Origin of the sequence: Vibrio lentus (assembly GCF_030409755.1) — a bacterium.
GTDB classification, from domain to species: domain Bacteria; phylum Pseudomonadota; class Gammaproteobacteria; order Enterobacterales; family Vibrionaceae; genus Vibrio; species Vibrio lentus.
In genome coordinates, this window is sequence record NZ_JAUFQE010000002.1 from 1960830 (window position 1) to 2018500 (window position 57671).

45 protein-coding genes and 7 pseudogenes (2 of these 52 cut by a window edge) are annotated in these 57671 nt (G+C 42.9%); 32 read left to right on the top strand and 20 right to left on the bottom strand.

Annotated elements, in window-relative coordinates; translation table 11 throughout:
* The 8 genes from QWZ07_RS17100 to QWZ07_RS17135 all read left to right on the top strand — a co-directional run.
* Positions 1-637, top strand: partial view of an electron transport complex subunit E gene (locus tag QWZ07_RS17100; RefSeq protein WP_004734044.1) — the 3' portion only. It extends 56 nt beyond the left edge of the window; the window shows 637 of its 693 coding nt (coding positions 57-693); its start codon lies off the left edge, out of view; it ends in the stop codon at positions 635-637.
* 206 nt (positions 638-843) lie between these two features.
* Positions 844-1479, top strand: a complete 636-nt coding sequence (nth, locus tag QWZ07_RS17105; protein WP_061038813.1) for an endonuclease III — start codon at positions 844-846, stop codon at positions 1477-1479.
* Between the two features lie 113 nt (positions 1480-1592).
* Positions 1593-2921, top strand: a complete 1329-nt coding sequence (locus QWZ07_RS17110) for a site-specific integrase (RefSeq protein WP_192853670.1) — start codon at positions 1593-1595, stop codon at positions 2919-2921.
* On the top strand, positions 2918-4564 hold the full coding sequence (locus QWZ07_RS17115) for a hypothetical protein (RefSeq protein WP_192853669.1): 1647 nt from the start codon (positions 2918-2920) through the stop codon (positions 4562-4564). The genes QWZ07_RS17110 and QWZ07_RS17115 overlap by 4 nt, the downstream gene beginning before the upstream one ends.
* Positions 4561-6885, top strand: coding sequence for a hypothetical protein (locus QWZ07_RS17120; RefSeq protein WP_225998503.1), 2325 nt, complete (start codon positions 4561-4563; stop codon positions 6883-6885). Before QWZ07_RS17115 ends, QWZ07_RS17120 begins: the two co-directional genes overlap by 4 nt.
* Before the next feature lie 10 nt (positions 6886-6895).
* The gene (locus tag QWZ07_RS17125; protein ID WP_192853668.1) at positions 6896-7318 is read left to right on the top strand and encodes a hypothetical protein; all 423 of its coding nucleotides are present in this window, start codon (positions 6896-6898) and stop codon (positions 7316-7318) included.
* Between the two features lie 42 nt (positions 7319-7360).
* A complete protein-coding gene (locus QWZ07_RS17130) occupies positions 7361-7798 on the top strand; it encodes a VPA1267 family protein (RefSeq protein WP_061038808.1) in 438 nt (145 codons plus the stop codon).
* Positions 7795-9960: an AAA family ATPase gene (locus QWZ07_RS17135; protein ID WP_061040159.1), complete on the top strand. Its 2166-nt coding sequence runs from the start codon at positions 7795-7797 to the stop codon at positions 9958-9960. Before QWZ07_RS17130 ends, QWZ07_RS17135 begins: the two co-directional genes overlap by 4 nt.
* Positions 9961-10193: 233 nt before the next feature.
* Here QWZ07_RS17135 and ltrA read toward each other — a convergent pair whose 3' ends face one another.
* A complete protein-coding gene (ltrA, locus tag QWZ07_RS17140; protein ID WP_192853698.1) occupies positions 10194-11666 on the bottom strand; it encodes a group II intron reverse transcriptase/maturase in 1473 nt (490 codons plus the stop codon).
* Between the two features lie 919 nt (positions 11667-12585).
* Between ltrA and QWZ07_RS17145 the strand changes: the two genes are divergently transcribed.
* Positions 12586-13736, top strand: a protein-coding gene (locus QWZ07_RS17145; RefSeq protein ID WP_192854759.1) for an IS3 family transposase whose coding sequence is annotated in 2 segments (ribosomal slippage) — positions 12586-12829 and positions 12829-13736 — 1152 coding nt in all. Because the reading frame shifts where the segments join, the coding sequence is not laid out codon by codon here.
* Between the two features lie 33 nt (positions 13737-13769).
* Here the strand turns inward: QWZ07_RS17145 and QWZ07_RS17150 are convergent.
* Positions 13770-17894, bottom strand: coding sequence for an NACHT domain-containing protein (locus tag QWZ07_RS17150; protein ID WP_192854687.1), 4125 nt, complete (start codon positions 17892-17894; stop codon positions 13770-13772).
* A gap of 422 nt (positions 17895-18316) precedes the next feature.
* On the opposite strand from QWZ07_RS17150, the gene QWZ07_RS17155 reads away from it, so the two are divergent.
* Positions 18317-18568, top strand: a complete 252-nt coding sequence (locus QWZ07_RS17155) for a hypothetical protein (RefSeq protein ID WP_016769277.1) — start codon at positions 18317-18319, stop codon at positions 18566-18568.
* 1840 nt (positions 18569-20408) lie between these two features.
* On the opposite strand, the gene QWZ07_RS17160 is transcribed toward QWZ07_RS17155, so the two are convergent.
* Positions 20409-21926, bottom strand: coding sequence for an ISNCY family transposase (locus tag QWZ07_RS17160; RefSeq protein ID WP_080967516.1), 1518 nt, complete (start codon positions 21924-21926; stop codon positions 20409-20411).
* 516 nt (positions 21927-22442) lie between these two features.
* Between QWZ07_RS17160 and QWZ07_RS17165 the strand changes: the two genes are divergently transcribed.
* The 3 genes from QWZ07_RS17165 (at position 22443) to QWZ07_RS17175 (ending at position 25429) form a co-directional block, all read left to right on the top strand.
* Positions 22443-22751 carry a helix-turn-helix domain-containing protein gene (locus QWZ07_RS17165; protein WP_032498521.1) on the top strand — a complete coding sequence of 103 codons (309 nt, stop codon included), beginning with the start codon at positions 22443-22445 and terminating at the stop codon, positions 22749-22751.
* A gap of 724 nt (positions 22752-23475) precedes the next feature.
* Complete coding sequence (locus QWZ07_RS17170; protein WP_192854737.1) at positions 23476-24537, top strand: hypothetical protein; 1062 nt, start codon at positions 23476-23478, stop codon at positions 24535-24537.
* Between the two features lie 460 nt (positions 24538-24997).
* Positions 24998-25429 (top strand): hypothetical protein, encoded by a 432-nt coding sequence (locus QWZ07_RS17175; protein WP_192854738.1) that lies wholly within the window; start codon positions 24998-25000, stop codon positions 25427-25429.
* 1352 nt (positions 25430-26781) lie between these two features.
* Here QWZ07_RS17175 and QWZ07_RS17180 read toward each other — a convergent pair.
* Positions 26782-27636 carry a hypothetical protein gene (locus tag QWZ07_RS17180; protein WP_192854723.1) on the bottom strand — a complete coding sequence of 285 codons (855 nt, stop codon included), beginning with the start codon at positions 27634-27636 and terminating at the stop codon, positions 26782-26784.
* Positions 27637-27967: 331 nt separating this feature from the next.
* Between QWZ07_RS17180 and QWZ07_RS17185 the strand changes: the two genes are divergently transcribed.
* From QWZ07_RS17185 to QWZ07_RS17195, 3 genes are all read left to right on the top strand, one after another.
* On the top strand, positions 27968-28684 hold the full coding sequence (locus QWZ07_RS17185) for a HipA family kinase (RefSeq protein ID WP_192854721.1): 717 nt from the start codon (positions 27968-27970) through the stop codon (positions 28682-28684).
* On the top strand, positions 28681-29526 hold the full coding sequence (locus QWZ07_RS17190; RefSeq protein ID WP_192854719.1) for a DUF3037 domain-containing protein: 846 nt from the start codon (positions 28681-28683) through the stop codon (positions 29524-29526). The genes QWZ07_RS17185 and QWZ07_RS17190 overlap by 4 nt, the downstream gene beginning before the upstream one ends.
* Before the next feature lie 1238 nt (positions 29527-30764).
* Positions 30765-31028 carry a hypothetical protein gene (locus QWZ07_RS17195; protein ID WP_102488805.1) on the top strand — a complete coding sequence of 88 codons (264 nt, stop codon included), beginning with the start codon at positions 30765-30767 and terminating at the stop codon, positions 31026-31028.
* Positions 31029-31304: 276 nt separating this feature from the next.
* On the opposite strand, the gene QWZ07_RS17200 is transcribed toward QWZ07_RS17195, so the two are convergent.
* The 10 genes and pseudogenes from QWZ07_RS17200 to QWZ07_RS17245 form a co-directional block, all read right to left on the bottom strand.
* The gene (locus QWZ07_RS17200) at positions 31305-32024 is read right to left on the bottom strand and encodes a hypothetical protein (protein ID WP_192854742.1); all 720 of its coding nucleotides are present in this window, start codon (positions 32022-32024) and stop codon (positions 31305-31307) included.
* On the bottom strand, positions 32024-32212 hold the full coding sequence (locus QWZ07_RS17205) for a hypothetical protein (protein WP_192854743.1): 189 nt from the start codon (positions 32210-32212) through the stop codon (positions 32024-32026). The genes QWZ07_RS17200 and QWZ07_RS17205 overlap by 1 nt, the downstream gene beginning before the upstream one ends.
* 279 nt (positions 32213-32491) lie before the next feature.
* Positions 32492-34075 (bottom strand): IS66 family transposase, encoded by a 1584-nt coding sequence (tnpC, locus tag QWZ07_RS17210; protein WP_192854739.1) that lies wholly within the window; start codon positions 34073-34075, stop codon positions 32492-32494.
* A 55-nt stretch (positions 34076-34130) separates the two neighbouring features.
* Positions 34131-34487 carry an IS66 family insertion sequence element accessory protein TnpB gene (gene tnpB / locus QWZ07_RS17215; protein WP_192854740.1) on the bottom strand — a complete coding sequence of 119 codons (357 nt, stop codon included), beginning with the start codon at positions 34485-34487 and terminating at the stop codon, positions 34131-34133.
* Positions 34484-34849: an IS66 family insertion sequence element accessory protein TnpA gene (gene tnpA / locus QWZ07_RS17220; protein ID WP_261891228.1), complete on the bottom strand. Its 366-nt coding sequence runs from the start codon at positions 34847-34849 to the stop codon at positions 34484-34486. The genes tnpB (QWZ07_RS17215) and tnpA (QWZ07_RS17220) overlap by 4 nt, the downstream gene beginning before the upstream one ends.
* A gap of 77 nt (positions 34850-34926) precedes the next feature.
* A complete protein-coding gene (locus tag QWZ07_RS17225) occupies positions 34927-35133 on the bottom strand; it encodes a helix-turn-helix domain-containing protein (protein WP_192854746.1) in 207 nt (68 codons plus the stop codon).
* A 141-nt stretch (positions 35134-35274) separates the two neighbouring features.
* Positions 35275-36460 (bottom strand): annotated as a pseudogene (locus tag QWZ07_RS17230) (IS66 family transposase).
* Between the two features lie 59 nt (positions 36461-36519).
* Entirely contained in the window at positions 36520-36873 is a 354-nt protein-coding gene (tnpB, locus tag QWZ07_RS17235) for an IS66 family insertion sequence element accessory protein TnpB (RefSeq protein WP_261891227.1), read from the bottom strand.
* Positions 36870-37180: pseudogene (tnpA, locus tag QWZ07_RS17240) on the bottom strand (IS66 family insertion sequence element accessory protein TnpA). Before tnpA (QWZ07_RS17240) ends, tnpB (QWZ07_RS17235) begins: the two are co-directional and overlap by 4 nt.
* A 383-nt stretch (positions 37181-37563) precedes the next feature.
* Positions 37564-38484, bottom strand: coding sequence for an IS5 family transposase (locus QWZ07_RS17245; protein ID WP_192854735.1), 921 nt, complete (start codon positions 38482-38484; stop codon positions 37564-37566).
* A gap of 388 nt (positions 38485-38872) precedes the next feature.
* Here QWZ07_RS17245 and QWZ07_RS17250 point away from each other — a divergent pair.
* Positions 38873-39166: pseudogene (locus tag QWZ07_RS17250) on the top strand (ISAs1 family transposase); the annotation flags it as partial.
* Here QWZ07_RS17250 and QWZ07_RS17255 read toward each other — a convergent pair.
* A pseudogene (locus QWZ07_RS17255) lies at positions 39153-39257 on the bottom strand (transposase); the annotation flags it as partial. The pseudogenes QWZ07_RS17250 and QWZ07_RS17255 sit on opposite strands and share 14 nt — an antisense overlap.
* A gap of 561 nt (positions 39258-39818) precedes the next feature.
* On the opposite strand from QWZ07_RS17255, the pseudogene QWZ07_RS17260 reads away from it, so the two are divergent.
* From QWZ07_RS17260 to tnpC (QWZ07_RS17290), 7 genes and pseudogenes are all read left to right on the top strand, one after another.
* A pseudogene (locus tag QWZ07_RS17260) lies at positions 39819-40090 on the top strand (IS66 family insertion sequence element accessory protein TnpA).
* Positions 40087-40287, top strand: a complete 201-nt coding sequence (tnpB, locus tag QWZ07_RS17265) for an IS66 family insertion sequence element accessory protein TnpB (RefSeq protein WP_261891226.1) — start codon at positions 40087-40089, stop codon at positions 40285-40287. The pseudogene QWZ07_RS17260 and the gene tnpB (QWZ07_RS17265) overlap by 4 nt, the downstream one beginning before the upstream one ends.
* Before the next feature lie 211 nt (positions 40288-40498).
* A pseudogene (gene tnpC, locus QWZ07_RS17270) lies at positions 40499-41843 on the top strand (IS66 family transposase).
* 31 nt (positions 41844-41874) lie between these two features.
* A pseudogene (locus QWZ07_RS17275) lies at positions 41875-42432 on the top strand (IS5 family transposase); the annotation flags it as partial.
* A gap of 220 nt (positions 42433-42652) precedes the next feature.
* Positions 42653-43006: an IS66 family insertion sequence element accessory protein TnpA gene (gene tnpA, locus QWZ07_RS17280; protein ID WP_261891224.1), complete on the top strand. Its 354-nt coding sequence runs from the start codon at positions 42653-42655 to the stop codon at positions 43004-43006.
* On the top strand, positions 43003-43359 hold the full coding sequence (gene tnpB, locus QWZ07_RS17285; RefSeq protein WP_192854740.1) for an IS66 family insertion sequence element accessory protein TnpB: 357 nt from the start codon (positions 43003-43005) through the stop codon (positions 43357-43359). The genes tnpA (QWZ07_RS17280) and tnpB (QWZ07_RS17285) overlap by 4 nt, the downstream gene beginning before the upstream one ends.
* A 55-nt stretch (positions 43360-43414) precedes the next feature.
* The gene (gene tnpC / locus QWZ07_RS17290) at positions 43415-44998 is read left to right on the top strand and encodes an IS66 family transposase (protein WP_192854739.1); all 1584 of its coding nucleotides are present in this window, start codon (positions 43415-43417) and stop codon (positions 44996-44998) included.
* 333 nt (positions 44999-45331) lie between these two features.
* Here the strand turns inward: tnpC (QWZ07_RS17290) and QWZ07_RS17295 are convergent, their stop codons facing one another.
* Positions 45332-46081, bottom strand: coding sequence for an alpha/beta fold hydrolase (locus QWZ07_RS17295; protein ID WP_192854761.1), 750 nt, complete (start codon positions 46079-46081; stop codon positions 45332-45334).
* Positions 46082-46705: 624 nt separating this feature from the next.
* On the opposite strand from QWZ07_RS17295, the gene uraH reads away from it, so the two are divergent.
* The 3 genes from uraH to QWZ07_RS17310 all read left to right on the top strand — a co-directional run bounded on the left by uraH (position 46706) and on the right by QWZ07_RS17310 (position 48894).
* Entirely contained in the window at positions 46706-47092 is a 387-nt protein-coding gene (gene uraH / locus QWZ07_RS17300) for a hydroxyisourate hydrolase (RefSeq protein ID WP_192852156.1), read from the top strand.
* A 742-nt stretch (positions 47093-47834) separates the two neighbouring features.
* Positions 47835-48251, top strand: a complete 417-nt coding sequence (gene gloA / locus QWZ07_RS17305) for a lactoylglutathione lyase (RefSeq protein WP_192852157.1) — start codon at positions 47835-47837, stop codon at positions 48249-48251.
* Between the two features lie 208 nt (positions 48252-48459).
* Positions 48460-48894, top strand: coding sequence for a DUF2753 domain-containing protein (locus QWZ07_RS17310; protein ID WP_017076183.1), 435 nt, complete (start codon positions 48460-48462; stop codon positions 48892-48894).
* A 94-nt stretch (positions 48895-48988) separates the two neighbouring features.
* Here QWZ07_RS17310 and motY read toward each other — a convergent pair whose 3' ends face one another.
* The gene (gene motY / locus QWZ07_RS17315; protein ID WP_065103209.1) at positions 48989-49870 is read right to left on the bottom strand and encodes a flagellar protein MotY; all 882 of its coding nucleotides are present in this window, start codon (positions 49868-49870) and stop codon (positions 48989-48991) included.
* Positions 49871-50058: 188 nt separating this feature from the next.
* Here motY and rnt point away from each other — a divergent pair, with 188 nt between their 5' ends.
* Positions 50059-50703, top strand: a complete 645-nt coding sequence (gene rnt, locus QWZ07_RS17320) for a ribonuclease T (protein WP_017061178.1) — start codon at positions 50059-50061, stop codon at positions 50701-50703.
* A gap of 64 nt (positions 50704-50767) precedes the next feature.
* The gene (locus QWZ07_RS17325) at positions 50768-52093 is read left to right on the top strand and encodes a Na+/H+ antiporter family protein (protein ID WP_017111116.1); all 1326 of its coding nucleotides are present in this window, start codon (positions 50768-50770) and stop codon (positions 52091-52093) included.
* A 171-nt stretch (positions 52094-52264) separates the two neighbouring features.
* Here QWZ07_RS17325 and QWZ07_RS17330 read toward each other — a convergent pair whose 3' ends face one another.
* Together QWZ07_RS17330 and QWZ07_RS17335 are read right to left on the bottom strand one after the other, a co-directional pair.
* Positions 52265-52894, bottom strand: coding sequence for a DsbA family protein (locus QWZ07_RS17330; RefSeq protein ID WP_017105549.1), 630 nt, complete (start codon positions 52892-52894; stop codon positions 52265-52267).
* A 97-nt stretch (positions 52895-52991) separates the two neighbouring features.
* Entirely contained in the window at positions 52992-53330 is a 339-nt protein-coding gene (locus QWZ07_RS17335; protein WP_017076187.1) for a Grx4 family monothiol glutaredoxin, read from the bottom strand.
* 269 nt (positions 53331-53599) lie between these two features.
* On the opposite strand from QWZ07_RS17335, the gene sodB reads away from it, so the two are divergent.
* From sodB to QWZ07_RS17350, 3 genes are all read left to right on the top strand, one after another.
* Entirely contained in the window at positions 53600-54184 is a 585-nt protein-coding gene (gene sodB, locus QWZ07_RS17340; protein WP_004734050.1) for a superoxide dismutase [Fe], read from the top strand.
* A gap of 245 nt (positions 54185-54429) precedes the next feature.
* The gene (locus QWZ07_RS17345; RefSeq protein WP_261891222.1) at positions 54430-54933 is read left to right on the top strand and encodes a VC2046/SO_2500 family protein; all 504 of its coding nucleotides are present in this window, start codon (positions 54430-54432) and stop codon (positions 54931-54933) included.
* Between the two features lie 279 nt (positions 54934-55212).
* Positions 55213-55896: an SDR family oxidoreductase gene (locus tag QWZ07_RS17350; RefSeq protein ID WP_065103206.1), complete on the top strand. Its 684-nt coding sequence runs from the start codon at positions 55213-55215 to the stop codon at positions 55894-55896.
* A 189-nt stretch (positions 55897-56085) separates the two neighbouring features.
* Here QWZ07_RS17350 and adhE read toward each other — a convergent pair whose 3' ends face one another.
* Positions 56086-57671, bottom strand: partial view of a bifunctional acetaldehyde-CoA/alcohol dehydrogenase gene (gene adhE / locus QWZ07_RS17355; protein ID WP_017105552.1) — the 3' portion only. Its footprint extends 1123 nt past the window's final position; 1586 of the gene's 2709 nt are visible here — the last part of the coding sequence; the start codon falls outside the window, past its right edge; it ends in the stop codon at positions 56086-56088.

The window sequence follows — 57671 nt, forward strand, 5'->3', positions numbered from 1 at the left end:
AGTGCAACTCCTTGGCTTATGTCCGCTGCTGGCTGTCTCTTCAACTGTGACTAATGCTCTTGGACTAGGTATCGCTACCTTGCTTGTATTAGTCGGGTCGAACGTGTCTGTTTCTCTGGTTCGAAACCATGTGCCAAAAGAAGTACGTATTCCAGTATTCGTGATGATCATTGCTTCACTGGTAACCTGTGTTCAACTTCTGATGAACGCCTACGCGTATGGCCTTTACCTCTCTTTGGGTATCTTTATCCCGCTGATCGTAACCAACTGTATCATCATTGGCCGAGCTGAAGCGTTCGCGTCTAAAAACGAAGTGCTACCGGCTGCTCAAGATGGTTTCTGGATGGGCCTTGGCATGACATCGGTACTGGTTGTATTAGGTGCGATGCGTGAGGTTATTGGTAACGGAACCCTATTTGATGGCGCAGACCTGCTCCTTGGTGATTGGGCTTCGGTATTACGAATCCAGATATTCCAATTTGATAACAGCTTCTTGTTAGCCCTACTACCACCCGGTGCTTTTATTGGTGTTGGTTTCTTGATTGCTTTGAAAAACATCATCGACAACCAAGCTAAAGCTAGACAGCCCAAACAAGAAAAACCAGCCATTGAACGCGCTCGCGTTACCAATGCCTGATAAGTTACAGTAGCTTAAATCCTGCTGAGTAGCTCAACCGCTCAGCAGGTAAATAGATTGACCAAGCACACATAATAATGACGCTCATAAGAGCGCGTAACCGATGATAAAGCCTGAACCATTGCGGAACTTGTTATTTTAAAACGAGTAAGTTTGAAAGAACTTCGCCGGAACTCAAGCCCTAACTATTTGAAAGTAATGTCGCTATGAATAATGTAAAACGAGTAGAAATACTTGAGCGTTTAAGAGAAAACAATCCAAAGCCAGAAACTGAGCTTAACTGGAACAGCCCTTTCGAGTTGCTGATCGCCGTGCTCTTATCTGCGCAGGCAACCGATGTCAGCGTCAACAAAGCCACTGATAAGCTGTACCCTGTGGCTAATACTCCACAGGCTATTTTCGACCTAGGTGTCGACGGCCTAAAAGAGTACATCAAGACCATCGGCCTATTTAATTCGAAAGCAGAAAACACCATCAAAACGTGTCGTATGCTGCTTGACCTACATAATGGTGAAGTACCAGAAGATCGCGCTGCGTTAGAAGCCCTTCCAGGTGTAGGCCGCAAAACAGCAAACGTAGTGTTAAATACTGCATTCGGTTGGCCAACCATTGCCGTTGATACTCACATCTACCGTGTATCAAACCGCACCAAGTTAGCGATGGGTAAAACGGTCGACGATGTTGAGGCAAAGCTGCTCAAAGTCATTCCCAAAGAATTCAAATTAGATGTCCACCATTGGCTCATTCTTCATGGACGTTACACCTGTGTCGCGCGTAAACCACGCTGTGGCAGCTGTATCATTGAAGACCTGTGTGAGTACTCCCCACCAAAAAAAACGTAAAGAACTAACGTGCGATAAAGATAGGGATTCCAGTTGGAATCCTTTTTTTTGCTTTACAAATATTAAAAAAGCACATATGGTATATTTATGTGTAACTGACAACGAGCTTTGTAATGATTGATTTGAGTGAAAGTATTCAAGTTAGGATATACAAAGATATAGATAACGCTTCTTTTCCCGTAGTTGTTCGCGGGAGTGGTCTACCTTGCTGCTTGTACCTTAACGCTTATCTCAATGGCAATCATAAGTCCACACTTTCAAAGGTGAATTCAAAAAAGGGGAAATCAAAACAGTCACCATCATTCTACACTCGAAAGAAATATGCTTATGAGTTGAAATTTTTGTACTGCTTCTTCATGCAAAAGAACATTGACCTTGTCGAGCGTGTAGCAAGTGGCTCTTTTCTATCTATCGAGGAAATAGACGGTTATATTCGTGCTTGTAAATTCTATGTGGACACTGAGGATGAGAGCGAAAGCGGCACTGTAGTTAGCCTTAGCGATAAAAGAATTAGGGATGCAATCCATGCGACAACCAACAGTCAACCAGAAGTATCAGCGCATACTTTTCATCAACGCCTCAACCGTCTTAAAGCCTACATTGAATTTTTATATGTGTGCCATCACTACGATAAAGCTGAGACTGAACAGCAAATCTCCACGGATGACCAATTTAATAAATTCAAACTCTACATCAGTACAGCAATTTCTAGCTCCCGAAAAGACAATACCATCACAAAAGATCCCCTTGAATCGGTCATTCCATCCGATAAATTTTTTAATTTATTAGAGGTTATTCAAGAGCGTTCTTCAAACAACCCCTTCAAGTCGAGCAAGCTTCGAAATCAAATTATCACTCAGATATTGATTGATACAGGTGTTCGTGTTGGGGCTGTCTTGAAATTGAAAGTGAGTGATTTAGTGGACGATTGGGACAATCCTAGATTCCTGCTCACCCGAACCCCCGATGACCCTACGGACACAAGGCGTCTTCCCGCTGCAAACAAAACAAAAGCATTATCTGTTTCAATCTCTCACGATTTAATGAAGCTGATTAAGCTCTACATCGAAACAGTGCGCAAAAGTACACCAAACTCTCATGAACATGATTTCGTTTTCATCTCAGAAAAAGGAAGAACTATCGGAAAGCCAATGTCTTACAACGCAATTCACAAAGTCATTAAGACGATTGGAGATTGTGTTGGGATAGCACTACATCCACATCTACTTCGTCATAAGTGGAATGAAATCTTTGAAAACAAAGCCAAAGCCAAAGGGTTCTCACCGGATAAAATCGAAGACCTTCGCAAATATGCAATGGGTTGGGTAGAAGATTCAAAAATGGCATCAGTCTACAACGAGTTCCAGTTAGCCATGACGGTAGCTGAAATTTCATCCAAGAACTTGAGCCAATCCGTACCCAACCTGAGAGGTAGCAAATGAACAGCGCTGAACTTAAAAGCTTAAAAAAAAGCTATGAAGGTAAACGAACTTTTCAATCAAAAGAAACGGGTTACGAGTTTGATCTCTTTTCTGATGAATGGTTGCTTGGCTACAAGAAGCTGCTTAACCTTGGCTGGATGAATGCGTTAGATAGCGAAGCCTTTCTCGACCTACGACTGGCTATCGCGCACGCTGCCAAACATTATGCTTATTTAAGCATAAATGGGCATGTCAGCACCTTAAAAACCATTTGCGATTACTTAGAGCCAACGACTTTTGAGGCGTGGTGGTTAACGCTCACAGGCTATAAAAAGAAAATAAAAGATGCCCTATTCACATTTAGCAAACGAAGTCATGAGTACAGCAGCAGTCTTCTTACTCCGCTCTATGACCTCGTTAAGAATGAGAGTTTAGGCAGACAAGGTGGCTCAAAAAATATCCTTAATGAAACAACGGGGGCTTACAGTGAAATCGAGCGTGATAACCTTCTTGAAGCACTAAGAATTGAAACCCTCCATGCACTCAGCAGTGAGATTGCAACAGCAAAGCCTTTCACTCGCCTAAGAAACGTTCTGGCTTGTCAGTTGATGGTGGCCATTGTCAGAAGACCTACGCAACTGGTTAAAATTAAATGGTGTGACCTTTTGCGTGTGGGTCAAACATTTAAGTCGCACAAAGAAAGCAACCGTGATTGGAAGCCTTTAACACAGCATCATTTTTCTGACGTAGAGCAATTGCACCTACGAACCTTCAAAGGTAAAAATGGAGCGTTTAGAGTCGATGCCGAGTCACGTTCTCATCGCTTGGAGCCAAATCTGTCTGAATTGTTGCTTCAGTATTACCAAGTGTACGAAACCTTCCTTTGCGCTTCATTGAGCAAGAGCGGCGTTGTCCTCTCTGAGAGTGAAACAAAAGAGCTGATGCAACGACTCCCCTTGTTTCCAGACCAAAGTTTATTCTCCGCGAAATTTGATACAAAAGAGAGTCTCTTTCAATCCGTGAGCGATACATCCGAAGCATTTCACACCTCTTCAGGTTCTCTTAGAAGCAGCATTATTTACCTCTTCAATAAAAAGCTCGATATTAAAAGTGATCGCCTCGTTCATCAGCCTCTTGAATTTAAAAACAATCGCTGGCGTCATACCCAGTTAACCCTCGCCGCTTGGATGGGGTTAAGCCCTGCGCAAGTTGCTGCAATTACAGGTGTCACGATAGAAGCAATACAAAATTACCTTGATTTAAAAGCGCCTGAACGAGTCAAAATTGACGAAGCCTTTGCGGGTAACAGTGTCATACAACGTTTTGATAGCGTATCTTCGAAAGAATTACAGCAACACGCTGACTTTAAGGTGAAAAGCCCGTTTGATGAAGAGATGGGACACAAACTTAACCCGACTAACTGCTCAAGCTGTCAATCAAAGGGAGCCGCCCCAATAGGGTGCTATCCCTGTGATAACTTTCGACCTTTGGAAACCGCAAACCATCAGCAATATTTAGATAAGGCAGAGCGTAAACTGGCGATTAATAGTCAATCAGGCCACCCCGCTACGGTTAAACGACTGCAAACCATTATTCTCTATATCAGAGTGACAATTATGCTGTGCGAAGAACGACAAACCATGAAAGTGGGAGAGTGCAAATGAGTCAGATTAACCGCTATATTGATAATCAACACGCTTACGTCGCCAAAAAGAAAGCGCAGCCTCTGATTGGATTTACCAACGCTCAAGGTGAGCCTGCATCATGGGAGGATATTACTGTCACGTTTACCGACAGTGACAACAGAGCCCAGAATATTTTGTTTTGTAATCTAAATAGAAATAAGCCAAACGTGGGAACGCGCTTCACGGACGAGGATCGATTAGCACCTGAGACGCATGACTTATTATTTACCTATACACTTGATATATTGAAAGAAAACGTATCTATAAACTCTAAAAGAAATAAAATCACAGCCGCAAGACTCTTCCTTTGCCACCTAAATGAGAATATCGCGACCGCCACCCTTGAAAGGATTCAATCTGCCATCAACCTGATGACATACAGCGCTAACTTAACACCTTTTATCAACTGGCTGCATCAACATAAAATGCTCGCGAAAAGCTGTCAACCCGACATCAATACTACCAACGAAACAGTTAGCCGTAAAAGTGGCGATGATGCATTGCAAGCGGAACAAAACAAGCTTCCGTCGAAAAACGCATTACTGGCGCTCGGGGCTATCTTCTATGATGTTATTCCAGCCTATCAGGATGGTGACAAGGAAAATGTTGAGGCTTGGCAACCTCTTTTATTACCAACGCAAGAGCAGCGAGACAGCTTTAGTTGCACAATGGCAGCACTTGGCATGGCTTCACCCAATCGAATCGGCGCAGAGCAAGTGCTTTTAACAGTGCAACGCATAAAGCCTCACACACAAGTTGTCGATGGCAAGAAAAAAACGGTGCATTACCTCAACTGGCGAGGTTCGAAGGGGTACAAGGATAATGCAAACCACATTAATGCAGAAATGGTCGATAGCTTAGACAGAGCCTTGCACTACACAATTCTCGCTACAGAGCCTGCAAGAGCGCTGGCTCGGTTCTATCAAAAGCCGAACCGCCCTCTAAAAGAAGTGCTCGGTGAATTTAAGCCCAGCGATGAGAATATTGCCCTGCTTAATCCTTCCATGAGCAAATCAACCAACCTATTACATCTTGGCTTGCTGCTAGGCTTTTTTGACGGTAGTGACAAATGTGTGCGAGTTACACCTGACACAAAAGGGGCAACCGACAAAACAGATGTACGAAACCCGCATAATCCAAAGTTCATCAAGCCCGTTGCACAGCTTGAAGCCTTCGACACACTGGTGTTTAAGGAACGCTGTCCTTACTCTCAAGCGCTTACAGGAAGTAATTCCGCAATTCAGTCTCAATACGATAAGTACACAGCAGGCAAGAAAGAACCCACCGTGGCAGAGTTTCAGAATCACACCATCGAGATGAATCAATCTCACCTAAAAGGTTACAACAGGCATAAAACTAAGCATGTCGATTTTGAGAGCGCACTATTTGCCTACACACAAAAGCAGTTTGGCGGCAAAGTGACACACCCCTTCCTTTTAGTGCCTATAAGCTCGCTAAGTGGCCTCTTTTCTGACGACCTAATCAAAGGCAATAAAAATCGGCTTACGCTCTTTGAGCGACACGGGTTCTCATCCAGCTTTTTGCTCAAGCCGCACCAACTGCGCCATTGGCAAAATGATTTTCTTGCGAAAAAAGGACTGCCTCACCACCTTATTTCTATGTTGTCAGGCAGAAAGAGCGCCGAGCAGACACTGACCTATATCCATACCACTGACGCTCAAAACGCTTCTGTCATTGGGGATATCTCTTACTCTAATGAACCAGAAAGCGAGGTCGAAAATAAGCTAAAGCTTCGTATCTCGACCATGGAACAATTTAATGAGGCTATCGACAATGAAACGCCGACTTTTGTTCATGAGACAGGCTTTTGCGATCAAAACCTTGCCCTCTCACCCTGCACGTATATGTCGGAGTTTGAAACGCAATGTGCGTTATGCTCATCTTCTTGTCATGTAACCCATGATAGGGAGGCAATCGACTTACTCCAGAAGGATTTGAAAGTGCAAACGCACAACTTGGAAAGGGTTCAGGCGTCTATCAACTTTGAAACAAGTGAAGGGCAGCACAAGTGGTACAAAACCCATTATCGCAATACTTGCATGCTAAAAAAACTCATTGAAGTGCTGTCCGATGAGGCAATAGAAGAAGGTCGTATGGTGCGATTGCTAGCTCGTTCAAACAGCATAAGAATCACTAATTTAGAGACCCAAACGGTGGAAGAGCAAAAGTTAGCGTTGCCTGATGCCGAGCAAGCCCTGCAAGCTGCTATTGAGGCAAAAAACGACAATAAAAGAGATAAAGCCACAGATAATTTCTTAGGCTTTTTGGGCTCACTCTAGGGTAAACAATATGGCACTTAAATCACTAGAAACCGACCAACAAATTTCCATACAGGCCCTTATTCGAAGCTGGGAAGGCAAGTTAACCTGGGATTTATTAGTCACAAAAATAGAATCCAGCTTAGGTATTGCCACAACGAGACAAACGCTCGACAAGTACGCCAATATCAAGCACGAGTACAAGCAGAAAAAGCAAGTTTTAAGGGGCAAGCCTGTTTCGCCTGAAAACAAGGAATTGCTTACTTACTTGCAAAAAGACGTGGATTTAGCAGAAAAGGTGATACAGCTGGAAGCGCAACTTACGGTCGCACAGTCAGAGATTGGTAAGCTTCAGGCTTTCATTCAAAAGTTATCCAGCATAGGCAAAACTAACCCAAGTGTCATGGATGTGTTTCAAAAGACCTTACAAGACGTTGAGCGCAGCAATAAGTAGAAATAGAGCTAAACCTCGAATTACGATATAGCGAGAGATAACATGGCAAGTGGTCAGCAGAAAGCACAGCAAAACTTGGAAGCATTTGAAGTGTGGAAAGCCACACAGACGGACGATGACTTTAAGCAAATCATGTTCCGAGGTCAGCTTAATCGAAACGAGGTGGCAAAGGGCATCGGCTGTGGAAAATCGGCGTTAAACCAAAACCCTGCCCTCAAAGAAGCGCTCAAAGCCTTAGAAGATAAACTGCGCGGCAAAGGTGTCCTGCCACCGTTGAGCGACGCTGCCAACAAAAATGAGGGCAAACCTCAAGCCTACGACAACACAGCAAATCGAAAGCTGCTCGATTCAAAACGGGTGTCGTCATTAGAAGCTGAGAACATTGAATTGAAAGCCAAGGTCAGGGAGCTTGAAAAGCGACTTGAGCGCTTTGGTGAGCTATCTGAAACTTTATCCGAAATGGGGTTGATGCCACGATGAATAGCGCTTTGCATGAAGACCAAATGCGTGTCACCAGTATCCCTTATCGCTCGAACAAGATGGTGATATTCAGCGGTGTACCGCTGGCGAAAGACTCTTACAAAACTAATAGTGGGAAGTATTACGTCACAATCAAAGCCGACCCCGATAGTATCCCTGTGCTTCCAACGCTGGGTCAGCACTGGTCAGTCAAAGGCGCTCGCCAGATAGAAAATATGGAGATGGGTGATTATGTCATGCAGCAGCACACGTATGAATCACCCAAGCATGTTGAATGCATGCTGCCCGAAACTGGCGAACAACTCATTCGTTTTATCGCAAGAGAAACTGACTTTAAAGGCATTGGTGAAAGCAAAGCTAGGGCGCTCTGGCAGCTCTTAGGTAAAGACTTCCATGCCACACTGCAAAATGACATCCCAGACTCTAGAAAGCGTCTAACATCGATTCTGAGTGACGATTCAGTGGAAGCGCTCTTTAAGGGGTACGCCAAATATAAAAATCTGGCACATTGCAACTGGATGAGTGAGCACAACATCCCCGCCAGTGTGCAGCAACGGCTGCTCAAGCATCACGGTGAAGCCTCTATAGAGGTAATTAAAGATAATCCTTATGCTTTGATGGGCTTTGGTCTTTCGTTCAGTGCCATTGAAGATATTATCAAGGCAACGGATTTTAAGAGCGATGTTGCGAAGGATGACCCAAGAAGGCTCAGCGCGGCTCTGGAAATGTCTATTCGCAAAGAGATTGAAAAAGGTCACACCTATACCACTCATGCCAATGTGCGCCCTTACCTCAACAAACTATTGAAAGACAAAACACTGGTCACTCAGTCGTTCCAATCCGGCCATGATAAAGCTCAGTATATTTTAAATCCCGACACAGGAGCCTACCACCCAACGGCGCAACTTCTGATGGAAAGTGTCGTTGCCAAACGGCTTAATGCACTGACTAAGCGAAATGACTTATTTGATGAAAACGCCAATGCTGCCTATTGCTCTGCGGCTGCGGAACTGCCCTATGACTTAACCTCCAAGCAAATCGAGGCCGCAATAACATGCCTGGACAACTCTGTAAGCTGCATTACTGGCGGTGCTGGGACTGGCAAGACAACGGTACTTAGAACGGCTCTCAGGGCTTACCGTCAACTCGGCTTTGAGATACACGCGGTTGCGCTCAGTGGTCGCGCTGCAATGAGGCTACATGAGTCAATCGGCTTTATCACTTCAACTATTGCTAAGTTACTTCGTAAGGAACCGATTGAGCCAAGTGTTGAGCAGCCGAATCATCTACTGGTGATTGATGAAGCGAGCATGATTGACTTGCCGACGATGTATCGCCTTGTGAATCACATTCATCCCTCTGTACGATTGATATTCACTGGCGACCCGGACCAACTACCACCGATCGGCTGTGGTAAGGTACTGGCAGATATCGTTAAAGCAAAAACGGTGGCTAATACGATGCTGGATATCGTCAAGAGACAGGAAGGTTCAACGGGTATCCCTGAATACTCAATGCTCATCAATCAAGGTGTGATACCTGATCAATTAAGCACGGGGACAATACACTTTCACGAAACCAGCACAACAGACATTGCCAAAGTCTGTTGTGAGCTTTACCAAGAGTCCCCTGAAAGCAGTCGTGTCATGGCTCCAACCAAGGCGCTCGTATCAGAAATTAATAAACTCACCCAACAAGCGGTCAATCCAAACAGCGATAGCCTTGAATTCGAAATCAATGGCGACAAGTTCTTTCTACCACTTAGCTTGAATGATGCGGTTTTATTCACGCAGAATCATTACGAGAAAGGCATTCAGAACGGCTCTCTTGGCACTCTAACCAGCGTCAAGCCTTCTGGTGACAGTTACGGTGAAGTAACACTGGATACGGGTGAAAAGGTCGAGGTAACACAAACCGTTCTAGACTGCATGGAGTTGGGTTATGCAATCACCTTGCACAAAGCTCAAGGATCACAGTTCCCGCGCATCATTATCGCCCTGCAAAAAGGAAGAATAGTTGATAGAGCTTGGCTCTATACTGCAATTACGAGGGCTGAAAGTGAAATTCATATTGTCGGTAGTAGCAAGGAAATGAAGCAGATTACCGAAGCACTTAGCCACTCTCATAAGAGGAACAGTTACCTGGAAAAGCTGTTGCAGTAGTATTTTGTTGCAGTAGGTATTTAAAACTCGTTTATGCCCCAAGACGTGTTTAGAACGCATGAAACCATCATGAGATTTATTTGTGAAACAGGCTGTTTCACAAATCATTCTGAATCAAAAATGTCGGGTGGACGACACTTGTTACCAAGTGCCGTCTCCCTAAGAACCCAGCGTGCAACTTTCACTGCACTAGGCTCAAGCCTCCACGAAGGCATCGTTTGATACCCAGCAACTTATAAAGCAGTCGAAGCAGGTTCGTTCCAAGAGTTACGAGCTAGCCTTTTAGATTTTCTCTTTACCAAGTATTCTTGGTAAAGAGGGTCAAAGGGTGTCGCTGCACTTCGGATTTTCACATGCCTTTCTATTGGCACTTTGGCTATTTGGAAGAGATTGAACTGGCAATCCATATCCATGATCTTCTGCCAACCGTGAAACTGCCACTGGCCTTTTCGGTTGATGAAGTATTTTAGGGCGATCCAAGTTTTAGACTTTGTTGGATGGCGCCTTTTTGCCCAGTGCCACAATGTATGGAATAGCTTGTGGCCTACATATCCGAATACTTGTTTGGCAACGCAGTGTCGGTAGTAATTCGACCACCCCCTAAGTTTCGGATTTATCAGTTTGATAAGATCATTCACTGGTAAGGTTACGTGCGTTTTGACGAGTTCACGCAGATTACTCAAGAACATCAAAGTGTTAGATTTACTCGGTTTAATGAGCAATTTCCCTTTGTACTTCCTATGGTTAAAACCTAGGAAATCAAAGCCATCGTTGATATGAGTAATGTGCGTTTTCTCTTCGGATAATGTTAAGCCTCTTTCCGCTAAGAAATCAGCAATCAACGGTTTGATATCGTTCTCGAGTACTTCTTTTGAAGCGCAAGTGACGACGAAATCGTCGGCATATCCAATAAAGTTAGCTCTTGCTCCTTTCTTAAGCGCGGTAGACTTAATGCGCTGTTCGAGACCCGATAACGTCATCAACATCAAGGTGGGGGATATAATTCCGCCTTGAGGAGTGCCTTCGTCGGTGTCGTAAAACAGCCCTTTGTCTACAAAGCCTGACTTTAGCCATTGCTCCAACATCCGTTTATCGATGGCGATGTTATCCATAAGCCATTGATGCCCGATTTTGTCGAAGCAAGCTTTAATATCTCCTTCAAGAACCCATTTAGCCGATTTCTTTAAAGCCAAACACTTGAAGCACTGGTCGACAGCGTCAGCCGTGCTACGATTTGTTCTAAAGCCATAACTATTCGGGTCGGCAGTTGTTTCTGATATAGGCTCTAGCGATAATAGGTGTAGTGCTTGTTGTGCTCTGTCTATCATGCATGGGATGCCCAGAGGTCGAAGCTTGCCATTCTTTTTGGGGATATAGATACGCCTGAGTGGTTTCGCTTGGTAAGCTTTCCGACTCAGTTGATTTACTGCTTTCATACGACGCGTGTCTGTATTCCAGACAACGCCGTCTATTCCAGGCGTTTTACTGCCTTTATTTTGAGAAACTCGCTTAACAGCAAGAAGTTTTGCTGAGCGAGAGTGAGTCAGTATCCACTGCAATGCTTTTGCTTTGCCGTGTTTACCGTCTCTAGTTGCCTTTGCGATACGCATTTGAAGCTTTAAGACGTTCGCCTCTACGGCCTTCCAGTTAATGGATTGCCACAGTGCACTGTCAGAAGATGCACTAATCTCATTCGAAATCGTCATTTGCTTTTCTTCCTTAATAAAGTTCTTCAAACTCTCTCGCAACGAGAGACCAGTTGGAAGTGGGCTCACTTTCGTGATCAGGCATAAACCTGTATCTGCGTCATTACAATGCAGCCTTTGCTTTTTCCAACCTCCTCTACCCGCATCACTATCGGCCACAGGGGCTTTCCCGTAGGGAGAGATACAGGCTTACCGTGTTCCGTATGTCACGCAATGTCAGTTTAGATGCCCGCTATGGTGCGGAGAGTTCAATGATCACGAAAGAGCATGGGGCAATCTCTTTCCGACTCTCGTGCCTTTTGGCTACAGCGTATTAACCACTTCCGCTGTTTCACAACATAACGCACCTTACGCGGATTCACTTATGTTCATCATGCTGACTACCTAGCACTCACCCGATGTTGTGGTTATCAGGAGGATCGTTATCTCACGATTTCAATCCCGATTGGAAAATACCAACCTTCGTTACATTGTCAAAGCCGCTACTTTATTCAGGCTCCTAGGTTCATCTGGTGATACAGATGGTTCACTCGTTTAGCGGTGAACAGCGCTTCATACGACTTCACGTCGCACGCCCCAAAGCTGTTTAGAACAATTGCCCATCAATCTACTATTCATACTTATTTGCTATACCTGAAATAATGTTGTGATGAGTGATGTTCCTGAGAGTAAGCACTTTATATAACTCCCATTTGCAAGCGTTATGTGCAAATTTTTCCGATTCAGGTAGGTTGGACTCTTTTGCTCGCTTTCAAAAAGCGAGCAAAAGAGTCTAGCTTGAAATTACCCTAAAGCTTCAGCTGTAAGGATGTGGAGTGTCTAGAAAAGTGGGAGCGATCCAGCCTTCACCAGAACGATGATCCGCACCAGCAGTTTTGGACACTGAGTTAAGTGAGTACAATCACTAATGAGGTGAACCATGACAATTAAGAAGAAACGTATTATCCATTCTCCTGAATTTAAAGCAGAAACCCTGAAGCTGGCAGAGAAAGTGGGAGTCGCTGCAGCCGCAAGACAGCTCTCGTTACATGAATCTCAGATCTACGGTTGGCGAAAAGCCACAAAGAAGAATTCGAGTATTAGCCAACGAGAACAAGAATTGGCCGTTGAAGTCGCTAAGCTAAAGAGGCAGTTGGCAGAGCAAGCAGAAGAGCTAGAAATCGTAAAAAAGGCCGCCACCTACTTCGCGAAAAATCTAAAGTAAATTGCTATGAATTTATGCTCGAACACCTGCTGAGTTTCAGTATTTCCCGTATGGCTAAGGTGTTCAGAGTTTCTCGAAGTGGGTTTTATTATTGGGTTGAGAATCGCCACAAGGCGATTCAACGTGAGACAGAGCGCCAAAAGCTTGATACCAAAGTAAAAGAAGCTTTTGACGTTAGCAAAGAGCGAGATGGCTCAAGACGTATTCAGAAAGAGCTGGCAGAGAGCGGTGATAACCATAATGTTAAGACCATTGCCGCCAGTATGAAACGTCAGGATTTAGTAGCGAAAGCAGCACGCAAGTTTAAGTGTACAACAGACAGTAAGCATAAAATGCCCGTTGCTCCGAACTTGCTCGCTCAAGATTTTAACGCAACGGCTCCGAATCAAAAATGGGCAGGAGACATCACCTATGTTGCCACAAGCGAAGGCTGGCTGTACTTAGCTGTCATTATTGACCTTTATTCAAGGCAAGTTATTGGTTGGTCTATGGATACGAGAATGACGGCCTCACTGGTCTGTGATGCCTTATCAATGGCTTTATTCCGTCGAGGGTTTCCTGAGCAGGTTATAACTCATAGCGATCGAGGTAGTCAGTACTGTTCGAAAGACTATCGAGACCTCATAAGTACTTATAATTTAAAACAAAGTATGAGTAGAAAAGGGAACTGTTGGGACAACGCATGTGTTGAGAGCTTCTTCCACTCAATGAAAGTTGAAGCAATCCAATATGAGCCGATCATGACGAGAGAGCAGATGCGCCAAACGATCTTCGAGTACATAGAAGTTGATTATAATCGAACGAGAAGGCACAGTGCACTTGGGTATCTAAGCCCAATGAACTTTGAAAAGCAAAATGTCGCTTAGCTAAGTGTCCAGTCTGACTGGAGCAGATCACGATTATGTTTTTTCTTTTTCAGATTCAAAACCAAGAAGTTCAGTATCTTCGTTTATACGCTCAAAACAACCATCGCATGGCTTGTAAACGTACCGCCCAGTCACTTCCATTAGTTTTGCATCGTTTGCAAACCCCTTGCTGAACTGTTTTCTACCATAACGTGAAAAAACCAAGGATTTACCAGACTGAGATAGATAGTTATCTAAGACATCTTTTCTGATATACAAAGAAGAATTTCTATCAATGGTATGACTAAATACAGCTAAGTCTTGGTTTTTATCGAGCCACCCACTGTCCAGATCCCAGCAAAGGTTCATTTGCTCAACTAAATCAGGACAAGGCATATCAATAGAGTTTTGTTCGACGTTGCTTGAGTAATCGGACTCCCACTCTCCACCCCGTAAAAGCTGAATGCTAGAGAATGTTCGTTGGTCATCTGAAATGGTTGTATCTTGTTCAGCAATACATTGCTTGAAAGCAGGGCTTCTAGGGTACTCTGCCAAGTAAACTCGGTAGCAGTGGTTATTACTATGATTGTAGACTTCGAATGTATTGGCGTTTTTAGGAGCAACAAAATAGCCATTATAGCTAGCTATACCAATGAAGCTTTCAGCGCCGAAAGAGACGTCGTCCTCATCTCGCTTCGCGTGAACCTCTGAATAAAAGTTCAAGTTAATCCATGTCGTCTTGCTCTCGTCATTCAAGATGAGTACTTTGTTTGCGAGGTAGTAATCATCAGTCTGCAACCAACAGTCAATATTACTCTCTGGTAACTCAAGGTCTTTTTTTATTAGGCCTCTGAGTGGGTATTTTTCTGTTGGCGATAAATTTCTTATATCAGATACATCTACCTTTCTCAGTTCTAACGACCAGAATCTATCAGAAGTTAATTGTGGCTCCCAACGAGATTGTGCTGTGGGCACATTGGCAGCCAACAAACCTATCAATCGATGTAAAGCTATCCAGTAACATTTCTTGCCGATCGTTTCTGCATACCCAGGCTTTGCTCTTCCTCTTCCATACTTGTGGAGAGTTGCTAAATCATGGTTGAGAGCGCCTTCACCATAGCCGGGATAACCGATGGACATTGCTTCATTCATGATCCAGCTGGCTATATTTTCGTGCGTTATTCCTTTTGATTCTAGGTCAAAGACTCTTAGCCTTGGCTTTACTTTATACCGCCAAAAGTCAGGACCTATATTGTCACCCCATAAGCGCATATTTGATGGCAAGTTTTCTAATGTGAGTAAGGGCTGCACATCACTAAGAACAGGCCACGTTATTGATAAAGAACGGGGTACAAACTGATTCGATAACCGATTTTCTTGAATCCCTATGCTTAAAAGCTCCTGCATTAACAGTTGGGCATGTTCGCGAATCAAAATATTTGTTGAGCGACTATTGAATTGAATGAACCTATTTAAAGGCTGAACAAACTCTTCAGCTGATTCACGTGAAAGTAAACAAGCTGTATACATAGCTAGAATCAGGCTTTCAAGTATGTAGTCATCATCACAACTAATAAACGTGTCAACAGCGTGAATACATATCGTTGGGTGCTTTTTAAAAAGTAAGCTAAGGCACCTTGTGGCTTGATCTCTCACTCTTCTATCTGTGGCAGAGCAGCACCATAGTAGTGCTGAGGATGCTAATTTGTAGCTTTCTTCAGGCCAATTTGTCTCTTCAATTTTATCTAGAGCTTCAATCAGAAACCAAATTGCACCTCTATTATCATAGGACTCCGATAAGGCAACAGAAAGGTAAGTATCTCTTGATGGCGGGTCTTGGCGCCATTGAAAAGTCTTGAACCAACTTTCCGCATTCAGGTAATGGTTAGGAACTACAGATAGCTTAAACAGACTTTCAAAAACAGTTTGCCACAACCCTCCAGTTCTTAATGCTCCAAACATATGCTCCTCAATGTCAGGAGTAATGCTTTGCTTTGAACGCCAAGTTAGTGACTTAACAAAAAGCTTATGAGCTAAATCTTGGTTTAATCCCAGGCGACTATCAGTAATCTCAACACCTATTTCTTCAGGGAGAATACTTGCAAGAGCTTCTAAGACTCCGCTCTCTATATCGTTTAAAACAGCGAGTTTTTCTGCAAGGATGGATAGATCGTTGCTTTCAGTTTCTTGATAGGATTGAACTAGTGAAGATGCGCGCAACATGTCACCGAACCTCTGGTACCCAAACCTAATCAGAAAGTCTTCATCGCTAGTTATTGATAAAATTAGTAGCTGCTCTTTGGCTAACTCATCAATAAATCTCTCTGGAGACACTTCACTTCCTAGGATTGGTTTGATTGTACTTACAGCTGTATCCCAATTTATAGTTTGGTTGTCTGAATTTGCTAACGCATCAGACAATTTGATCATTACTGCTCTAACAATATTTCTAGGGCTGACATAGTCCAAACGCTCTCTCAGTGAGTCATCGATTTGCTTTAGATGTTTAGAAAAAATGGTAGAGAAGCCACTAGTCGATACATCAAGGGAAGAGTCATCATCCGACTTGTGAGTTTTGAAAACCAAATGTAGAAGTAATGGATTTCGCAACTCGTCAGTGAAAATAGGTGTTATCTCACTTTCAACATTGTAGCGTTGAGAGAAAGAGGAAAGCACTTCATGAAAGTTTCTAGTAAATCCAATGTGGTTATATGCATAACCTGGAAATCGTTCATCAACAACTAAGTCGGTGTATATATCGCGAGTGGATACAACGATCTTTATGTCTTCATACTCTGTTAGTTGCTGGATTATCTCAGGAAGTTTGTTTTTCCATTTTCTCGCTTTATTTCCTTCGTTTAACGCATCGATAGCTATAACAAAAGAATGATTGTTGGCTTGAGCGCTTGCTTGAAGGCAAGATAGTAATCTGTCTCGCCCCACATCGGAGCCGAAGCCTAGTTTGTTTCGGACAACATCCCAAGGTTCCGCATTATCAAAGTCTTCACCAAATAGCACCAGGGTGTGAGCACCCTTGCTTAATCTTCTCTTAGCAAAGCTCACTATAGAATGTGTCTTACCTGCACCGGCTGGTCCAGCCAACAGAAAAGAGTGAGCATGGTAAGACTGAACTAGAGGACTATAGAGCGCTTGTTCAATATCTAGTATTGAAGCGAGCAACTCCCTTGAAGCATCTAAGTGTTCAGCAGGAAATACACACATATACTCTGCTTGAAACTGCCTGAATGAGGGCGTGTCGCTGTTTTCACCATGTGTTGTAAAGAAGTGTTGCTCTTGCTGCTTTATTGCACTTTCACAGTATGGCTTAAGTAATTTTATGGTATCTAAAGTTGTACAAAGAACCGTTTGGTCAAGAATGCTGTACTTACTAGAAGTTTTATCTAAAAGTGCATCCAGTAGCTGTATAGCACGTAATCTTTCACTGTCAGGTGTCTGAGAAAATATCTTTTCTGAATATTGCGCCTTTGTTCTAAAGCTGATTTTCAATGGATTCCAACTATCAATGAGCCATTGTTTAAAATCATAGACTTCGCCAAAAGCGTCTAAAGCATCATGGGCTTCTGTAATTATGTCTAAATCACTACAATACCTTGGGCCAGCGAAAGCTGCTGCCGAGTCAATACAGTTTTTTATTTTCTGAGAGGTTAATATATTCTCGTTAAACCAGTAGGCGACCAAACCACCCGAACTGTCTATTGTTAAGATCTGCTGTCTAGATATCTCCGCCGTAACCAGTTTTATATGTAGATTCTGATGTTGAGTTTTGATGTCATCACGCCATTCTTCAAACTTTTCAACTTCACTTTTCCCTCTTTTGCCCTCTGCGACTCTTCCTGTTAGATCAAATGGTAGATAAATCCAGTATTCAGATAATGTTGGATGATTTTTTAATGCAGTGGTTAATGATTTTTTGATCTGGCCAAACTCACTACTGCCAAGTTTAAAAAAGTATTTTGCTTGAATCCCCAGAACATCACCTGTGGGGGTTTTGTAATAAGCTTCGACGCCTCCATCGCCCCCGTCGCCACGCAAACTAAAGAAAGAAGAGCCCTGTGGTGGTTGAGAATAAGTTTTAAAAAGCTGTATCGCTAGTGACTCAAAACTATCGTTTTTGCTTTTTGGAGTCGATCTTATTTGAGAAAAGTTAATGGCAGTCAAAATAACCCCTAATGATGCTTAGAAAGATATATTAGATGTAGCTTAAAATAGGACGAAGGTTGTTTCTTTTCTGTGATGCAAATCAAGGGGTTAATGATAATAAGTTAAATCCTAGCAATCTTGATTTTTCGTTCGATAATCTGCTTTTTTGCTTTAAATCGACCAAATTTTCATAAATCACTAATGGTCACCTAGATGAGCCGAGCAGAAATTTTTTCCATACTTCATTTAATTAGCAAGCACTGTAACTCAGAAATGTCCAGAGGCATGCTGACGGGGTATGAAATACGAAAATGCCCCAAGACGTGTTTAGAGCGCATGAAACTAACATGACATTTATTTGAATAACGTTCTACATTACGGTTAGTAGTCCATTATGCTATAAACTAATCTAATGTCATTTTCGAATCGAGAAACGGCTTATGAGCAAGAAAAAGCTATCAGAAAAAGAACTGCTTAAGGGTATTACACCTAAGACTGCCCACGCTGATGGGCTTGCTACAGTTTCATTAGATGAAGTGGGCCTAGAACCCTCAGAAAGCGACTATAAAGCTGTTTTGAAAAGAATTGAATCCTTGTTTGATGTGGCTGAACCAGGCACACCCGAAGGTGATGAGCTTGAAAAGCTAGTAATTTGGGTTGAAGGGTATGAAGAAGATCACTTCCCATTTTAAACTAGCTAACCTTCAGTTTTGCCTCAATCAATTTAGATAGCAGTAAAATAATCTGTGCAAGAAGTCCTTGCACAATTGCTCTTACTTTCAGATACGACAAAGCCACAGGCTTTGTATAACAGCTACATACAGAATGTTTTCATTAATTTGCATTTTGGGTGCGGTGCCAGGTATTTCATCACCAAATATGGGAGGGAGAGTACCTTCGGCTTATCGTATGTCCTCGGTTGGCTGCTTTGCAATTCCGCTAGATTCAAATTGATACCATTACTTCTGGCCAGACAGTAAATAGTAACTCAAAGAATAAAGCAGGGATAACCGAGGCTCTCGCTATTAGTGTAAAGCGAAGAACCGAATGCAGTAAGCTTACTTCCTCAAAGAAACAAGCTAACGCAGTTCATAGTTATCACGCCTCTGTAATTCAAATAGTCACTCGACTAAAAGGTTTAATTATCATGGTCGAACACAGCACTCTATTAGTTGATCCTTTTGGTCGAAGTTAGAATTTGAGCATAATCTCGACCAGAAAAGTGAATGTTCTTTCTTTTTCGACTAAAAAGTTTAAAAGAATTGGTCGAGAGATTGCCGGCCTTGTCGCGTCTCATGAAAATGCCAGCATTGTTAGGGTGGCCTCAATTATTGCTCCAGAAACATTCAATATCGATAAGCATTAACCCTCCCCCTGAATACAGAAGTGAAGCTTTTGATATTTTCTATGTGGGCCAATTGGTACTCACTACTTTCTGGGAAACTTCTCCAAGCTCTCGCTACTAATTTACTTATATAATGCCATGGGCTCTTTAGCTAACTTATACGAAGACAATTCGCTGAATGTATGATCTAGCGAAATTAGGAACATAACTCGAAGTGTCAAAAGCAACGCTACTAATAAACTAGCAAACCTCTCTGTTTAGGACCGTTTTTTAAGTGATATGTTCGCCCTCTAATGCTTACTATTATCAACAATGATCCAACGGGGTTCATCCTTAAGGTTATGATTTGTAATTATTAAAATCTTTAATCTTACTTTGAAAACTTTTAAGTAATCACACATCGCAAGTTGCGATGCGCAAGTTGCGATGTGGAGTGAAAACTATCTAGAGTCTTGCTCTCTGTTAGGTAGGCTACATATAGCTCAGATTAGAAAACTATAGGTACCTATCATCGTAACTCAGAGATCCCCCAACGTTTCAGGAGCCACAGTAAAACCCATAGGACTAGCTAATGAACAATTACCGAGGAACCCTCAGTAGTTGCAGAGTTTGCAACAACCCCTACATGCCCAAATTGTCCAATAGCCTGTTGGACAAAGTTTAATATCTAAATTTTGCAAGAGGGTCTTGCAAAAATGCGAAACAAGTTGTTTCGTAAATCGTCTTTGCCCCTAAACGTTTAGAGCATAAGAAACTATCAATAGATTAATTTGTGTGTAAGCCTGTTGCACCAGTTTTTTTAGTCCCAGATACGACAAAGCCACAGGCAATGCCTATGGCTTTGTAAACAACTACAGAATGTTTGTCATTCAAAACGAAGAGGGAACACATTCTGTGTGCAGCGTCGGGTGTTTTATCACCAAAGTATATGGAAGGGAAAGCACCTAGACTTATCATATGTCCTCGGTGGTCTGCTTTGCAATTAAGCCAAGTTCAATTCGATACAATTACTTCTGGCCAGACAGTAAATAGTACATCCAAGAAAAAGCAGGGATACCCGAGGCTCTCAACGTTAGTTTAAAGCTAAGAACTGTATGTGTGTGATTACCGAGGGAGGTTGACGGTCTAAATACCGAAGGATTCTGTCGTTGCTTTATTCATAGTAGTCCACTATTGCAGATTAGTTTCTATTCGATAATTGATTCCTCGGCACGTGCCTCCCGTAACTCTCTTGTATTCAGCTTTTCTTCAAGCCAGATGTTCCTTACTGTTGAGTGACTAATCGAGATGTTAAAGCGCTTCCTCATCTCACCACTTATCCTAATAGAGGTTAGGTGAGGCGATTTTAGTGTTAATGAGATGACGATATTTCGAGTCTTTTCATCGATGCGATTATTGTTGTGTGATTGACCATACAGACGTTTCAAAGCAAGTGGGCCATGGGCTTCAAGTAATTGACGGTTGTTGTGAATGCTTTTGACAGAACAACCGCTTTGTCGAGCCGCTTCTCTCACATTGCCTAACTTATTGGCAAGCTCTATGACATCGAGCTTTTTCTGAACTTCTTCTCCGTATTCTTTCCTAGAGCTAGGCTCAGTAAGCTCTTTAATCGATAACTCTCGGTCGGCAAAATAAGCCGTAAAACCCCCATCAAGTTGCTTACGTAATTCGACTTGTTGACTCACGATAGAGTGCCGTAACGGGGAGGTGATTTGATACATTGCGTTGGCGTAACTGAAGGTATGATCTCGACGGATTTTTCGATATTCTTTTTGAATACATATCGCGTCAATGTTCAGGTACTTCGGAACGGGTGTATGCTCAGAGCGCATTAATTTGGCGTTAACTGTGAGGGTCGTTGCCCAATACTCAGGGATGAAGGTGTTTTGTAGGTAGTTATTTGCACTGATCATATCAGTAACCCCAGCCAACCTTAACTCAGGGACTAGACGATCTTGGAACGTATCAAAGGCACGTTCGATGCGACCCTTGCCTTGAGGCGAATTGGCAAAAATAATTTCTATACCCAGCTCTTCACAGGCTCGTTGCATCTGGGAGAAGTGGCAACGTTTTGGTCCACCGAAGATGCCAGCTCTATCGACATAAAGAGTCTTAAAAAGCCCTTTTTTCTCGATATAAGTTTTCATTACTTTGAGGCATCCTTCGGTGGTTTCTGAAGGGAAAAACTCCGCATGAACCTCACTGGTTGCATCATCAATCATGGCGATAAGACAAGATTTTTTATCACCGAACCAAAGGTGTGGACTGCCGTCCATTTGCAGCATTAAGCCTTCGGCCTCCATACGCTCACGTCGTCTTCTTACCTTAGAACGTCGATGTTTGGCTCGTTTTACATGATGGATTTCATGTGCCCAGGTACGAAGCGTCTCCCGCTTTACTTTGATGCCTTCAAATACCTCTAACATGTCGGCGAGATGAAGCATGTTAAAGTCGTAATACTTGGCCTTTATAAGAGCTTGAACTTGCTGCTTTAAGGTAATGGGTATTTTATTAGCGGGTGTCCTTCCTGTGTTGCCATGAACCACAAATCGGATACCATCAGAGCGATATCGCCTGAGATAACGTTCAATGGTTCTGCGAGACTTATTGAGGAGCTTAGAGGCATTAGTAATTGATATTTTACCGAGAGCAACTTTCGCGATGATATCCACGGTAAGCTGAGATTGAGTATCCATAACGATCATCCTATACACCCCTGACTAATTCGTAGCACTAGTCAAAGGATTACGTAAAAATAGAGACCGTCAATTTCCCTCGGTAATTAAGCGAATGACAAAGTCGCTTGGTAGTTACGATACGACAGAATCGCTTGGTGATCACAGCTAAGAACTGTATGTGGCAAGCTTGCTTCTGCCCCTTTTCTACTTAGTGCAATTACTCAGTAATGATTTACGCTGCTGAGTTTTTCATACGTGAGTTATGGTAGGAACTGCGTATGAAAGTTGCACGTACGGTTTCTAGAGAGGCAGCACTTCGTCTACTCAACTAAAATTTTGCTTGTGCCGACTGTCTATTTAAATCATATGAGCGGCAATTGACTTACTTTTGGTATTGTCGGTAATGTGTCTTTGGGTGTGAGTTACACAGGTACGAAGAGATGTAATGTTACCGGTTGAGTTGCCTACAATAAAACGAGCATCAGGATCTTTTGTGAAACTACGCTTTCACATTTTGAACATTAATGGAGATATAGTTTCATTATGAACTCACGTCGTAGAGCAGTGGTTTTTCCTAGACAGCAACGCATCCTCGATCAACTGGGTGAGAATATTGAGTTGGCGTTGAAGCGACGGCATATATCACAGGAGTTGTTACACCAACGAACGGGGGTATCAAAACCGACATTACGAAGGATTATCAGAGGTGATTCAACAGTGTCTATTGGGCACTATATGATCGTTTTGTCAGTATTAGGCCTCGAAAATGACCTTGGTATGGTCGCCAGTGATCGTGTGCTTATTGGTAAACTTGAATCGATAGAGAAGCTTAAGAGTAATTCAAATACATGAAACATTGTTGTTCTGTTGCCTTTAGGACCGCTATAGTTTTCAGCTACTACTTAGTCGTTATTTGGGACTGGCTAACATCTAAGTAATGATTAATCTTATCAGCAGCAGGAGTTCACAATGAAAGTTTATGGACAAAAAACGATAGAAGTCGTTGTTGATCGACATTGTGATATTTGTGGTGTTAGCGTGATGGTCGATTCAAATGGCGTTCAGTTAGAAGAGGTTGATTAACTGACTGCCAACTGGGGATTTGGGTCAAAAATGGACGGTATTATTCACCACCTTGATATGTGTGAAAGTTGTTTTCAAGTTGCATTATCTGCTCTAAAGTAGCATCGTCGAAGCATTGTGATGTTCGATGTTGAGCAAGACCTTCCCGATGAAAAATTTGGTCAACAACCTGTTGGCTAAAATCAGACTCGCTTGTTAGTGAAGCAAGCCGTTTCCCAATTGTGCAACAACCTGTTGCACAAATCAGTCAAAATCAAAAATGCCCCAATTCGCGTTAGAAAGGGACTCCGTAGGTGAGTTGTTTGACGATTTTTCCCATAGATTAACTAATACGTATAGCAATGGAATGACCACATCCTTATAAACGTGCATGTTGAAATTTTGTAAGTGTATCAGGCGTAATCTACTAGTTTTAATCTCATTTCATAAAGACCCTAGCCTTAAAGGCTACAACCTCGTTATAATTCTTTCTGTTATGAATGAGGATGCACGGATGAAGAAAAGAGCTTTAGTAGCAGCAATCATGATTGGTATACCTAGTTTGTCGTACGCTAATGATTGTAGTGATGCCAACATGAAAACCCAACGATTAAAAAGGGATTCAATAATTCTATTTACCGAGGTAATGGATAAAGACTTCGAAAATAACACAGCACTTTTAATCCAACAGTATGAAAAATTAACCCATGGATTAAAAGGAGTGAGAGAGCTGGCTGACATATCAGAAAAAACACTAAAGCACTGTGCAGGGAATGGCTTCACAAATGAAATATACAGTTTAAAAAATAAAGAAAAAGTAATGTTCAGCGTCGCCTTTACAACTGATTTCAAAGTTTTTTATGATAAATACCTTGTCCCTAACAATACATGGACAGAGGCAGCAATGGCTTTCGAGTCAGATATAATTAGCAAGCGCAATCAAATCAAAATCAATATTAAAAATGCGGCAGAACAAAGCTTGAAGAAAGAAAGTGAAAGGAAGTCTGCTGCCGAAGCTGAAGAAAAAGAACTCGCTGAGTTAAAAAAAATACTTGATAAGGCCGAACGTACCAAACGAGAAAATGACACGGAAAACAAGAGTGAAAGACATAGTAAGCAATATTCAGCTGAGTCACATACTACAGTAAAAAGTGGGTTTGACACCTTTGCACTAGAAAGTAAGTTAACAACAAAAGCTCTTGATTGCAGAACCCCTAAGATAACACCAGCATCTGGTGATTGGGGGGCCCTATATGGATGCATACAAGGAAGAGCAGAAACAGTTAAGTGGTTTATTAACGAAAAAGCCGGTACAGGCAAAGTAGCTAATATTAAACTCATGTGGAACGATTGGTCTAAGGATGTCGGATATGGAATTCACGCTGACAAGCGAGAAGCTCAAAGAGCGCTCGACGCGCTAATAAATATATATGCTCCAACAGAATCTCAACCTCTCAATGACGTATTCTGGGGAAACACAAATAGAACCATAGAATCCAATAGTTTTACTTTTGACTATAGCTACACAAAAGGTCCTGCAATTGACGAACGTCTGATTATTGTTAGGGCTAGATGAGTGGTAGCACATCAATACTCCTATATGTGCTAAGCAGAAACTGTTCTGACACGTTTCTGCCCCAAAGTGAGCCTGAGAGGGGGTGAAATCAGTTTGAAACCCTGCAACTTGCCTCACTTTTCCTCATACCTATAGATCCGACAATGTAGCTAAATGTTCTAATCCACAACAGACTAACCTTCAATCACACTCACGCACGAATATGTTGTTCAACTATTTCTAAGCTATTGAATAATTGAAGACTAAAGGCAAGTTTTTGATTGATAACATGCCTTGAATTGGGAACAATATATGCTTGCACGGCTTTCAACTAGAAATTAGATTCAAACTAATTATATGCATAATTTTCAGTTGGTTAGATAGGGTTCTTGAGATATTCTGAATACATAAATTCGTGCTGGCACGATATTAGAGTGTTAAATTTCTTTTTAGTGTATCACGGGCAATAAGGAGCAAAGAGGTGCAAGATAAAATAGCAATGCTTTCAGCTGCGATCGCTCTATTATCAGCTATTTATGCAAGGTACTCATATAGTCAAGCAAAAAAGGCAAATCAGCTTGTATACCATAGTTTAATCAAACCGATATATGTTGCTTTTGATGAGTTACGCATTCATATGGACTCAACGGGTAAATTCGCTGATAAGTCTACGGTACAAAAGTTCTTACCTTACAAAAGAGATGCTGAAATCTATCTTGATAAGAAAACCAATAAATATATGCATGACTACTGGGAAGCTTGCTTCTATATGGCTGACTTATCTGAACAAACTAAAGCTGGAAGAACTTCGGTGGCACAGAACAGTAAAATAGCTGAATGCGCAAAAATAGAGAAACAATTGTCAAAAAAGATTAGTAAGAGAATAAAGAGCAAGTTAACTCTTGGGTTGTAGAAATTTAACAAACGTTTAAGGTTTCAAAATACTTTTTCTAATCTGAGCGAAATGGTTTAGAGCAGCACACCTAAAACGTTTGTGTCCGTGCGACCTGAAGTCGTATGAAGCGTTGTTCACCACGACAAGAGTGAACCATCTGTATCACCAGATGACCCTAGGTTCCTGAATAAAGCAGCGGAACCGACAATGTAACGAAACTCAGTCGTTAGCTGAGTGGGAACGGAATCGTGAGAAGATGTTCCTCCTGAGAACCACAGCTCGGGTGAGTGCTAGGGAGTCAATATGATGAATGTAATGTGAATCCATGTAAGGTGCGTTATACGATGAAGCAGCGGAAGTGGTTAATACGCTGTAGCCAAAATGGCAATGAGAGTCGGAAAGAGATTGGACATTACTCTTTCGTGATCAGCGTACTCTTCGCACTATAGTGGGCATCTAAGTTGACATTTTTACGCAACATACGGAACAGGGTAAGCCTGTATACCTCCCTATGGGAAAGCGACCTGTGAGGGTTGCCGATAGGTATGCAGGTAAAGGAGGCTAGAGAAAGCGAATGTCCCTTTGTAATGAAGGGGATACAGGTTTATATCTGGCGCGAAAGCGAGCTGACTTCTAGCTGGTCTCCCGTTGCGAGATAGCTTGAAGAACTTTATTAAAGAAGAAAAGCAAATGATGATTTCGAATGAAATTAGTGCGTCTTCTGACAACGAACCGTGGTTTCTTATTCACTGAGTGACCATTGGGTAGTTTTAAAGCTTTAAGTGTGTATCGCAAAGGTAATTTATTTACTGGGTGCTTAACGGTGCCTTTGTGGAGGCTTGAGCCGTATGCAGTGAAAGTTGCACGTACGGTTCTGAGGAGGGAGGCACCTGGCAACAGGTGCCGCCTATCCGACAAAACCATCACAGGCTGAACTTTTACCTGTGGCACTTTCTACCTCAGAAATGCCCCATTCCTTGTTTCGACTGATTCAACACATACTCAACCAGAGCTTCATCTGACTTACTTTTTCTAATCTAACTATGTAACCAAATTTACTAATCCAGTACACCTTGCAGTAAGAAGGGCATAGTACAGTCCAAGAATATTCTCTGTATATACGATAGAAATGGTGATTTTTTATTAGAATTTAACTAATTACGCATACATGAGTTGCAGCTTGGCACATCAATTCATGCTATATAGAAAAATCTGTATTTTGGGATGTAGGCAGAGAGCTTTGGAGCTTAAGTTACTGTTATTTTTATAAAGCGGGGTATCGTTTACGTCATTAAGATACTAGGCAGCATAATTCTGTATTTAAGTGCAGAATTACTCTGTCTAAATAGCTGTTATGACACTCCACGGTTTCACAGTTTTGTCCATAAAGTATCGATGAAAGTAGGTAGATAAGGCATTGAATGAATAAAGGCTATTACTCCTAAAGAGAGTGGGAGCAAAATGTCAATTATCGCTAAAACTAGCAATCGAAGTACAAATCTGCGATTGGTTAAACTAATGATGTTCGAAACTCTTTTGATGTCTTGTAGAAATGGGTAGATGTTGCTAACCATTTCGTTATTGACGGCATTTAATTTGTCCAAATTCTTTTCTAAAAAGAATTGAGCTTCTCGAAATCTGTCTTCTTCGTCTTCATTGTACTTTGCATAGAAAGCATCTTTTCGCTTATTGATCGTGGAATCATAAAATTGAGAAAAAACTTGAAGTTTCCCAAGGCGTTTTTCAACTTGATCCAAAAACTTATTATATGGCTGTAATCGTACTATTTCTGTTTCAACGCGCCAACTGTAAAGGTCAATTAGCATGAAAGCGGTAAAAGCAAGAATATAGTATGCTATTCCAATGGAAAACAGACCCAGTAAAGAATCCAAAGGGATCTGACTTTTCCCGGTGCTTAACCCAACAATACTGGAAACTTTTAGCTCTAGCGTTGAAGCAGCAAGACAACCGACTGATGCGAATAGTAAATTTCTTCGGATTTTTCGTGTGTTTTCTGAATACGGATCGGAGAATGCAACATCCGATAATTTATTGTCATGAAGACTAAGAACTAGCTTCTCTCTGTCTGATTCGGTGAATAGTCCCGCACTCTCTAAACCGAAGGTCAAATCCGGAACTTCGTTTTTCTCTTTTCTTTTGTCTGTAACACCTTCAACTTCTTTGGCTCTTGCGAGTTCATCTAAGGCTATATCTTTGATTTTCATAATAAGTCACACATGATGAGATGACACATTATATCTAAGTATTGTATGAATATGCACCTAGTTTTGTTAATCTGAATTACTAGGAAAAGTTGGCATAACAAGCGCTTAAGGTTTCAAGATAATTATTCTAATCTATATCGAGCGCGTTTCTGTCCAGAATTGTTTCATTCGGCACTTTCTAGCACGTCACTTAACTTGATTTCTAATTTTAATGGTGCTGATCACTTCATCAGCACACAAAATAAATATGCACACCCGTTCAAGTGACTGGCATAATGGTGCTTGATCGAGTTTTTTGGTACTCGGTAATGTTGTAGTAAAGAGAGATTCCATGGCAAAAAAAGAAGAGATTTGTATTGAGAAAATCTCACGAGAAATGACTCAAGGAAAAACAACACCTTACCTTTGCACTGATGATGAAAACATTAAACATATTGTCAAAGGACGAAAAGCAACATCTAATGGTCTGGTTAAAGAATGGATCTGTGCTCGACTAGGTACTGCTTTTGGCTTGCCAATCCCTGATTTCGCATTAGCATGGGCCGATAGTCCTTTACAAAAAATTAAAGAGTTATACGAGTACAATTTCGCTTCAAGCTTTGTTGAGAATATTCAAGATGTAACAACATCAACGTTAGGTAAACTACCAAAGCAGTTGCTAAAAGACCTTTACTTCTTTGATTACTGGGTTAGAAACAATGACCGAACTCTCAGAGAGGGGCAAGGGAATCCCAATTTTTTCTATAACTCAGCCGAAGGCAATGCACTTGTAATTGATCATAATTTAGCGTTTGACAAGGAATTCGAACTTAGCAAACATAAAGAATTACATGTATCTGCGCCATTTATAGAATGGGACGAAATTTTCGAGACTGAGCGGGCATACTATACAGAGCTAATTGAACTATCTTTAAAAGAAATGGACAATGCTCTAGCTGAGCTTCCTGAAGAGTGGCTTGAAATTTACTCTATAGATCAGATTAATCGAGAAATTTTACCTATACTAAACCAATATAAAAACGACAACTTTTGGGAGGACATCAAGTGAGAAAACTGTTTGAGTACGCTGTTATACGTTTTATGCCATTTGCTGAAACCCAAGAGTTTGCGAACGTTGGGATTGTTCTATGGGCTAACGATTACCCAAATACAGTGCTTATTAAACTTGCACCAGCACCATTCACGCGTATAAACAATTTTTTTGATGACATTGATGGAGGGCTTTATGGTAAAGCCCGTTCATTTATGGAAACAGAGTTGGAACGTATTAAGCATTATGCTAAAAGAGTTGATGGGAACGAACTATCTGCTGTAATGCATGAGTTAACGCGTAAACGTGAAGCCGTAATGACGTTCAGTGAAACTGGTGTAGTACTTGCTGAAAATGGCGACGATATTCTTAATCGTCTATATCAAACTTATATTGGTAGGGATCTACCTGTAACCAAAGAGCAGCGTGAACGATTAATGGTTAGAGAGCTTAGAGAACAATTTGGGTCTCTTCCATTTAGATACAAGGAAAGCTCTGTTGATGCTGGGTTTGGTAAAATAAAAATTCCATTAGTTACGGTAATTGGCAGAGATCTTCGTGCAATTAAACCTATGTCATTCAATCAAGCTAAACCCATGAATATTGCAGATCACGGAGACAAATGGATTTCTCGTGTGGGGCATATACTTGATGCGAAAGCAGTTAAAGCTGAAGACTTTTTGTTTACGATTGAAGCACCAAAATCTAATAAGCATGAGATTCTAATGGCGTTTGATTCGGTAAAGAATGGAATGAAGCGATTAGGGGTTCAAGTCTTACCTTTCAAGAATAAAGAGAAGATCCTAGATTTTGCTGAACCAGATTTGTCAATAGCGCCGGTTTACTTCAAACTAACCTGAGTATTGTATAAGTAATATTTTTTTAACCGCCTTCGGGCGGTTTTTTCTTTTCTTTACATAATCCATGAAACACTTATCTAAGGAAATTTGTAACACGGAAATGTCCGTGCGACCTGAAGTCGTATGAAGCGTTGTTCACCACGACAAGAGTGAACCATCTGTATCACCAGATGACCCTAGGTTCCTGAATAAAGCAGCGGAACCGACAATGTAACGAAACTCAGTCGTTAGCTGAGTGGGAACGGAATCGTGAGAAGATGTTCCTCCTGAGAACCACAGCTCGGGTGAGTGCTAGGGAGTCAATATGATGAATGTAATGTGAATCCATGTAAGGTGCGTTATACGATGAAGCAGCGGAAGTGGTTAATACGCTGTAGCCAAAATGGCAATGAGAGTCGGAAAGAGATTGGACATTACTCTTTCGTGATCAGCGTACTCTTCGCACTATAGTGGGCATCTAAGTTGACATTTTTACGCAACATACGGAACAGGGTAAGCCTGTATACCTCCCTATGGGAAAGCGACCTGTGAGGGTTGCCGATAGGTATGCAGGTAAAGGAGGCTAGAGAAAGCGAATGTCCCTTTGTAATGAAGGGGATACAGGTTTATATCTGGCGCGAAAGCGAGCTGACTTCTAGCTGGTCTCCCGTTGCGAGATAGCTTGAAGAACTTTATTAAAGAAGAAAAGCAAATGATGATTTCGAATGAAATTAGTGCGTCTTCTGACAACGAACCGTGGTTTCTTATTCACTGAGTGACCATTGGGTAGTTTTAAAGCTTTAAGTGTGTATCGCAAAGGTAATTTATTTACTGGGTGCTTAACGGTGCCTTTGTGGAGGCTTGAGCCGTATGCAGTGAAAGTTGCACGTACGGTTCTGAGGAGGGAGGCACCTGGCAACAGGTGCCGCCTATCCGACAGAGGCTTCATAGACCTGAAGTTTTACTCGTGGCACTTTTCTCAAAAAGTGCCAGCTAACTCAGATCTGCCCGTGCGACGTGAAGTCGTATGAAGCGTTGTTCACCACGAAAGCGTGAACCATCTGTATCACCAGATGACCCTATGGCTCTGAATAAAGTAGCGAGCCAGACAATGTAACGAAGTCAAGTAACTACTTGGCGGGAAGTAAATCGTGAGAAGAACTTCCTCCTGACAACCACAAATCGGGTGAGTGCTAGGGAGTCAGTATGATGAACATATGTGAATCCATTTAAGGTGCGTCACATGAGAAGCAGCGGAAGTGGTTAATACGCTGTGGCCAAAAGGCAACGAGAGCGGGAAAGAAGTTGGGCAGTACTCTTTCGTGGTCATTAAGCTCTCCGCACCAGAGTGGGCATCTAACCTGACATTACGCGACATACGGAACACGGTAAGCCTGTATCATTCCTTCATGGGAAAGCTTTCTGCGAAGAAAGCCGATAGTGGTGCAGGTAGAGGATGCTGGAGAAAGCTAATGCTGTATTGTAATGATGCAGATACAGACTTATGTCTGGCACGAAAGTGAGCCTACTTCCAGCGGGTCTCCCGTTGCAAGATGATTTGAGGAACTTTATTAAAGGAGAAACGCAAATGATGACTTTATATAAAGTTAGTGCCTCTCCTAATGAACATCAACGCTACTCTTTAACCAGAATAGTTTTGGTCGTAAGTATTGAAGCTTCAAATGTGCATTGCAAAATCTGCCTTATTGGCAAGTGGGTGTACATAGTACGCCTTCGCTTATCCGACCATAATCATTCAGAATAAAAGCTCAATCATATTCTGTTATTGCGAACTAGCACTATTTTTTTGTGATGTAGTAGTACTCGACGTTAAGGTTAATGATGTTCTCGTACTTGAGTATAAGTCTATCGCCTTTAATCTCGTAAAATCGATTATCTGAGGTTTCGTCAACCTTCACTGGCGTCTTATCTTCTTTGATGTGACGACGAGTAGCTTCAGAGATAACCAAACGATCAAGCTGACCATCTTTGGTTAAGTAGAAATCTTGCAACATCCCATAGTAGAGATACGTACCTTCACTGGTATCTTGGGTTGCGGATATCTTAATGAACTGAGCATCTTTTTCTCGACTCAAAAAGCCTTTCAACTCGTAATACCAAGGCGTGTCAAATGCGAACTTTGAATCTTTGTAGGGGTTATATTTAAAGACTTGGGATTGCATCAATTTACCAGCTCCATGCGATACATAGAACAGGACAATGAAGTAGAGGCCAACAATCCCAATGTCAGGGGTTAACTGCGACAATTCATCACTTGTGAGCTTGGTACCTGATAGTATTTTCAAGCAAAGAGTGAAATCGATTGGGTTGATGAGGCTATGTACGAAACCTGCGTAGACGAACTGAATAACAAATGCGCACACAATGGCGGTCGCAGATGACGCTTCAAAGGGTTTCTTCTCTAGTGTGTTGTTTTCTCGACGCTCATAAGCATTGAGATAGATGTAGCCCGGCAGAATGAGAAGTAGAATGAAGAAAGCCGGCAATGCGATGTTCATTATACCGGCTCTGCGTGTTGACGATTATCGGATGTCTTTGGGTTGGTTCTGGAAATGATGTATGTCGTTCCGTCTGATAATGTGATTTCCTGATTGTCCAGTTGGCTTGCAATTACCTTTCGCAATTCCTCTCGCCCTTTGGTGTCTCGCCTGATATGACTTGCGAGCTGGCCCATTAACGCTTTCATAAGTCACCTCCTTTTCTTCAATATTAGAGTGGACTAAGGTTTGGGTCAACCTTCAGCTTCAATACCTTATCAAAATTACGTAGCAATGAAACTGGTCTGCACTTGCAAAACTGGACACTAGCTAACGGCTAAGTGACTTTCCCATACGTAAAGTTATCCGAATTTTACTAATTTAAGTGTAAGCGTCTACGAACCGACTCATTGACTTTCTAATATCTACGCAGATACCGCCAACTAAGGCGGTATCTGTCATTCTGAGCGGTATTTTGTAGGGGCGGACTATTCCGTCTTTGGCATGTTCCAAGGTAGAAGATGACCATGGTCATCCTCACTCTTCAGTTTCGGGATTTCTCGTAGCACGTATTCGAGGTACTCATACGGCTCACAGCCGTTAGCCTTCGCGGTTTCGATAAGACTGTACAACACTGCACTGGCGCGGGCTCCATTATGAGTCTTTGAGAACAACCAGTTGTTCCGTCCTACCGTGAACGGACGTACTGAACGTTCCGCTCGGTTATTATCCATGCTTAACCCGCCATCATCGATAACTCTTACTAGCTTCGACCATTGATTGAGACTGTAGCTAATCGCCTCACCCAATTTACTTTTAGGGGGCACCTGAGTGACCGATTTATCTAACCACGCCTTGAACTCATTGAGCAGAGACTGAGTCTTTGATTGGCGGATAAAATATCGCTCTTCCCTCGTCTTATCTTTGAGGGCTTGTTCAACACGATAGAGCTTTTGGAACCAACTGACTGCCCACTGGATTTTACCCCCTTTTCCTTGCTTTCCTTTTGGTTGGCTCTGCTCTGACTCTATGAACTTACGTCTTGCATGAGCCCAGCAACCCACCAACTTCGCGTCTGTCTTTTCATACGCTTTATACCCATCAACATGAAGGTATCCAGTGTAGTTTGACAGGTACGATTCAGGGCAGTGGTGCCCCCGACTCCCTTCCTGGTTGTCGAACAAGACGATACCGGGAGATTGCGCATTACCGCCCCGGTCTGGACCACACCCATACAACCAGATGTAACTTTTCTTTCTTTCGTCATCGAGCACGGTCAACGTGGTCTCGTCCGCGAACAGAACATCTTGTGCAAGGAGGGTTTCTTTCAGTAAGACGATTAACGGCTCTACCTTATCAGCGCAACGCAGTATCCATTGACTCATCGTTTTTCTGCTGAGCGCTAGCCCATATTGTCTGAACAGCGATTCTTGACGATAGAGAGGCAGGGCATAGTGGTATTTGTTCGTGATAATTTGCGCAAGCAAAGAGGGCGTCGCGATGCTTTTCGGGATAATCGATGCTGGCGGTGGAGCCATTGCAACAACGCTCTTCTCTCCTAACGCATCACATTGACGACAGACGTATTTGGGTCTTTCAGTGACTTCAACGTACAACTTCGCCGGGATATACACCAGTTTTTCACTGGTGCTTTGCCCCATCCTGCAGAGTATCGACTGACAACACGAGCAGGTTTTTTCTGATTCTGGTATGTCCACCACGACTCGCTCTCGTGGCAGGTCTTCGGGAAGCTTTGGGCGACCACGACGTTTTGTCTCGGATGAGGTGTTTTCCGCTTCCGAGGCGTCATCATTCGTATTATCGGGCGCTCCCTCTTCACCTGTCGTATCGGCATGAGTCTCCGCCTCATTGAACTCTAAGTCCTGAGGAGGCAGGGTTTCACTACTGCTACCAAAGCGTTTACGCCGCGCTAGGTTGAGTTTTTCAACCAGAGATTGGATGGTTATTTCGCTCTCGTTTAGAGATTGGCGAAGTGTGAGTACCGTAGATTCAAGCTCAGTCACTTTTGAACGTAAGAGCGCTAGCTCATCTGGATTATTTTTATATGGCATATAAGGAAGATCGCAGAGATCCGCGAAAGTTCCTTATCCGCTATTATTTTTTAATTTAATTAAGACTTTGGTAATTCAATGTTTGATGGGGTTTCATTTTTTCAATATCGAGCCCATCAAGCAACCAATACCACTGCTCTTCCGTTAATGAGAGGGTTTTCCCTGGCATTTTTCTTGGCCAAGCGAACTTGTCTTTTTCGAGTCGCTTTTGCCAGAGGCAAAAGCCATTACGCTGCCAGTAGAGAACTTTGAGCTTATCCCGCGTGCGATTACAGAAGACGAATAGCGCTTCGGAGAAGGGATTAAGGTTCATATTCTGTTCAACAATAAAGCTCAAGCCGTTAATGCCCTTTCTAAAATCGACGGGCGCCTTGTGGAGATAGATAACAGAGATATCAGGGAACATTTTCATACAACAGCAAGCTCCTTCAATAGAAGACCGAGCCACTGAGGTGCTACATCACGAGGTACATGAAGAGAGAACGCCCCCGCTTCAAGGCGTAATTCCGTAGGTAACGTAGAGGGAGGCAGTTGCTCGGTTTTGGTGTTTAGCATGGCTGTTTTTTCAACAACAACGAATTCAGAAAGTGAATCTTCTCGTTTTTTAGGCAGGTTGACTAAGTGGTGTAGTTTGCGACGGTTGTTATCAAATGTTTTTGGATGAAGATTGTGCTCTAAACAAAACTGAGCGGCAGACTGCTCACTATTGTAATACTTCTGAACAAGGCGTAGCCATTCTTGCTGAGATCTATGCTGAGATCTATGCTGAGACATTTTCGAGTACCTTTAACGATAAAAGTTAAAGGTTACGACGTTTATTAAAAGGATTGAATGAGTCGATTTAAAGACGCTTACCTATTAACACCAACCCTCAACCATTCAAAGCTGACATTGTAGTATTCAGCTAAGCGTTTGAGCTTGTCATCTCTAGGTATACTTAGGTCTTTTTCCCATTCCCCGATAGTTGTCCCTGTCACTTTTGCAATACGAGCAACATCTTCTTTTGTCTGCCTAAATTTAATCCTCAAATCTTCTAATCGTTGACACAGCGTTTGCATTTCACGTAACCCCAAAAGAAGAAAAACATCTAAATTCTAGACTCATGCTTCATACAATAAAAATGAGATACAACCCTTAAAAAGGAAAGTACAACTTAAAGGTTGATCGTAAGCGCTCCATGAACCCATGGTGCGATGTTGTTAATGTTTGAAGTTCCAAGGTAGGATCGCATCGATATCAGGCTCAGCTTTCGCTAGCTCTTTCATGCATTTGACCATGTAGTCGTAGAGGATAAGGCCGTTGGCTTTCGCAGTCTCGACGATGCTGTAAAGCATCGCGCTCGCGTCAGCGCCATTTGCAGTGGTCGAGAACAACCAGTTCTTCCTGCCAATGACCAGCGGTTTAATTGCGCGTTCAGCTCGATTATTATCGATAGATAAATGACCGTCATCGATATAGCGGATAAGTTTCGGCCATTGGCCGAGCGTGTATTTTATCGCCTTGCCCAGCGGGCTAGACGCTAGCACTTGTTGAGTCGTCATCCACTCGTACAGCTCATCCAGTATCGGCTTGGCATGCTGTTGACGTTCTGCTTTTCGTGTTTCGACAGTCGCACCTTTTGAGCGGCGTTTCATCCGCCTGAACCTCCACTTGTTGGAGTAGATGCTCTTTCAAGGCCGCATACAGCGGTGTGAACTTCTCACTGACTTGGATAACCCACCTTGCCATAGTAGTTCGCGATAGCTCAATACCCGACTGAGTGAACAGCGACTCTTGGCGGTAAAGTGGCATTGCGTATTGATATTTACCAAGGATGATATTGGCCAGCAAGCTTTCTGTCGCGAAGCTTTTAGGGATGATGCTCTGGAGCGCTGGCTTTTGAACGATGTGGCTTTTGTCTTCAGTTTGCTCGCACTGACGACAAGCATACTTAGGACGAACATATTCCAGCACTTTGAGCACGGCTGGTGAGAACTCAAGTTTCTCACTGCGGTCTTCACCGATTTTATGCAGACTATGTTGGCAGCATGCACACTGTTTTTCATGGTCGTCTAAATCGAGTTCGATAACCTCACGAGGCAAAGTCTTTGGAAGTGGCTTGCGTTTACCACGCTTCTTCGTTGTGGTCGTCGTCGTTACCTCAACCTCTTCTTCCTTAGCGGCTTCACATTCCACTTCGTTGAAGAGGTCACCTTGAGATTCATCGTAAGGCTTTAACGCCTCCGAGCGTTTTGCGAACTGGCGGTCGAAAGCAAGTTTGAGTTGCTCAAGCAGAGATTGACGCTCTTGTTTCCATTGGTTTTCTGACGCTATCAGCGCTTTCACCATCGCTTGTAGCTCGGCAATATCTTGGCTTTCTGGGTTGATATCTGGCGTCTTTTTCATGGCATTTATTATACTAAAATCATGCCATTTACGCTTGGTAGATAAGGCTTCACTATCGATTAAGTCATTGTAAAATCGTTTATTTTAACGGGTTTATGGCCGATAATCGTGAAGCCAGAAAGCAGTCTATCAAGCTCGAATTGAGTCAGGGTAAACACTTCATTTTGCTCTTTTGTAGGCCATTTATACTTGGCTTTTTCAAGGCGTTTATACCAAAGCGCAAAGCCAGCTTTATCCCAGTACAGCACTTTGATTTTGTCGCGCTGTTTATTGGTGAACAGGAACAGTGCGCCGCTTCCCAAGAGGAAGTCGGTGTCACTTTCGATAATCGCAGCAAGACCATTGATCGACTTTCTAAAGTCGACACTCTCACGATACAGATAAATCTCTGGAGCGCTAAGCAGGCGTTTCATGATAGCGCACCGATGAATTCTGCTAGATAAGTGGCTGGCGTGCCTTGTGGAATTCTCAGCTCAATATCATTGACAAGCAGAGTCATGTTAGCCGTTCCCACTGTAGCTTGATACTTGGTTGTCTTTTCGATGACTTCAGCTTTAACGAAGCCTTGCGAAACCTCAAGGTTGTTGAGTTGCTGGCGCTTGGCATAAACGTCGAAGGGTTGCTCTCCTTGAGTTTGCAAAAAGCGAGCGTTGACAATGAACTCGATTCAGACTGCTCGATGAGCGTTTGCCATTCTTGATTAGTGTGTCGTTTTCCCATTTCAAATCTCCTCATGGTCGGAGACTTGATCTTATTCTTCGCGCTAGGCGATTAGAATGCGGGTTTTATGGAGCGCTTACAGTGCAGTTTACACTACACTTGTTAATAAAAGTGGCTAAATTTAGAACTGAAGAGGCAGCTTAGGCTACACCTTTTATGGAGACATAAACGAGTAACGCAGAATTAAATACAGTTTGGGCTACACCTAATTTACCAATACAAGTAGCAGTAATAGGTACACCCAAAATAAAATGCAGTCAGTATCTAATTGATCTCAGGGAGAGCTTTATTTCTCTTGGTGATCTTTTAGGCCCATTCACCATGCCATGGGCTTTGTTGCGTAATTATATTTAAAGATAGAGCTACCCCGTTTCGGGTATTTCTTAGTCAATACGACAAGCTTCAGGCATCCCTAACCCAGTGAGCTTGTTCAACGCTTTTATCATCGCGTAAGTCTCACCCACCTGCGCATTGTAATTTCTTAAGCTCAATCGTCCTCCTAGTAACGGTTTAACTCGATACATCGCGGTTTCTGAGAGTGAACGTCTGTGGTATCCATACCGCTCTTTCCAATACTTATTTGAGCCGTATAACTTCTGGCAACCCACTGCGAGATTTCGAGGATGACCGCGCTCCCAGAAGGCTGCCCCTTCTCTTGGGGGAATAAGCGCAACGGCTCGCTTAATCTTAATAGCAGCGTGACACGCTCTCGTGTCGTAAGCGCCATCACCAGACACCTCAAGGATACTTCGGCGTGTTTGTTTCAGTAAGTTCGGGAGGACCTCTCCATCTGTAACCGTCGATAAACTTAGCTCGGCTGCAATGATCTCGTGAGTGCTTGTATCGACTGCAATATGCAGCTTTCGCCAAACTCTCCGCTTGCCATCTGCCCCGTGTTTTTTGACTTTCCATTCACCTTCGCCATAAACCTTAAGGCCAGTCGCATCAATGGCTAAGTGCTGTATCGCTCCTCTCGTTTTAGTCTTAAATGAGACCTCAACTTGCTTGGCTCTACGACTGATGCAGGTGTAATGTGGACAACTCAATGGAACATGGGCAAGTCTAAATACCGAGTCGATAAATCCTTGCAGCGCTCTCAGTGGCATAGAAAAAACTCGTTTTACCATGAGCGCTGTCGTGATAGCTAAGTCACTGAATCGACGTGGCCTCCCGCGCTTATTCTGTTTGCTTTGCGCCCACCCGCTTATCGCCTCTTCATTAATCCAAAAGGTCAGAGAGCCTCGATTAATGAGTGATTGGTTGTATTGCTTCCAGTTGGTTGTTTTGTAAAGAGGTTTAGGCATGAGGCTACGAGAGATAGTGGATGTAACTGATCAGATCGTAGGCTCTGGATTTAGTTCCATTGAATTACGCAACAAAGCCACGCGCTTACTATCAACGAATATGGGCACGTAAGGTGTAACCCATACTGCTTTTATGTTTAGCGACTTCAAAGTTTCTAATGCGGAGTTTTCTGAATGTTGGGATGGTTAATTTGTCGAAAATACTTCTGCGAAAATTCGTAAAACCAGTGGCTATAGGGGAATATTTCATGAAATGGTTGAACTTCTATATTTTGGATAGATCTTCCCTATGCGACGGCCTCACCACGGCAAGATCATTATAAATGGGAACTTTTAAGCAAGCTAGCGATCAGATCAGCTACTAATTCTCTATTGTAACGTTTTAAGCATGACCGATTCTTTTCTCCAGGATTTTCAAGCCATTGAAGATCCACGTATTGACCGATGCAAGCGACATGAGCTTCTCGATATTATCCTTTTAGCCGTCAGTGCTGTCCTATCAGGAGCCGAAGGCTGGGAGCAGGTTGAAGATTTTGGCACTCATCGCCTGGATTGGCTCCGACGTTATCGTCCTTTCGAATATGGTATTCCACGTCACGATACCATCGCTCGCATTATATGCAGTCTTAAGCCAGAAAAAATTGAGACAGCGTTTCAAAGTTGGATGGATTGTATTTTTGAGCCAATTCAGCGACCGTTTTGTCACCTTTAGCAACCGCTAATTCTACCTTAACTTTAAATTCAGGAGAGTGGTTTCTACGTTTTCTAGTCATAATCTGTTCCAATGTTTCTGGGTACTATCAAAACAGATCAATCACTTAAAGTCATGTCCGAAAATTGGGGGCCACTTCTCCTGAAGATTCAGTTATTTGACTTGGATAAGCCCTGTAGGATATTAATCATGCAACTTCCGAGTACGGTTTGTTTAACTGAAGTGTTTTTTTGATGTGTTACTACATTATTGATCTTCGATGAATAGCAACGACCTAAGCTCAAACTAGTACGACTATCTAAAGTTAATGGTGATTTTTTATGCATATCCACAAAGTAGGACAACATCAAACCTAAAGAAAACGCAATTAATAATATAAATTTCAAAACTTTCCCTCTTCAAAAAAACGACTTTACGATAGAAATCGAAAGAGGCAATAGGCTATTTAAAAAATAGCTTGCTGAACATGCTAAAAACATTCCTCGGCTTTGTTGCGTAATTCACTAAGCGCGCCATAAACCCCGCATTCTAATCACTCATCACGAACAATAAGATTAAATCTCCAACCATAAGGAGATTTGAAATGGGAAAACGACGCACTAATCAAGAATAGCAAACGCTTATCGTGCAATCTGAATCGAGTTCATTGTCAACACTCGCTTCTTGCAAACTCAAGGAGAGCAACCCTTCGACGTTTATGCCAAGCGCCAGCAACTCAACAACCTTGAGGTTTCGCAAGGCTTCGTTAAAGCTGAAGTCATCGAAAAGACAACCAAGTATCAAGCTACAGTGGGAACGGCTAACATGACTCTGCTTGTCAATGATATTGAGCTGAGAATTCCACAAGGCACGCCAGCCACTTATCTAGCAGAATTCATCGGTGCGCTATCATGAAACGCCTGCTTAGCGCTCCAGAGATTTATCTGTATCGTGAGAGTGTCGACTTTAGAAAGTCGATCAATGGTCTTGCTGCGATTATCGAAAGTGACACCGACTTCCTCTTGGGAAGCGGCGCACTGTTCCTGTTCAGCAATAAACAGCGCGACAAAATCAAGGTACGGTATTGGGATAAAACAGGCTTTGCTCTTTAGTACAAACGCCTCGAAAAAGCCAAGTACAAGTGGCATCAAAAGAGAAAAATGAGGTGTTTACCCTAACTCAATTCGAGCTTGATAGACTGCTTTCTGGCTTCACGATTATCGGCCACAAACCCGTTCGAATAAACGATTTCACAATGACTTAAACGATAATAAAGCCTTATCTACCAAGCGTTAACGGCATGATTTTAGTATAATAAACACCATGAAAAAGACGCCAAATATCAACCCAGAAAGTCAAGATGTTGCCGAGCTACAAGCGATGGTGAAAGCGCTGATGGTGTCAGAAAGCCGATTGAAACAAGATTGAGTCGCTACTTGAACAACTCAATCTTGCCTTCGACCGCCAGTTCGCTAAGCGCTCGGAGGCGTTAAAGCCTTACGATGCATCTCAAGGTGACCTCTTCAACGAAGTGGAATGTGAAGCTGCTAAGGAAGAAGAGGTTGAGGTCACGATGACCACCACAACGAAGAAGCGTGGTAAACGTAAGCCACTTCCAAAAACCTTGCCTCGTAAGGTTATCGATTTAGATGACAACGAAAAGCAGTGCGAGTGCTGCAAACATAGTCTGCATAAAATCGGTGAAGACCGCAGTGAAAAGCTAGAGTTCTCACCAGCGGTACTCAAAGTGCTGGAATATGTTCCTCCTAAGTATGCTTGTCGTCAGTGCGAGCAAACTGAAGACAAAAGCCACATCGTTCAAAAACCAGCGCCGCAAAGTATTATCCCTAAAAGCTTCGAGACAGAAAGCTTGCTGGTCAATATCACCCTTGGCAAATACCAATACGCGATGCCACTGTATCGCCAGAGTCGCTGTTTACCCAGTCGGGTATCGAGCTGTCACGAACTACTATGGCAAGGTGGATTATCCAAGTCAGTGAGAAGTTCGCACCGTTTTATGCGGCCTTGAAAATACACCTACTAGAGCAAGTGGTGGTTAAGGCGGATGAAACGCCGCTCAATGTCCTCAAGGAAGATAAGCAATGCTACATGTGACTCTACTGCTCGGGCGCAGACTTGCCTGACGCTGCACTGCCGAATGTAAAGAATATCGCCTTGTACGACTATCAAAACAGTCGCGCGAGGGCGTGCCCTGTTGCCTTTTTAGGGGACTATAATGGTTATCTTCAAACCGATGGCTATGGTGCCTATGACGGCCTTCACCAAGTCACCAATGTTGGTTGCATGGCGCATGCACGGCGTAAGTTCATGAATGCTAAGAAGGTTCAAGGTAAAGGTAAGTCAGGCAAAGCAGATAAAGCGCTGGCCAAAATCCAGAAGCTCTATGGAATAGAATCCCACTTAAAAGGTGCGTCTGTCGAAACACGAAAAGCAGAACGTCAACAGCATGCCAAGCCAATACTGGATGAGTTGTACGAATGGATGACGACTCAACAAGTGATAGCGTCTAGCCCGCTGGGTAAAGCGATAAAATACACGCTCGGCCAACGGACTCATCCTCTACGATTACATGGTCAAGTGCATGCAGGAGTTAGCAAAAGCGGAGCCAGATATCGATGCGCTCCTGCTTTGGAACTTCAAACATTAGGCAATTAGGCATATGGTCCCGTGGGTTCATGGGCCGGATACTTTATGGCGAAGGTGAATGGAAAGTCAAAAAGCACGGGACAGATGGCAAGCGTAGAGTCTGGCGAAAGCTACATATTGCCGTCGATACAAGCACTCATGAGCTTATTGCCGCCGAGCTAAGTTTACCAACGGTTACAGATGGAGAAGTCCTCCCGAACTTACCGAAACAAACACGCCGAAGTATCTTTGAGGTGTCTGGTGATGGCGCTTACGACACGAGAGCGTGTCACGCTGCTATTAAGATTAAGGGAGCCATTGCGCTTGTTCCCCCAAGAGAAGGGGCAGCATTCTGGGAGCGTGGTCACCCTCGAAATCTCGCCGTTGGTTGCCAGAAATTATACGGCTCAAATAAGTATTGGAAAGAGCGGTATGGATACCACAGACGTTCACTCTCAGAAACGGCGATGTATCGAGTTAAACCGTTACTAGGAGGACGATTGAGCTTAAGAAATTACAATGCATAGGTGGGTGAAACTGACGCGATGATAAAAGCGTTGAACAAGCTTACTGGGTTAGGTATGCCTGAAACTTGTCGTATTGACTTATAAACACCCGAAACGGGGTGGCTCTATCTCTAAATTTAATTACGCAACAAAGCCAAGTAGGATACTAGATCAGAAAGAATGGCATTTAATAAAAACAACCAATAAAAATGCCCTACAGACTAGTCTTGCAGTTTAATAAACTGTAAGCGTCTTTAAATCGACTCATTCAATCCTTTTAATAAACGTCGTAACCTTTAACTTTTATCGTTAAAGGTACTCGAAAATGTCTCAGCATAGATCTCAGCAAGAATGGCTACGCCTTGTTCAGAAGTATTACAATAGTGAGCAGTCTGCCGCTCAGTTTTGTTTAGAGCACAATCTTCATCCAAAAACATTTGATAACAACCGTCGCAAACTACACCACTTAGTCAACCTGCCTAAAAAACGAGAAGATTCACTTTCTGAATTCGTTGTTGTTGAAAAAACAGCCATGCTAAACACCAAAACCGAGCAACTGCCTCCCTCTACGTTACCTACGGAATTACGCCTTGAAGCGGGGGCGTTCTCTCTTCATGTACCTCGTGATGTAGCACCTCAGTGGCTCGGTCTTCTATTGAAGGAGCTTGCTGTTGTATGAAAATGTTCCCTGATATCTCTGTTATCTATCTCCACAAGGCGCCCGTCGATTTTAGAAAGGGCATTAACGGCTTGAGCTTTATTGTTGAACAGAATATGAACCTTAATCCCTTCTCCGAAGCGCTATTCGTCTTCTGTAATCGCACGCGGGATAAGCTCAAAGTTCTCTACTGGCAGCGTAATGGCTTTTGCCTCTGGCAAAAGCGACTCGAAAAAGACAAGTTCGCTTGGCCAAGAAAAATGCCAGGGAAAACCCTCTCATTAACGGAAGAGCAGTGGTATTGGTTGCTTGATGGGCTCGATATTGAAAAAATGAAACCCCATCAAACATTGAATTACCAAAGTCTTAATTAAATTAAAAAATAATAGCGGATAAGGAACTTTCGCGGATCTCTGCGATCTTCCTTATATGCCATATAAAAATAATCCAGATGAGCTAGCGCTCTTACGTTCAAAAGTGACTGAGCTTGAATCTACGGTACTCACACTTCGCCAATCTCTAAACGAGAGCGAAATAACCATCCAATCTCTGGTTGAAAAACTCAACCTAGCGCGGCGTAAACGCTTTGGTAGCAGTAGTGAAACCCTGCCTCCTCAGGACTTAGAGTTCAATGAGGCGGAGACTCATGCCGATACGACAGGTGAAGAGGGAGCGCCCGATAATACGAATGATGACGCCTCGGAAGCGGAAAACACCTCATCCGAGACAAAACGTCGTGGTCGCCCAAAGCTTCCCGAAGACCTGCCACGAGAGCGAGTCGTGGTGGACATACCAGAATCAGAAAAAACCTGCTCGTGTTGTCAGTCGATACTCTGCAGGATGGGGCAAAGCACCAGTGAAAAACTGGTGTATATCCCGGCGAAGTTGTACGTTGAAGTCACTGAAAGACCCAAATACGTCTGTCGTCAATGTGATGCGTTAGGAGAGAAGAGCGTTGTTGCAATGGCTCCACCGCCAGCATCGATTATCCCGAAAAGCATCGCGACGCCCTCTTTGCTTGCGCAAATTATCACGAACAAATACCACTATGCCCTGCCTCTCTATCGTCAAGAATCGCTGTTCAGACAATATGGGCTAGCGCTCAGCAGAAAAACGATGAGTCAATGGATACTGCGTTGCGCTGATAAGGTAGAGCCGTTAATCGTCTTACTGAAAGAAACCCTCCTTGCACAAGATGTTCTGTTCGCGGACGAGACCACGTTGACCGTGCTCGATGACGAAAGAAAGAAAAGTTACATCTGGTTGTATGGGTGTGGTCCAGACCGGGGCGGTAATGCGCAATCTCCCGGTATCGTCTTGTTCGACAACCAGGAAGGGAGTCGGGGGCACCACTGCCCTGAATCGTACCTGTCAAACTACACTGGATACCTTCATGTTGATGGGTATAAAGCGTATGAAAAGACAGACGCGAAGTTGGTGGGTTGCTGGGCTCATGCAAGACGTAAGTTCATAGAGTCAGAGCAGAGCCAACCAAAAGGAAAGCAAGGAAAAGGGGGTAAAATCCAGTGGGCAGTCAGTTGGTTCCAAAAGCTCTATCGTGTTGAACAAGCCCTCAAAGATAAGACGAGGGAAGAGCGATATTTTATCCGCCAATCAAAGACTCAGTCTCTGCTCAATGAGTTCAAGGCGTGGTTAGATAAATCGGTCACTCAGGTGCCCCCTAAAAGTAAATTGGGTGAGGCGATTAGCTACAGTCTCAATCAATGGTCGAAGCTAGTAAGAGTTATCGATGATGGCGGGTTAAGCATGGATAATAACCGAGCGGAACGTTCAGTACGTCCGTTCACGGTAGGACGGAACAACTGGTTGTTCTCAAAGACTCATAATGGAGCCCGCGCCAGTGCAGTGTTGTACAGTCTTATCGAAACCGCGAAGGCTAACGGCTGTGAGCCGTATGAGTACCTCGAATACGTGCTACGAGAAATCCCGAAACTGAAGAGTGAGGATGACCATGGTCATCTTCTACCTTGGAACATGCCAAAGACGGAATAGTCCGCCCCTACAAAATACCGCTCAGAATGACAGATACCGCCTTAGTTGGCGGTATCTGCGTAGATATTAGAAAGTCAATGAGTCGGTTCGTAGACGCTTACGTTGATTCGATATAGTTTTTGATTGAATTCAAAAGATGTTAATTTACGCGGGGAGCGCGCTTAAAAGCGTCACAAACTTACCAGGCAGTATGGAAGCATATTGTCTGATCAATTGTCCGAAACCTTCGCTATGAGCTTTTGAGGCGTTCTGAGTGCTGTTTCTGACAACAAACTCGCGGATTTTACATAATAGGAATAATAAACACCGACTTTTGTAGGCACGCGTTGCGAATCACTCTTGAACAATTTGTTTGGCTTTGAGCCAAATGGACCCTACAACTTTCAGCAACCACTCAGGGTTGTCTAACGCTACATCATGCCCATCTATTTCATTAACTATTACCCGAGCACCCCACTTCTTAGCCATCGCTTGAGTGGCATTAGAATTCACAAGCCCATCATTTAACGAAGCAACAAAATGTAGTTCACATTGTGGCCTCGAGACTACGAACCCAGTAGCAGCTCTCAATTGTCGCCAAAAATTTGCAACACTTATCGGATATTTTTGACCGTGGTTCGCCCACTCGTTGACTGTCTTTCGATTAAATGGTTGGTTCGAAACCATCTGATAAATCGCACCTTCTCGACTCAACGACGACGAAAACAAAGCTTTCACAATTCTTAAATAGTTTCGTGGCAATAGTCTTTCGTAAAAAGGGCTAAAGTCCTTTGCCGTTGTATTAACGCAAATGACTGACTCGACCTCCTGTGGGTATAATTCTGCCCATTTAAGACCTACCATCCCTCCCATTGAAACAGCTAAGATAAGAACTTTCCCTTGACGATTGCGTTGATTTCTAACACTTTCTACCATTCCTGAAATGGTATTTGGAGATATTTCCGAAGACAAATAGCCATTGCCGGGAATATCAATACAACTAATTGGGCAATCAGGAAAAATAGTGGATAAACGCTCCGTGAAATTACCCCAATGATAACTTCCTCGAAATAAACCTCTTAGTAATATTATTTCAGTAGTCATACCAAAAACCTCTCGGAATCCTAACGCTTTCTCTACGGCGAACGGCCGTATTTACACGTTTATTTATGCCTATTTAATCTTTCATGGTCAATTTGAAATCAAAGACTTAAACCGATTTTTGAATGTTAGATGGCTGCATGTCGCTTAATGTGAGGAACTTAATTTAACGTAACGTCACTTAGTACGCACCTAACATAAACCAATACTTTTGCTAGTGTGATGTTACTCATCGCACTAGCTCTTCACAAGTAAATTTGCCATACCTGTAAGTTATTCATGCTTTGCTAATTTTCGATTTTGCGAAAATGATTTATGTCCAAAAATTAATCAGTGTAAATTTTGTTTGATAGGTTGATCATCATTTATTCTGTGAATACAGAAAACCACGGGTTTACCCGTGGATGAATGCCAATTCCAAAATTACAGCGTAAGCTGTTTGTAATTTTGGTCAACGCTTTAGCGTTGTCACGGTAAGTCCCCCGGGCATGCCCGGGGGAATCTTCATTTTAGGACTGACTGACGCCAGTTTTGCTGCTCAAGAGCAAGTAAGTATTGATCATGAAAGAAAACTTCTAATTTTCCGGTCGTTATCTACTTACTTTTATTGTTCATAGGAATTTTTTAATGAAAAAACTAAAAATAACACTTCTCACATTATGCTCTATTTGTGCAGCTCCTGCTTTTTCGGATGTAAGTGTTCATGTTTTAGACACAAATAGAGGATTGCCAGGCACTGGTATTGAGGTTCAATTGTTTGAGAAAGTTAATACTGAATGGAAGCTTTTGGAAACAAAGACGACAGGTAAAGATGGACGTATTAAGCATTTCGATATAGGTGGCGGTACAGAATACCGAGCTGTATTTAATGTTGATTCATTCTTTAAGGAGCAAAAAGTAGAATCGTTTTATAGCAGTATTCCTGTTGATTTCAAAGTAGAGGATAAAGAGGCGCATTACCACATACCATTGTTGTTAAGTCCTTATGCTTACTCAACATACCGTGGTAATTAATGTGCTGTAGATAAGTATTTAACGTAACTGAACATTGTTTGTTCAAACAAGTGTAAACCACACTTTGTCTAGTGCGATTTTACTCATCGCACTAGCACTTCAAAAATAAACTTCCCATACCTGTAGTTATTGATGATTTTCTAATTTAGCAAAAGCACTGGCAAGGTTTTGTCCAAAAGCGAGTTACGGAGGCTCTTATACGAGTGTTATACCGATGGTCAAGGAAAATCATATATGCCTAGCGAGTAGTGAGCTGTGCGAGCGTCAGGAGTGGCTTTATTATTTTACTTTACCATCATTCCCCTAAATACCCTTTTAGCAGGGTGATGGTTTCACGCAGTGAGGCCATCGCCTTACAAAGCCTTCTGGAAAGAAATTTTATAGAGCAGTCGTTTTTAATTTGCTACTATTTTTGTAAAGAATAATGGAGGTAATTTTGAACAGAATTCATCCATTAAAGCACTAGGTTTACAAATCTTTCTATTTTCGTAAAGGAAAGTCTAGATAGAAAGGCCTTGTGAGCCCTTGTATACTTGGAAACTCACTCACTCACTCACTAAGTAAGATTATTTTTTAGTGAATATAAAGCGACTTCAAAGAGAAAACGGACGTCTAGGCTCATAAGCTGTTAGCCCTAAGCGAAAGAAGCTAACAGGCCTATTGGCCAAAAAGCGCCGCGTTTATCTAGCGGCATGAAACAGAATTACAAAAACGTATACATAGTTAAAGCTAGGAGCAAATCATGTCAAACGGTCGTATTTTACACACCATGCTACGCGTTGGTGATCTAGGCAAGTCTATCGAGTTCTACACCAATGTAATGGGCATGCAGCTATTACGTAAGAACGAAAACAAAGAGTACGAATACACGCTGGCTTTCGTTGGCTTTGGTGACGAATCTCAAGGTGCTGTGATTGAGCTGACTTACAACTGGGGTACGACTGAATATGACCTTGGCTCAGCTTTTGGTCACGTTGCTATCGGTGTTGATGACATCTACACAACGTGTGATGCGATTAAAGCGGCAGGCGGTAATGTGACACGTGAAGCTGGCCCAGTAAAAGGCGGCTCTACACACATCGCATTCGTTAAAGATCCTGACGGCTACATGATTGAGCTTATTCAGAACAAACAAGCAAGTGCTGGTCTAGAAGGTTAATTCCTAGCAAACCGCTATGAAGCTTGGCTTTGAAAATAAAAGCCTTAACCAATACCAAAAGAAGCGAGCACTATGCTCGCTTCTTTTTTATGTTTCCACGCATGAACAATACCCTTCACCAATTATTATTAACAATCTCACCAATGAAACTTTACATGATAATGATTATCATTTAAATTAACCACCTATTGATTAGTGAGGTAATACAATGATTAGCGAATGGGAAAAACACACGTTACTTGCCGATACTGCATTGCAGCTCGACGATCCTGTACGAAGTATTCTTCACTATCAGCAAGCATTAAACTTAAGCGAAGAAATTACTGAACGCACTGATATTCAGGCTGATGAGCGTTTGCTGATTTCGGTTATCTCTTGCCATAACCTTGCTCAATTCTGGCGATGGGCTGGAGATACAGACTACGAACTCAAGTACCTTCAGCTTGCTTCAGAAAAAGTACTGACCCTGATTCCGCAGTGCCCGAATACACAATGCTCCAGCTTTATCGATTCTATTGGTTGCTGCAAGAAAGCCCTTATCGATTTCATGAAACGCCATCCCAACCCTAAAATTGCCTCTATGGTTGAAAAAATCGATACCGCGACCAACTGTGAAATGATCGCTCGTTTCCGCTTGAACTAAACAAGTTACGTTGAGACAACGACTTCAAAGTCAAAATAAAAAAAGCCCGTCATTTCGACGGGCTTCTTGATTGGATCTTTAGATTTTATTCAAGCTAGACCTGCGTTCTACCCAATGAGATAACAACGCGGCGGTTTTGATCTTTACCAATTGGTGAGTTGTTGTCGGCAATTGGACGACGCTTACCATAACCTTGCACTTGAATACGGTCTTCCGGTAAACCGAGTGACTTAAAGTACTCTCTTAACGATTCCGCTCTTCGCTCTGAAAGATTCTGGCTAATGCCTTTGCTGTCAGCAGAATCGGTATACGTGGCCACCAGCACCAGATCAATGTCTTGGTTATAGCGAACATAGTCAGCTATCTGACTTAACCTTTTACGTGATGATTTGTTCAATTGATCGCTGTTACGATCGTAATGCAAAATCGTGAAAGAGATATCTTCGAAACTGTAAGGCAATAAGTTGGCGATACAGTCACTAAACACATTGTACTTTTCTTGGAACAACACCGACGATAACGACACTTCGATACGCTGATCTCGGCTCTGCCACTCTTGGTAACTGAATGTCGGGTAACGTCCTTTCTCTAGCTCACTCAATATTCCCCATGCCGTTTGACCGCCAACGTAGCCATCAAATTGTTGGAAGAACTTAATGGTTGTCATGCGATCAGCACTTTCACCCGGACGCCAAGGTGGCGGCATCGAAATTAAGCTGACATTACGCGTCGCACCCATTGGGCGACGCATTTTAAGCTCAAAGTCCAAAATGATTTTTTTACTCGCGCGAGATGAGAACTCAGCATCACCAAAATTTGGAATCGGGTGAACCAAGCGACATTCTAGTGGCGTGTTAGCCACCATCTCCCACGTCGATTGTTGAGGAGATGCTCCATAACGCTTTTCTTGTGCCATGACCGATGACGACATAAGTAGCGAAAATAGCATTGAACCTGTTATGAGTTGTTTCTTCATAAAGTGGAGTATCTCTTAAGCAATTCGTTTAACAATGCAGCCAATTGCCGCATTTTTCTCTCGCGTTTAAATATGCAATTATCAAGCCGATATGGTGCGGCTAATTTATGATTTATTGACCTTTCCTAGTTTTTATCACCGCTATTATCTGCAATAATGCAGCCTTAATCACACTTATTTGGGCTAACATGACTGTAGAAAACGAAGCTCTGACCCTAAAAAAACGCTTTCGTGGCTATTTTCCAGTGGTCATCGACGTGGAAACCGCAGGGTTTAACGCTGAAACCGATGCATTATTAGAGATCTGTGCCATTACATTAAAAATGGATGAAAACGGAGATCTGCACCCAGCATCAACGCTTCATTTTCACATTGAGCCTTTTGAAGGCGCAAATATAGAACAGGCAGCATTAGACTTTAACGGAATTAAAGACCCATTTAGCCCATTACGTGGTGCTGTGTCGGAACAAGAAGCCCTTAAAGAAATCTACAAGCTAGTGAGAAAAGAACAAAAAGCTTCAGATTGCAGTCGCGCAATCATGGTCGCTCACAATGCTACGTTCGATTTAAACTTCGTTAATGCAGCAAGTGAGCGTTGTAAGCTTAAACGCGTCCCTTTCCATCCATTTGCAACTTTTGACACTGCAGCTCTTAGTGGTCTTGCCTACGGTCAAACCGTTTTGGCTAAAGCTTGCCGCACTGCGGGGATGGAATTTGACAACAAAGAAGCACACTCTGCTTTGTATGATACGCAAAAAACCACAGAGTTATTTTGCGGCATCGTAAACAAATGGAAAGCCCTTGGTGGTTGGCCTCTTGTTGACGAAGAATAAAAAATAGAGTCGGTAAACGTTCACTCGTATTGCCTTCATAAAAACACAACATCCCGAGAATAATATGAATCCTGTTGTAATTTCAGTTTGCATCATGCTTGTTTTAGCTTTGATGCGCGTAAACGTTGTCGTGGCTCTCACGTTCAGCGCAATTATCGGTGGCGTAGCCTCTGGTATGAGTGTGAACGATGCTGTAGCAGCTTTCGAAAGTGGATTAGGTGGCGGTGCAACTATCGCACTTAGCTACGCGATGCTTGGTACCTTTGCTGTTGCTATCTCTCGTTCTGGTATCACAGATCTCCTTGCTCAAAGCGTGATTAAGCGTATTCACGGCAAAGAGAACAGTGCGGCATCTAATGGTCTAAAATACGGCATCCTTGCGTCTTTGATCTTAGTGACCATGTCTTCGCAAAACGTGATTCCTGTACATATCGCCTTCATCCCAATTTTAATCCCACCTCTATTAGGCGTATTCGCAAAAATGAACCTAGACCGTCGTCTGGTTGCGTGTGTACTTACTTTTGGTCTAATTACCCCGTATATGGTTCTACCTATCGGTTTTGGTGGCATCTTCCTAAACAACATTCTGCTTAAAAACCTTCACGACAACGGTCTTGAAAACGTAGTAGCAAGCCAAGTACCAATGGCGATGTTGTTACCGGCTGCAGGCATGATCTTTGGTCTTCTTACGGCAGTATTCTTTACTTACCGTAAGCCACGTCAATACAAAGAAACGTCTCATACTGTTGTTTCAACCGAAGTGAAAGAGATCAACAAGAAGCACATCCTAGTGGCTGCTGCTGGTATTGTTGCTGCACTAACGGTTCAACTGTCGACAGGTTCTATGATCATCGGTGCTTTGGCTGGTTTCATGGTATTCACTTTCGGTGGTGTAATCGCTTGGAAAGAGACACACGATGTCTTCACTAAGGGGGTTCACATGATGGCAATGATCGGTTTCATCATGATTGCAGCGGCAGGTTTTGCAGCAGTAATGAAGCAAACCGGTGGCGTTGAATCTTTGGTTCAAGCGCTTTCAACAAGCATTGGTGACAACAAACCTCTAGCAGCATTGCTTATGCTCATTGTTGGTTTATTGGTAACCATGGGTATCGGCTCTTCGTTCTCTACGATTCCAATCCTTGCAACTATCTACGTTCCTCTAGCGGCAGCATTTGGTTTCTCACCAATGGCAACAATCGCACTAGTGGGTACGGCTGCAGCGCTTGGTGATGCGGGTTCTCCTGCTTCTGACTCAACATTAGGTCCAACATCGGGTCTTAATGCTGATGGTCAACATGAGCACGTATGGGAAACCGTAGTACCTACGTTCTTGCACTACAACATCCCACTGATCGTATTCGGTTGGATTGCAGCTATGGTTCTGTAGTTAAAGAGTCCTACGCTCACTTTAATAAAGACCGCCTTGTGCGGTCTTTTTTGTTCCTAGAATTCCCTCTCCTCTCACTCTCAAGAACCAATTACATCAAACAAAAAAAGGCTTACTCTTATGAGTAAGCCTTAGGCATCATTTGCGTTAATACAGACAGCTCTTGCTGAACTATGCAGCGGGAGCGTTATTCACAAGCACTTCACGAATAGACTTAAGCGTCGCTTCCGTTGAATGGTAATCCAGTTCTACTGCCGTAAAAATACCATTTACTTCAAGCATTAACGTCGGGTAAGAATGCACACCGATCGCTTCTTTAAAACCTAATTGGTCATCTAATTCGCTTTCCAATAACTTGCTAGAAAGGTCATTTTCAAACTGTTGTACATTCATACCTAGCTCTTGGGCGAGCTGAAGGTGCGTTTCTTGGCTGTGTGGCAACATCGCACGAAGATAGTAAGCGTGTTGAATTGCTTCAAGCATCGCTTCATAGTGATCTTGAAAACCAGCAGCGATTACGGCGCGACATGCAGGGTAAGTACTGCGAACAGGTTGACACTCTGTCCAGAATTCGTGGTTGAACTCAGTGCCCAACTTCGCTTCGATCTGCTTCCAGATAGCTTGTAGCTTGCCCTTCATATCTTCTGACATTGGCTCATCAGAATCAGGAGCTAAACCACCCACTACGTAATTAAATTCAATACTCGCGGGTAGCTGCTGTTTTAAGAGCTCTAATGTTGGCTTATAACCCCAGCACCAACTGCACATTGGGTCATGCACATAATGAAGTTTTACGTCCATCGTTCATTCCTTATCGAGTCTTTCGAACTATTCAAACAAAAAAGGAGCCTTATTAAGGGCCCCTTCCATTCAATGTTTAAGCGCAAAGGCTTAAAGCTTACTCAGCGTCGTCGCCAGCTACTTTAGCAGCTGCTTCTTTAACGATTGGCTGAAGCTCACCTTTTTGGAACATCTCAAGAATGATGTCACAACCACCGATTAGCTCACCGTCAACCCATAGTTGTGGGAACGTTGGCCATTGTGCGTAAGCTGGAAGCTCTGCACGAATGTCAGGGTTTTGTAGGATATCTACGTAAGCAAATTTTTCGCCACACGCCATTAGTGCTTGAGATGCTTGAGAAGAAAAACCACAGCTTGGCAGCTTAGGAGAACCTTTCATGTAAAGTAGAATGGTGTTTTCTTCAATTTGCTGTTTGATTTTATCGATAGTTTCCATTGCTTCCTCGTTAATGGATTACGGCTTTTATTGCCTTTATTCTACCCCAAACCAAAAGAATAAAAACCATATAAAAAAAGCGGTTTACGAGCTAAGCTAACAATTCACATAAAAGTGATGAAATAAGCTTTTAATAAAGTAAAAACTTGCTAAACTATATCGCAAGTCAGCAAATTGACCGTGGTTGGCCTCATAGCGAACCATGAATAATAATATCACTGGAAGCAATCGAAAGAGTTAACTCTTTCATATCAATGGAGAATTGAGCAATGGCATTTGAACTACCGGCTCTTCCTTACGCGAAAGACGCGCTAGAACCACACATCTCAGCAGAAACGCTAGATTTCCACCACGGTAAGCACCACAACACTTACGTTGTTAAGCTAAACGGTCTTATCCCAGGTACTGAGTTTGAAGGCAAAACACTAGAAGAGATCGTTAAGACTTCTACTGGTGGTGTTTTCAATAACGCTGCTCAAATCTGGAACCACACGTTCTACTGGCACTGTCTTGCTCCTAAAGCAGGCGGCGAACCAACTGGCGCTGTTGCAGAAGCGATCAACGCTGCATTCGGTTCTTTCGAAGAATTCAAAGCGAAATTCACTGATTCAGCAATCAACAACTTCGGTTCTTCTTGGACTTGGTTAGTTAAGAAAGCTGACGGTTCTCTAGACATCGTTAACACTTCTAACGCTGCTACTCCTCTAACAGAAGAAGGTGTTACTCCACTTCTAACTGTTGACCTATGGGAACACGCTTACTACATCGATTTCCGCAATGTTCGCCCTGACTACATGGCTGCATTCTGGAACCTAGTAAACTGGTCTTTCGTAGAAGAGAACCTAGCTAAGTAATCTATTACTTATGCTGCGCTATTTATAGCGAGTTATCTATTGAAAGCTCATGCCTCGGCGTGAGCTTTTTTGTATCTGTCATTTACCCAGATTGAAAATAGAAGCTTGAACGGGTTAATTACGCCTACTTTGCAACCAACATCAACCACTCCTACCCGCTCTTCATCAATTGGCTATTTGCCTGTAATTAAACACTAAAGTTTGCCGACTCCATGCCGTTAAAGGTGTATCGAATGAGAGGCAACATGCAAATACATACTTTAGACAAAGCAGGAATCATCAACGAACTGAAGTTCGGCATCGGGATCAGCCAAGCGGTTGAGCAAGGTCGCCGTGCAGATTTCGCGTTACTGCTATCTATGTTTTCTAATGATGTTCGTGATTGCACACCCATCGACACCATTGAAGTTAGTGAGACAAATGAAGATCGCCTGCGTAAACACTTCGGCGTAGCAGAGCCACAACCTTTGCGCTCAGACCAATCGTCTTATGAAATTTCGGCTCAGCAATCGAATCAGTTTCATCAGGCAAGCCTTGCCAGTGCAAAGCTCAGCCACTACTTGAAACCTGAAGCCCTTGCTTTCATGCCTGAAGATACGGCCGACTTACCCGAAGAGGTTTATCAAAACCTTTCTGGTCATGACCGACGTAAATTGGCGAATAAGCACTTACCTGATTTACCTCATGCCACGCTCTATAATGAGCTAACAACTGCGCAACGTCAGTATCAAATTCAAGCTCAAGTATAGCGGTCACCTACCTTTCCTCTTTTTCGCTTTCCATTCACAGCGACTCTTCGATTAACTCGCACACTTTAAACCATTCATGCGAGTGATATGAACCACTAGTCTTAGGCAACCTAAAAACACCAAATGTCGGTTAACGCTTGAAGTTACTACAAAATGTGACGTGCCACTAAGTTCATAGAAACTTATTAATTGGCGTACCTTAGTTTGAACCAATTCACACCCATTGTATGAAATTTGACCCATTCTTATCGAACACGGACGATTTGTTTAGGTACTGGGATGGAAATAAAAAGCTCAATCATATTGGTAACATCTGCCGGCTCGCGACTGGGAGGGACGATTGCGAACCACTTTGTAAACCTTGGAGCAACCGTCATCCTGTGCGACAACGATCCTGAAGCACTTCAGGCTACCTATGTACAATGCGCTCGCTTTTCTGATTCTGTTTACAGCTACACGCTTAAAAACAATGATAACCAGGCGATCCTTAACGTATTCGATTTTATTCAAAACACGTTTAACACCACTCCAGATGTGTTAGTTAATAACTGGATAAGCTCACCTATGCCTAGCCTTATTGGTGATCAGCCGGTGAGTCGTTTTATTAATGACTTATCTTCTATGGCTTCTACTCTATTCGCCTTTGGCCAAATCAGTGCTGAACGCTTGCGAGAAGAGGAGAAAGAAGGCGTGATTGTGAATGTGATATCTCATGATGACTTTCATGATGTATCCGGCCTAGAGAGCGCAAACTCGATGATTACCGGCTTTACCCACAGTTGGGCTAAGGAACTGACTCCATTTGGTATACGAGTCGGTGGTGTTGTCCCTGCGGTTCATAACTCCGACGGCAAGCTCAATCGATGTCACTGGGCGCAGCTACAAGATGAACTGACCAGAACAACCGAATACATCGTCTCTAATGATTACTTTAGCGGGCGTGTGGTTGCCGCAGAAGTTTAACCCCCTTACTCCAAATGAACATGACTGACTCAACTCATATTGAACAACAGAGCTATCGCCTTTCAGTAAGTCTATATAAACGAACCAAACATAAAAAAAGCCCCAGTCTCTCGACTGGGGCTTTGTTCTTTTCCCGATTAGATAAGGTTCGTGCTAGCGAAAACTTATCTCAAAACTAATGCTCACTTATTATGCGTTAGCTTTTTCTTTTTTAGCTTTTGGCGCTGATTTTGCTTCAGCTGGCTTTTGGTCAGCTTTCTTCAAAATTACTGTTGTGCCTTCGAAAGTTTCACCTTCAACGTAAGGAGTACCGAAGTACGACGTTGTTAGAACTTCTTTTAGCTCAGTGATTAGAGGGTAACGTGGGTTAGCACCTGTACACTGGTCATCGAACGCTTCAACCGCTAGCTCGTCTAGTTTCGCAACGAAGTCAGACTCGTTAACACCCGCAGCTTGGATAGACAGTGGGATGTCTAGGTCAACTTTAAGCTCTTCTAACCAAGTCAGTAGACGTTCAATCTTCTGAGCAGTACGGTCACCAACTTGGCTTAGGCCTAGGTGGTCAGCAACTTCAGCGTAACGACGACGTGCTTGTGGACGGTCGTACTGAGAGAATGCAGTTTGCTTAGTTGGGTTATCGTTCGCGTTGTAACGTACAACGTTTGAGATAAGCAGCGCGTTAGCAAGGCCGTGTGGTAGGTGGAACTCAGCACCAATTTTGTGAGCCATTGAGTGACACACACCTAGGAATGCGTTCGCAAATGCTACACCAGCGATAGTTGCTGCGTTGTGTACTTTTTCACGAGCGATTGGGTCTGCTGCACCGTTTTTGTAGCTTGATGGTAGGTACTCTTTAAGCATCTTAAGAGCTTGTAGAGCTTGGCCATCTGAGTATTCGTTCGCTAGAACAGATACGTAAGCTTCAAGAGCGTGAGTTACTGCATCGTAACCACCGAACGCTGTTAGAGACTTAGGCATGTTCATTACTAGGTTCGCATCAACGATAGCCATGTTTGGCGTGATTTCGTAGTCAGCTAGTGGGTACTTAGCACCAGTCTTGTCGTCTGTAACAACAGCGAATGGAGTAACCTCTGAACCTGTACCTGAAGTTGTAGTGATACATACAAGCTCAGCTTTTTGACCCATTTTAGGGAACTTGTAGATACGTTTACGGATATCCATAAAGCGCATTGCTAGTTCTTCGAAGTGAGTCTCTGGGTGCTCGTACATAACCCACATGATCTTAGCAGCATCCATTGGAGAACCGCCACCTAGAGCAAGGATTACGTCAGGTTGGAAGCTCTTCATTGCTTCAGCGCCTTTCTCAACAACAGATAGTGTTGGATCCGCTTCTACATCGAAGAATGTTTGAACTTCAATACCTTGTGCTTTAAGCAGGCTAACTACGTCATCAGCGTAACCGTTGTTGAATAGGAAACGGTCAGTTACTAGGAATGCGCGTTTCTTACCTTCTAGGTCGCCAAGAGCGATCGGAAGGCTACCACGACGGAAGTAGATAGACTTAGGTAGTTTGTGCCACAACATATTTTCAGCTCGCTTCGCTACAGTTTTCTTGTTGATAAGGTGCTTAGGACCTACGTTCTCAGAGATAGAGTTACCACCCCAAGAGCCACAACCAAGAGTTAGAGACGGTGCAACGTTGAAGTTGTACAGGTCACCGATACCACCGTGAGTAGTAGGGATGTTGATTAGGATACGAGCCGTTTTCATCTTGTCACCGAAGTAACGGATGCGGTCTGCGTTAACATCTTGGT

Coding starts and splice junctions, on each gene's coding strand:
- nth (WP_061038813.1), top strand. CDS start 844: ATGAATAATGTAAAACGAGTAGAAATACTTGAGCGTTTAAGAGAAAAC.
- QWZ07_RS17110 (WP_192853670.1), top strand. CDS start 1,593: ATGATTGATTTGAGTGAAAGTATTCAAGTTAGGATATACAAAGATATA.
- QWZ07_RS17115 (WP_192853669.1), top strand. CDS start 2,918: ATGAACAGCGCTGAACTTAAAAGCTTAAAAAAAAGCTATGAAGGTAAA.
- QWZ07_RS17120 (WP_225998503.1), top strand. CDS start 4,561: ATGAGTCAGATTAACCGCTATATTGATAATCAACACGCTTACGTCGCC.
- QWZ07_RS17125 (WP_192853668.1), top strand. CDS start 6,896: ATGGCACTTAAATCACTAGAAACCGACCAACAAATTTCCATACAGGCC.
- QWZ07_RS17130 (WP_061038808.1), top strand. CDS start 7,361: ATGGCAAGTGGTCAGCAGAAAGCACAGCAAAACTTGGAAGCATTTGAA.
- QWZ07_RS17135 (WP_061040159.1), top strand. CDS start 7,795: ATGAATAGCGCTTTGCATGAAGACCAAATGCGTGTCACCAGTATCCCT.
- ltrA (WP_192853698.1), bottom strand. CDS start 11,666: ATGACGATTTCGAATGAGATTAGTGCATCTTCTGACAGTGCACTGTGG.
- QWZ07_RS17155 (WP_016769277.1), top strand. CDS start 18,317: ATGAGCAAGAAAAAGCTATCAGAAAAAGAACTGCTTAAGGGTATTACA.
- QWZ07_RS17160 (WP_080967516.1), bottom strand. CDS start 21,926: ATGATCGTTATGGATACTCAATCTCAGCTTACCGTGGATATCATCGCG.
- QWZ07_RS17165 (WP_032498521.1), top strand. CDS start 22,443: ATGAACTCACGTCGTAGAGCAGTGGTTTTTCCTAGACAGCAACGCATC.
- QWZ07_RS17170 (WP_192854737.1), top strand. CDS start 23,476: ATGAAGAAAAGAGCTTTAGTAGCAGCAATCATGATTGGTATACCTAGT.
- QWZ07_RS17180 (WP_192854723.1), bottom strand. CDS start 27,636: ATGAAAATCAAAGATATAGCCTTAGATGAACTCGCAAGAGCCAAAGAA.
- QWZ07_RS17185 (WP_192854721.1), top strand. CDS start 27,968: ATGGCAAAAAAAGAAGAGATTTGTATTGAGAAAATCTCACGAGAAATG.
- QWZ07_RS17200 (WP_192854742.1), bottom strand. CDS start 32,024: ATGAACATCGCATTGCCGGCTTTCTTCATTCTACTTCTCATTCTGCCG.
- QWZ07_RS17205 (WP_192854743.1), bottom strand. CDS start 32,212: ATGAAAGCGTTAATGGGCCAGCTCGCAAGTCATATCAGGCGAGACACC.
- tnpC (WP_192854739.1), bottom strand. CDS start 34,075: ATGCCATATAAAAATAATCCAGATGAGCTAGCGCTCTTACGTTCAAAA.
- tnpB (WP_192854740.1), bottom strand. CDS start 34,487: ATGAAAATGTTCCCTGATATCTCTGTTATCTATCTCCACAAGGCGCCC.
- tnpA (WP_261891228.1), bottom strand. CDS start 34,849: ATGTCTCAGCATAGATCTCAGCATAGATCTCAGCAAGAATGGCTACGC.
- QWZ07_RS17225 (WP_192854746.1), bottom strand. CDS start 35,133: ATGCAAACGCTGTGTCAACGATTAGAAGATTTGAGGATTAAATTTAGG.
- tnpB (WP_261891227.1), bottom strand. CDS start 36,873: ATGAAACGCCTGCTTAGCGCTCCAGAGATTTATCTGTATCGTGAGAGT.
- QWZ07_RS17245 (WP_192854735.1), bottom strand. CDS start 38,484: ATGCCTAAACCTCTTTACAAAACAACCAACTGGAAGCAATACAACCAA.
- tnpB (WP_261891226.1), top strand. CDS start 40,087: ATGAAACGCCTGCTTAGCGCTCCAGAGATTTATCTGTATCGTGAGAGT.
- tnpA (WP_261891224.1), top strand. CDS start 42,653: ATGTCTCAGCATAGATCTCAGCAAGAATGGCTACGCCTTGTTCAGAAG.
- tnpB (WP_192854740.1), top strand. CDS start 43,003: ATGAAAATGTTCCCTGATATCTCTGTTATCTATCTCCACAAGGCGCCC.
- tnpC (WP_192854739.1), top strand. CDS start 43,415: ATGCCATATAAAAATAATCCAGATGAGCTAGCGCTCTTACGTTCAAAA.
- QWZ07_RS17295 (WP_192854761.1), bottom strand. CDS start 46,081: ATGACTACTGAAATAATATTACTAAGAGGTTTATTTCGAGGAAGTTAT.
- uraH (WP_192852156.1), top strand. CDS start 46,706: ATGAAAAAACTAAAAATAACACTTCTCACATTATGCTCTATTTGTGCA.
- gloA (WP_192852157.1), top strand. CDS start 47,835: ATGTCAAACGGTCGTATTTTACACACCATGCTACGCGTTGGTGATCTA.
- QWZ07_RS17310 (WP_017076183.1), top strand. CDS start 48,460: ATGATTAGCGAATGGGAAAAACACACGTTACTTGCCGATACTGCATTG.
- motY (WP_065103209.1), bottom strand. CDS start 49,870: ATGAAGAAACAACTCATAACAGGTTCAATGCTATTTTCGCTACTTATG.
- rnt (WP_017061178.1), top strand. CDS start 50,059: ATGACTGTAGAAAACGAAGCTCTGACCCTAAAAAAACGCTTTCGTGGC.
- QWZ07_RS17325 (WP_017111116.1), top strand. CDS start 50,768: ATGAATCCTGTTGTAATTTCAGTTTGCATCATGCTTGTTTTAGCTTTG.
- QWZ07_RS17330 (WP_017105549.1), bottom strand. CDS start 52,894: ATGGACGTAAAACTTCATTATGTGCATGACCCAATGTGCAGTTGGTGC.
- QWZ07_RS17335 (WP_017076187.1), bottom strand. CDS start 53,330: ATGGAAACTATCGATAAAATCAAACAGCAAATTGAAGAAAACACCATT.
- sodB (WP_004734050.1), top strand. CDS start 53,600: ATGGCATTTGAACTACCGGCTCTTCCTTACGCGAAAGACGCGCTAGAA.
- QWZ07_RS17345 (WP_261891222.1), top strand. CDS start 54,430: ATGCAAATACATACTTTAGACAAAGCAGGAATCATCAACGAACTGAAG.
- QWZ07_RS17350 (WP_065103206.1), top strand. CDS start 55,213: ATGGAAATAAAAAGCTCAATCATATTGGTAACATCTGCCGGCTCGCGA.